Genomic DNA, 56,657 nt, shown 5'->3' with positions numbered 1-56,657 from the left:
TCGGACGGACTCACGAAGGAGCTGACCGATGCCGGCGTCGGCCACCTGCTCAGCGGCACCGGCTCCGCTCAGGAGGCGGCCGACGCCCTGGTCGACGCCGCGCTGGACAACGGCGGGCGCGACAACGTCACCGTGATCGTCGTCGACGTCCTCGCGGTCACCGGCGACGAGGAGGCCGGCGCACCGGTCTGACGAGCAGCGCTCCGGCATGGGACGGCCGCGGTGGCGGTGCCGCCGGACCGCCCGCACGCGCCGAACGGCCGTACGACGGTCCTGCGCCTGCCGGTTCGCGTCGGGTTCGGCCGGCTCGGGGCTCCCCGCGCCGGCGCTGGGTACGATGGTGAGCGGAAGGGCGTTCTCGGTGATCTGCAGCACGTGTGGCTCCAACCTCGCTCCCGGGGCGATCCTCTGCGGCGAGTGCGGTTCGTCGGTGGCGGCGCATGCCACGACGGGTGCGTCCCGCCCCTCGTCCTCCGGCGACACGACGGTCCTCGATCCGTCCCGCCGTGCCTGGCTGCCGGGCCTGGCCCCTGGCCGGCACCGGCGTCCCGCCCCCGGCGCTCCGATGGCGCCGCCCTCGCAGGGGCTCGTGCGCCTCAGCTTCGCGACCGGGCAGCACGCGATCGTGACCGGCAACGGCCTGATCGGACGCCAGCCGCTCCCGGACCCCAACGAGACGTTCCGGCACATCCTCGCGATCCCGGATCCGTCGCGATCCCTCTCCAAGACCCACCTCGAGTTCGGCTTCGACGAGGGCGGGCTCTGGGTCAGGGACCGCTGGTCGGCCAACGGGTCCGTGCTGGTCGCGCCGACCCAGGCGCCACTCCCGCTCGAGGCCGGCCGCCGCTACCGCGCGAAGCTCGGCAGCCGGATCCTGCTCTCCTCCGTCGAGATGGCGGTCGAGCGCGTCGACGGGTCCGCCGGCGGCTCGGGACGCCCGCCCCTCACCCGCTGACGGCACGGCCTCCGGGGACCGAATCGGCGGTTGACACGGCCTCCGGGTGCGGAATTCGTGACGATCATGTTTCCGGATGAGCGTTCTCCTCCGTTCGCCGTGACAGGCGGATGAGCGCTGTGCCAGTATTTCCCCACGTTCGGCCCCCGAGGCACGAGCCCCGACGCAGTCAGGAGCCCCCGCCATGACCCGTCCCCTCCCGAGGGATCCCGTCCTCCGCCGGGCCGTCGCCGCGGCACGCTCGCACGAGCGCGAGCGCCGGGCGGTCCTCTCGCGTCGGGCGGTCCTCGGCGGGATCGGCCTCGGAGCGGGTGCCCTCGCCCTGGCCGCCTGCGCCCCGCAGACCCGTGCTGCTCCGACCGCCGCCGCCGACGGATCGGCCGGCGACCCGCGCCTGGTGTGGGACAACTGGCCCGCCTACATGGACGAGGACGACGACGGGAACCACCCCACGCTCCAGGGCTTCGAGGAGCAGACGGGCATCGCGGTGACCTACAACGTCGCCGTCGACGACAACAACTCCTACTACGGCAAGGTGAAGGACCAGCTCGCGCTCGGGCAGTACATCGGCGCCGACACGGTCTGCCTGACGGAGTGGATGGTCTCGCGCCTGGTCCGCCGCGGCTACGTGCAGGAGCTCGACCACGCGAACATCCCGAACATCGCCAACCTCACCCCCTCGCTGGCGAACCCCGACTTCGATCCGGGCCGCCGGCTCTCCCTCCCGTACCAGGCGGGGTTCTCGGGCATCTGCTGGAACAAGGAGAAGCTGCCGAAGGGCCTCTCGAGCATCGAGGAGCTGTGGGATCCGTCGCTCCGCGGCCGCGTCGGCGTGCTGAGCGAGATGCGCGACACGATCGGGCTCATCATGCTCGCTCAGGGGACGGACATCGCCGGCTCCTGGGGCGACGACGAGTACATGAACGCGATCGACGTCTTCCGCGAGCAGGTCGACGCCGGACAGATCCGCAACATCAAGGGGAACGCGTACCTCAACGACCTGCAGAACGAGGACACCCTCGCGGCGATCTGCTGGTCCGGCGACATCACCCTGATCAACGCCGAGGCCGGCGACAAGTGGGAGTTCGCCTTCCCCGACTCGGGCGGCGCACTCTGGAACGACACCTTCGTCGTTCCGATGGGCTCCGAGCGCAAGGCCAACGCCGAGGCCCTGATGAACTACTACTACGAGCCCGAGGTCGCCGCCGAGGTGGCCGCCTGGGTCAACTACATCACCCCCGTGGATGGAGCGAAGGACGTCATGGAGAGCATCGATCCGGAGCTGGCCGAGAACCAGCTGATCTTCCCCGACGAGGACACGCTCGCGCAGGCGCACGTGTTCCGGACCCTGACCGCCGCGGAGGAGAAGGAGTACCAGGCCGAGTTCCAGAAGGTGCTCCTGGGCATCTGATGGCGATCGGGACCTTCGCCGAGAGCGGCGCCGACCTCCAGCTGGTCGGGATCAGCAAGCAGTACCCGGGCTTCACGGCCATCGACTCCCTGGACCTCACCATCCCGGCGGGCTCCTTCTTCGCCCTGCTGGGCCCCTCGGGCTGCGGCAAGACGACGACGCTGCGCCTGGTCGCCGGGCTCGAGGAGCCCTCCGCCGGCCGGATCCTCATCGGCGGGCGGGACGTCACCGAGACGAAGACGTACCAGCGGCCCGTCAACACCGTGTTCCAGTCGTACGCGCTGTTCCCGCACATGTCGATCCTCGAGAACGTCGCCTTCGGCCTGAAGCGGCGGAGGATCGCCGACCCCGTCGGCAAGGCGCACGAGGCGCTCCGCCTGGTCGAGCTCGACCACCTCGCCCAGCGCCGCCCCGCGCAGCTCTCCGGTGGTCAGCAGCAGCGGGTCGCCCTCGCGCGCGCCCTCGTCAACCGGCCCGCCCTGCTCCTGCTCGACGAGCCGCTCGGCGCCCTCGACCTCAAGCTCCGCCGGCAGATGCAGCTGGAGCTCAAGTCGATCCAGGAGGAGGTGGGCCTCACCTTCCTCCACGTCACGCACGACCAGGAGGAGGCCATGACGATGGCCGACACCGTCGCGGTGATGAACAAGGGCAGGATCGAGCAGATGGGCGCGCCGGAGGAGCTCTACGAGCTCCCGCGCACCGCGTTCGTCGCGAACTTCCTCGGCCAGTCCAACCTCTTCACGGGCGAGGTGGTCGGCAGCACCGACCGCGCACTCACCGTCGACGCGGGCGGGCACCGAATCGTCGTGCCCGTCGCCCGCTGCGCCCGCACGAGCGGGGAGATCACCGTCGGCGTCCGCCCCGAGAAGCTCCTGCTGCTGACGCAGGAGCCGCCGCCGGACTCCGGCCGGAACGTGCTCGGGCCCGGCCGCGTGGTCGACGTCTCCTTCAGCGGGGTCAGCACCCAGTACACGATCCGGATGCCGGGCCTGGGCCCGGTGGTCGTCTTCGCGCAGAACATGGTCTTCGGGCCGGTCGTCGGCGAGGGAGCGGAGGTGTGGGTCGGCTTCAGCACCGAGCACGGCTTCGGACTCGCGGACGAACCGGGCTCGGTCCCGCGCTTCGAGGCGGACGACTCCACCAGCGCCATCGCCGTGCAGCGCCGGGGGCTCCTGGCCGGTCGCAGCGGGGGAGCGTAGGCATGGCCTTCGCCGCCTTCGCCACGGGGCAGGCGGATCCTCAGGACGCTCCGGTCCGCCGGCGGTCGACGATCGCGCTGGTCCTGCTGCTGCCGGGCATCGCCTACATGCTGCTGTTCTTCCTGGCACCGCTGATCTCGCTCGTGCTCACCTCGTTCCAGGCCGAGGTGCCGGACGGGGACATCGGCGAGTACGCCCCCGGGTTCGCCTGGCAGAACTACCTCGTGGTGATGGGCGACTACTGGCCGCACGTGCTCCGCTCCTTCGGCTACGCGCTGATCGCGACGGTGCTCGCGCTGGTGATCAGCTACCCGCTGGCCTACTTCATCGGAGTGAAAGCGCGGCCCTGGCCGCTGCTGCAGAACCTGCTCCTCACGCTGGTGATCGCGCCCTTCTTCATCAGCTTCCTGCTCCGGACGCTGGCGTGGAAGCAGATCCTCGCGGACGAGAGCCCGCTCGTGCAGGCGCTCAAGGCCGTGGCGGTCCTGCCGAGCGACGGCCACCTCACGGGGACGCCGATCGCCGTGATCTTCGGCATCACCTACAACTTCATCCCGTTCATGACGCTGCCGCTGTACACGACGCTCGAGCGCCTCGACGTGCGCCTCCTGGAGGCGGGGTCGGATCTCTACGCGCACCCCGCCTCCGTGTTCTGGAGCGTGACGGTCCCCCTGTCGATGCCGGGCATCGTCTCGGGCACGCTGCTGACGTTCATCCCCGCGGCGGGCGACTACATCAACGCGAGCCGGGACTTCCTCGGCTCGTCGCAGACCTCGATGGTGGGCAACGCGATCGAGGCGAACTTCCTCACGCTCGAGAACTACCCGGCGGCCGCCGCGCTCTCGATCGTGCTGATGGCCGTGATCCTGTTCATCGTCGGCTTCTACGTGAAGCGCAGTGGAACGGAGGACCTCCTGTGACCGCGACGGCCGACCGTCCGCTCGCGAGCGCCCAGGAGGCGCTCGGCGCGCCGCCCCCCGCCCCGATCCGGGGCCGCCGCCGCTTCCGGGGCCTCGGGCTCGGCGTGTACACGGCGCTGGCGCTGCTCTTCCTGCTCATCCCTATCGGGTACACCTTCGTCTTCTCCTTCAACGACTCGGGGAAGAGCAACCTCGCCTGGCGCGGTTTCACCCTCGACAAGTGGGTGTCGGCCTGGACCAGTGAAGAGGTGATGACCGCCTTCGGGAACAGCCTGCTGGTCGGTGTGATCGCCACCGTGCTGGCCACTGCGCTCGGCACCATGATCGCCATCGCGCTCGTGCGGTTCCGCTTCCGGTTCCGGTCGGCGATCAGCCTGCTGCTGTTCCTCCCCATGGCGACTCCGGAGGTGGTGCTCGGAGCCGGCCTCGCCGCGCAGTTCCTCAGCGTGGGCGCCGAGAAGGGACTGGTCACGATCGTGCTGGCGCACACGATGTTCTGCATCAGCTTCGTCGTGGTCACCGTGAAGGCGCGGGTGGCGAGCCTGGATCCGAAGCTGGAAGAGGCGGGACGCGACCTCTACGCGTCGCCGAACCAGGTCTTCTGGCGGATCACCTTCCCGCTGCTGCTGCCCGGCATCCTCGCCGCGGCGCTGCTCTCGTTCGCGCTGAGCTTCGACGACTTCATCATCACGAACTTCAACTCCGGATCGGTCACCACGTTCCCGAAGTACATCTACATCGCGGCGGCGCGCGGCATCCCGGCGGAGGCGAACGTCATCGCGTCGGCGGTGTTCGTCCTGGCGATCCTCGTGGTGGTGATCACGCAGGTCTCCGCGGCGGCCCGGGCGAAGCGCCTCACGCGCGAGCAGTAGCTCAGGGTGTGCCGGGAGGTGCGGTCAGACGTAGGAGGCACGGATCGCGCCGACCGGGCGCCCGCCGCCCGACACGACCGGGTTCAGCCGCACCAGCACGTCGTTCGCCGCGGTCCGGTCCACCGCGTCCGCCTCGACCAGGAGCTTCAGCGCGACCACGGTCGCGGCGCGGAGGCTCCCGTCGAGGATCTTCAGGGCGACGGTGGTGCCGTCGGGCGAGGCCATCACGAGCACGCCCTCGGCGCCGAGCTTGGCGACCAGGCCCAGGCGCTCGATCACGACGGTGTTGTCCCGGCCCGGGCCGTCGATCGCCCACGCGTTCTCGAGGATCGCGGCCGTGAGGACGCCGGCCTGGCGGTAGAGGCCGAACGGTGAGGCGGGGGAGGAGGACACGATCCGCGAGACGCCCTTCGCCAGCGCGGTCAGAGGAAGGGCGTGCACGGGAGCTCCGCAGCCGTCGATCCCCGAGGCCACGACGCGCTCGCCGGTGAGGCGCTCGATCGTGTCGACGATGTGCTGCTGCAGCGGGTGCGTCCGCTCGAGGTAGTCCTCGGTGCTCCAGCCGTTCTGCACGCAGGCCAGCAGCATCGCCGCGTGCTTGCCCGAGCAGTTCATGTAGAGCGGGTCCGGAGTCGCGCCCGCCCGCAGCAGCTGAGCGCGGGTCCCGGAGTCGCCGGGCCAGTCGGCCGGGCACTGCAGGGCGGTGTGGTCCAGGCCGGCGCGGAAGAGCAGGTTCTGCACCAGCGCCACGTGCTGGGGGATGCCGGCGTGGCTCGCGGTGGCGATGACCGCCTCCGCGCCGTTCAGCTCGACTCCGGCGGTCATCACCGCGAGGGCCTGGAACGGCTTGAGGCAGGAGCGGGGGAAGACGGGAGCCGTCGGGGTGCCGAGGCTGCGGGCGACGCGGCCCTCGGAGTCGAGGAGGACGGCGGAGCCGGCGTGGCGCGACTCGACGAACCCGGATCGCTCGACGACGGCCAGCTCGACGGACTCGGCGACGGTGAAGGTTCCTGCTGGCATCCCCCCATCCTGCCCGATGCGCCGACCGGTCCCGCGCTCCCGGAGACGCCGAAGGCCACCGGGGAGCGCCTCGGCGCCCGCGGTGGCCTTCGGAGGATCGCGCCTAGAGGGTGGCGAACGCGTCGGCGATGACCGACACGGCGTCGTCGAGCAGCTCGTCGGTGAGGGCGAGGCTCGGCAGGAAGCGGACCACGTTGCCGTAGGTGCCGGCGCTCAGCACGAGGACCCCGTGCTGGGCGGCGTAGTCGATGATCGCCTGGACCGCGACGGCGTTCGGCTCCTTCGTGGTGCCGGCGGTGCCGGGCTGCACGAGCTCCATCGCCATCATCGCGCCGATGCCGCGGACGTCGCCGATGATGTCGTAGCGCTCCTGCAGGCCTCGCAGCGCCGCGCCCAGGCGGGCGCCGATCCGGTCGGCCTCGGCGAGGAGGCCCTCGCGCTCGATGCGCTCGAAGACCGCGACGGCGGCGGCGGCGGCGACGGGGTTCCCGCCGAAGGTGCCGCCCAGTCCGCCGGCCTGCGCCGAGTCCATGATCTCGGCGCGGCCCGTCACACCCGCGAGCGGCAGGCCGCCGGCGATGCCCTTGGCCGAGAGGACGAGGTCGGGGACGAGGCCGAGGTGCTCGCTGGCGAACCAGGCGCCGGTGCGGGCCATGCCCGACTGGATCTCGTCGGCGACGAAGACGATGCCGTTGGCCGTGCACCACTCCTGCAGTGCCGGGAGGAAGCCGTCGGCGGGGACCATGAAGCCGCCCTCGCCCTGGATGGGCTCGGCGACGAGGCAGGCCAGGGCGGACGCGCCGACGGTCTTCTCGAGGTACGAGATCGCGCGCTGGGCGGCCTCGGCTCCCGACAGGCCGTCGTGGTACGGGTACGAGCTCGGCGCACGGTGGACGTCGCTGGCGAAGGGTCCGAAGCCCAGGCCGTAGGGCAGCGCCTTGAAGTTCATGGCCATCGTGAGGTTCGTGCGTCCGTGGTACGCGTGGTCGAGCACCGCGACGCCGGGGCGGCCGGTGTGCTTGCGCGCGATCTTGACGGCGTTCTCGACCGCCTCGGCACCGGAGTTGACCAGGACGGTCTTCTTGGCGAAGTCGCCGGGGGTGTGCTGGGCCAGCAGCTCCGCGACGCGGATGTAGGGCTCGTACGGAGTGACGGTGAAGAGGGTGTGCGTGAGGCGCGCGAGCTGCTCCGCGGCGGCCGCGACGACGGAGTCGTCGGTGTGCCCGATCGTCGTCACGCCGATGCCGGCGCCGAGGTCGATGAAGCTGTTGCCGTCGACGTCGACCAGGATCGCGCCGTGCGCGCGGTCGATGTAGACGGGGAGCGCGGTGCCGACGCCGGTGGGCACGACGGCGAGGCGGCGCTCGTGCAGGGCCCGGGATCGCGGCCCGGGGATCTCGGTCGCGACGCGCCGCTCCTGGGGGACTGCGGACGTGGGAACCTGGGGGGCGAGCGTGTCTGTCATGGTCCTCGGAGTCTACCCGCGGGGGTTCCGCGTCCAGAGGTCCAGACCGGCGCGACCGGCCTGATCCACCGCCGTCGAGGAGGAGCCCGATGAAGTCCGAGCACGAGTACGCGGTGTCCGTCGTCTGGGAGGGCGATCGGGGCACCGGCACGAGCGGCTACCGCGAGTACGGGCGCCAGCTGACCGTCACGGCGGAGGGCCCGGCGCCCATCCTCGCCTCGGCCGACACGCCCTTCCGGGGCGACGCCGACCGCTGGAACCCGGAGCAGCTGCTCCTCGCGGCGCTCGCGCAGTGCCACCTCCTCTCCTACCTGCACGTGGCGGTCAAGAACGGAGTCGTCGTCACCGGCTACACGGACGACGCGGTGGGCTCGATGCTGCAGGAGGGGGAGAGCGGCCGCTTCACCTCGGTGACCCTCCGGCCCCGCGTCACTGTCGCCGAGGAGTCGATGGTGGCGATCGCCCAGACGCTGCACGCCGAGGCCTCCCGGCTCTGCTTCATCGCCAACTCGGTGAACTTCCCCGTCTCCCACGAGCCGGAGGCGTCCGCGCGCTGAGGCTCAGCGGCGCTCGTGCGGGAGCGCCCGGCGGATGCGCTCGACCGTGGTCGTCGGCGGCGACTCGTTGTACGCACCGGCGAGCTCCTGCCCGGAGAGCGCGTGGACGGCCGCCATCACCTCGTCGGTGGCGTGGCGTCGGGCGCGGCCGGAGTCGGCGGAGCCGTGCCGCGAGAGGTCCAGCGGAGCCCCGAAGCGGACCGTGATCCGGTGCAGGCGCGGCACCCTCGTGCCCACCGGCTGGAGCTCCTGCGTGCCGATCATGCCGACGGGGACCACCGGCGCGCCCGTGGTGAGGGCGAGCCACGCCACTCCGGTGCGGCCCTTGTAGAGGCGCCCGTCGCGGGAGCGGGTGCCCTCGGGGTAGACGGCGAACGCCTCGTCCCGCTCGAGGATCGCCCGGCCGAGGTCCAGCGCCTCCTGAGCGGCCTGGCCGGCGCCGCGCTCGACCGCGACGGCTCCGACGCTCGTGAAGAAGGCGCGCGAGAGGGCGCCCCGCACGCCGGTCCCCGTGAAGTAGTCCGACTTGGCCAGGAACTGCACCGGCCGCGGGGCGAGCAGCGTCAGCACCGGGGAGTCGATGAACGAGAGGTGGTTGGCCGCCAGGATCACGCGTCCCTCGGCCGGGACGTTGTCGCGCCCCTCCACGATCGGCCGGTAGACCAGCCGGCCGACGCCGCCGATGGACAGGCGCGCCAGACGCGCGGAGAGGCCGATCCCCGGGGGAGTCGGCCTCTCGTGGTCGTCGTCGATCCGCATTCCGACGAAGCTACCGGGGCGTCCATGCCGCTCCGGTCATGCGGCGGATCAGCCGAACTGGGCGAGCGCCTCCTCGATGACCGTCGCGGCGTCGTCGATGAGCTCCTCGCTGATGACCACGCTCGGCATGATCCGCAGCACGCTGTCCCAGCTGCCCGCGTCGAGGACGATCACGCCGTTCGTGGTGGCGTGCTTCAGGATCGCTGTGAGCGCCTCCGGGTACTGCTTCTTCGTGCCCGGGTGGACGAGCTCGACGCCCCACATGGCGCCCTTGCCGCGGACCTCGCCCACGACCGCGAAGCGCTCGGCCCAGTCGCCGATCCGCGCCTGCAGTAGGCGCTCGACCCGCTGCGCCTCCTCCAGCAGGCCCTCGGACTCGATCGCCTCGAACGTCGCGAGCGCCGCGGCGGTGGAGACGGGGTTGCCGCCGAACGTGCCGCCGATGCCGCCGGGCTGCACGGCGTCCATGATCTCGGCGCGGCCGGTGACGGCGGCGAGCGGGAAGCCGCCGGCGATGCCCTTGGCCGTCGTGATGAGGTCCGGGACCACGCCGTGGTGCTCGATGGAGTACCAGGTGCCGGTGCGGGCGATGCCGGCCTGGATCTCGTCCGCGACGAAGACGATGCCGTTCTCGGTGCAGAACTCGGACAGGCGGCGGAAGTAGCCCGGCGCCGGGATGATGATGCCGCCGTCGCCCTGGATCGGCTCGACGAAGAGCGCGGCCAGCTCCTGCGCGCCGATGTGGGTGGTGGTGTAGTCGATGGTGCGCTCGGCCGCCTCCTCGCCCGTCATGCCCTCGGGGTCGCGGAACGGGTAGCTGATCGGGAGGCTGTAGATCTCTCCCGGGAAGGGGCCCATGCCCGCGCGCTCCGGCCAGGGGCGGTAGGTCATCGCCATCGTGAGGTTGGTGCGGCCGTGGAAGGCGTGGTCGAGCGTCGCGATGGCGCGGCGGCCGGTGAACTTCCGCGCGATCTTGACGGCGTTCTCGACCGCCTCCGCGCCGGAGTTCACCAGGATCGAGTGCTTCTCGAAGTCCCCGGGGGTGATCTCGGCGAGCTTCTCGGCGACCCGGACGTAGTTCTCGTACGGAGTGACGGTGAAGAGGGTGTGCGTCAGCTTCTCGGCCTGCGCGGCGGCCGCCGCGGCGACCGCGGGGTGCGCGTGGCCGATGGTGGTCACTCCGATGCCGCAGCCGAGGTCGATCAGGCGGTTGCCGTCGACGTCGACCAGGACCGCGCCCGACGCGTGGTCCATGTAGATGTTCGCGAGCGTCCCGGCGCCGCGGGAGACGCTGGCGATGCGGCGCTCCTGGAGGGCGACGGAGCGCGGGCCGGGGAGCTCGGTGACGAGCTCTCGGGACTGGGGGACCGAGAATTCACGCATGCCCCGATGGTAGGCCTGGGACCGTTCGAGGACCCGCACCCAGCGCGTTGCGAGGCGCGCCGTGCAGGATGGAGGCGATCCCCGAACGTCCACCGGCCGCCGCCGGTCACGAAAGGTGCCCCTGTGCGCAGAACCATCGCGATCCTCGCCGTCCTCGGCGCCTCCCTGAGCCTGGCGGCCTGCACCCCCGGGGAGCCGGATGCAGCGCCGTCCGCCTCCGCCACCCCGCTCGGCTGCGCGACCGAGGGCGAGGCGACCGCCGCGGTGCAGACCAGCGGCGACTTCGCCACCAAGCCGGTCACCGTGTTCCCCAGCCCGGTCAGCGTGGACGCCACCGAGCGCTCCGTCGCGATCGAGGGCACCGGCGAGGAGGTCGCCGAGGGCGACACCGTGCTGGTCGACTACACGCTCTACAACGGGACGAGCGGTGCCGAGTTCTCGGCGAGCAGCTACGCGTCCGGTGGCCGCGCGGCCTTCGAGGTCGACACCGACCAGTACCTCGCCGGCCTCGTGAAGGCCGTCAACTGCGCGACCGTCGGCTCGCGCGTCGTCGCAGTCGTTCCCCCGGCCGACGCGTTCGGCGACGCCGGGCAGAGCCAGTTCGGCATCGCCGCGACCGACTCGATCGTCATGGTGATCGACGTCGAGCAGATCGTGCCGACCGCCGCCGACGGCGAGCCGCAGCCCCCGGTCGACGGCCTGCCGACGGTGGCGCTCGCCGAGGACGGGGCGCCCACCGTCACCATCCCCTCGACCGACCCGCCCGCCGACCTGCAGCTCGCCGTCCTCAAGAAGGGGAGCGGCGCGACCGTGGCCGACGGCGACCAGCTGATCGTGCAGTACCAGGGCGTGGTCTGGGGCACCGGCGAGGTGTTCGACCAGAGCTGGGGGAAGCCGGCTCCCGCCGCCTTCGGCACCGGCGACGTGATCGAGGGCTTCAAGGAGGCCGTGGTCGGCCAGACCGTCGGCTCGCAGGTGCTCGTCACCATCCCGCCGTCGAAGGGCTACGGCGACCAGGGCAACCAGAACGCGGGGATCAGCGGGACCGACACCCTCGTCTTCGTGGTCGACATCCTCGCCATCAGCTGACCGGGAGGCGCTGGGCGCTCCGTGCCAGGATGGGCGGATGCGCAGGGTCATCATCCTCGGCTCGACCGGGTCCATCGGCACGCAGGCTCTCGACGTCATCGGCGCGAACCGCGAGCGGTTCGAGGTCGTCGGCCTCGCCGCCGGCTCGAACCGGGCGGTGGTCGCCGAGCAGGCGTCCGCGTTCGGCGTCGAGCACACGGCGTTCGGCGCGGAGGAGGCCGAGCAGCTGATCCGCTCGGTCGACGCGGACGTCGTGCTGAACGGGATCACCGGCTCGGTGGGGCTCGGCCCGACGCTCGCGGCGCTCGAGGAGGGCAGGACGCTCGCCCTCGCCAACAAGGAGTCGCTGATCGTCGGCGGCGAGCTCGTCACCTCGCTCGCCGGTCCCGGCCAGATCGTGCCGGTCGACTCCGAGCACTCCGCGATCGCCCAGGCCCTCCTCGCGGGCGAGCACCGCGAGGTCCGCCGCCTCGTGCTGACCGCGTCCGGCGGGCCGTTCCGGGGACGCGACCGCGCCTCCCTCCGCGACGTCACCCCGGCGCAGGCGCTCGCGCACCCGACCTGGGACATGGGCCTGGTCGTCACGACCAACTCCTCCACTCTGGTCAACAAGGGGCTCGAGGTGATCGAGGCGCACCTGCTCTTCGACGTCCCCTACGACCGGATCGACGTCACCGTGCACCCGCAGTCGGTGATCCACTCGATGGTCGAGTACGTCGACGGCTCGACGATCGCCCAGGCCTCGCCGCCGGACATGCGGCTCCCGATCTCGCTCGGCCTCGACTGGCCGCACCGCGTCGCCGGGGTCGGCGTCCCGCTCGACTGGACCCGCTCCCACTCCTGGACGTTCGAGCCGCTGGACGAGGAGGCGTTCCCCTCGGTCCGGCTCGCGAAGCGCGTCGGGGAGGCGGGCGCCTCCTACCCGGCCGTGTTCAACGCGGCGAACGAGCAGGCCGTGCAGGCGTTCCACGCGGGGCGGATCGGCTACCTCGACATCCTCGAGACGGTGGAGGCGGTGGTCGATGCGCACAGCGTCGACGGCTCGCTGACCCGCGAGTCGCTGGCCGCGGCGGAGGAGTGGGCGCGCCGCACGGCGGACGAGCGGATCGCCGGAGTCTGACCAGGGGTCATCCGGACGGGCTCCGTCTCCGCGGATCCGTGTCGGCGGACGTCGCGCCGCTGATCCTCTCGGCCGCGGAGTTCATCGGATCCGTGCAGGCGCACCCCAGCGTGGACGGGCGGGCCCGGCCTACAGTGTGTCGGTGGAATCCGTGCTGCTCTTCGTCCTCGGCGTCGTCATCATCGCCGTCGGCGTCGCCCTCTCCATCGCCCTGCACGAGGTCGGGCACCTGCTCCCCGCCAAGCTGTTCGGGGTCAAGGTCACGCAGTACATGATCGGGTTCGGGCCGACCCTCTTCTCCCGGCGACGCGGCGAGACGGAGTACGGCGTCAAGGCGATCCCCCTCGGCGGCTACATCGCCATGATCGGCATGTACCCGCCGAAGCACCCGGGGGACCGGCCCACGGAGTCGAGCACAGGCTTCTTCAACGGCCTGGCGTCCTCCGAGGCCCAGCTCGAGGAGCCCCGGCGCGGCGCCTACGCCACGATGATCGACGAGGCCCGTGCCGCCAGCGCCGAGACGATCGGCGACGGCGAGGACCATCGCGCGTTCTACCGGCTCCCCGTGTGGAAGCGCGTGCTCGTCATGGCCGGCGGCCCCTTCATGAACCTCGTGATCGCCACGGTCCTCTTCACCGTCCTCCTCTGCGGCATCGGGATCCCGCAGAGCACCAGCACCCTCGCCGCGGTCTCGCAGTGCGTGGTCCCGGAGTCGCAGCGCGCGACCGCGACCTGCACCGCCGACGACCCGCTGGCACCCGGAGCCGCGGCCGGCCTGCTGCCGGGCGACACGATCACGGCGATCGACGGCACTCCGGTGAGCACCTGGAACGACCTGACCCCGATCATCCAGCGCTCCGCGGGCGTCCCGCTCAGCGTGTCCGTCCAGCGCGACGGCGCGCCGCTGACCCTCACGATCACCCCCGCCGAGAACGAGGTCGCGGTGACCGACGCGAACGGCGCCCCCGTCACCGACGCCTCCGGTGCGATCGAGACGCAGACGGTCGGCTTCATCGGCATCTCGCCCACATCGGCCCTCGCGCAGCAGCCGATCACCGCGGTGCCCGAGACGGTCTGGTCGAACATCACCAGCGTCGCCCACGTCATCCTCAACCTGCCGCAGCGCCTCATCGACGTCGCCCAGGCGGCGTTCGGCTCGGAGGCGCGCGACGCCAACGGCCCGATCAGCGTCGTCGGAGTGGGCCGGATCGCGGGCGAGATCGCCGCCTCCGACCAGCTCCCCGTCGTGTCGAAGGTGCAGACGATGGTCGGCGTCCTCGCCTCGCTCAACGTCGCCCTCCTCGTCTTCAACCTGGTGCCGCTGCTCCCCATGGACGGCGGCCACATCGCCGGCGCCCTCTGGGAGGGCCTGCGCCGCCGGATCGCCAGGCTCTTCGGACGCCGCGACCCCGGCCCCGTCGACATCGCCCGCCTGCTCCCGCTCACCTACGTCGTCGTCCTCGTCCTCGGCGGCATGAGCGCCCTCCTCATCTACGCCGACATCGTCAAGCCGATCACGCTGTTCTGAGTTGGATTCCACGCCGGGCCTCGCCCGGCGTGGCGCGGTCGGCTTCTCGGGGTGGGGCGTGGGTGGAGCGGGCCGCAGGCGGCTAGGGCGAATCGCTGGGACGCGATTCACCCGTTCGCCTCGCGGGTGGGAGCACGGGCCTCGCCCGGCGTGGCGCGGTCGGCTTCTCGGGGTGGGGGCGTGGGTGGAGCGGGGTGCGGACGGCTGGGGCGAATCGCTGGGACGCGATTCACCCGTTCGCCTCGGGGGTGGCAGGGCGGTCGCTGACCGGCGTGGCGCGGTCCGCTCTGTGAAGGGAGCGGGCTGGCAGCGTCTGCGGTGAATCGCTCGGACGGGATCGGCGGTTCGGCTCGGGGCGAGGCGACCGCGGATCGTCGTGCGGTCTCGGGCTGAGAGCAGGTGCGGTGGACGGGTTCCGAGGCGCGCAGGAGGGGCGGCGGCTGGGAAGGTGCGGCGAGCGGACGAGGGGTCCCGCGGCGCGCGTACGATGGGGCGCGTGCCAGCAGTGAATCTGGGTCTTCCCAAGGTCCCCATGACCCTCGCCCCCCGCCGCAAGTCCCGCCAGATCAAGGTGGGCAAGGTGCTCGTGGGCGGTGACGCGCAGGTCAGCGTCCAGTCGATGTGCACCACACCGACGACGAACATCAACGCGACCCTCCAGCAGATCGCCGAGCTCACCGCGTCCGGCTGCGACATCGTCCGCGTCGCGGTGCCGAGCCGCGACGACGCGGAGGCGCTGCCGATCATCGCCAAGAAGAGCCAGATCCCGGTCATCGCCGACATCCACTTCCAGCCCAACTACGTCTACGCCGCGATCGACGCCGGCTGCGCCGCGGTCCGCGTGAACCCCGGCAACATCCGCAAGTTCGACGACCAGGTCGGCAAGATCGCCGCCGCCGCGAAGGCCGCCGGCGTCTCGATCCGCATCGGCGTCAACGCCGGCTCGCTCGAGCCGAGCATCCTGCAGAAGTACGGCAAGCCCACCCCCGAGGCCCTCGTCGAGAGCGCCGTCTGGGAGGCCAGCCTCTTCGAGGAGCACGACTTCCACGACTTCAAGATCTCGGTCAAGCACAACGACCCCGTCGTCATGGTGAAGGCCTACCGCCAGCTCGCCGAGCGCGGCGACTGGCCCCTCCACCTCGGCGTCACCGAGGCCGGCCCCGAGTTCCAGGGGACGATCAAGTCCGCCACCGCCTTCGGCATCCTCCTCGGCGAGGGCATCGGCGACACCATCCGCGTGTCCCTCTCGGCCCCGCCCGCGCAGGAGGTCAAGGTCGGCCTGCAGATCCTCCAGTCGCTGAACCTCCGCGAGCGCAAGCTCGAGATCGTCTCCTGCCCCAGCTGCGGCCGCGCGCAGGTCGACGTCTACACGCTCGCCAACGACGTCACCGCCGGCCTCGAGGGCATGAGCGTCCCGCTGCGCGTCGCCGTCATGGGCTGCGTCGTCAACGGACCCGGCGAGGCCCGCGAGGCCGACCTGGGCGTCGCCTCCGGCAACGGCAAGGGCCAGATCTTCGTCAAGGGCGAGGTCATCAAGACCGTCCCCGAGGCCGAGATCGTCCAGACCCTCATCGAGGAGGCCAACCGCCTGGCCGCCGAGATGCCGGCCGACGACACCTCGACCGGAGCCCCGGTCGTCACCGTCGGCGCGAACTGACGGCGCGGGGCGGATCGACGTGGTCCGCCCCGCACTGCGCCTCGCGCTCGTGGTCGTCGCCGCCGCGCTCCTCGCCTCCGGTGTCGCCGCGCTCCGCAGCGGCCCGTCCTCCGAGGCCGGCGAGTGCATCGACAGCCGCACCCCGCAGGACCCCTTCGGCTGCGACCGCTGGGTGCTGACCGCGGCAGAGGGGGAGACCCCGTACACGGCCTGGGTCGAGGACGCCCGCGTCCGCCTCCGCTCGGAGAGCGTCGGGGGTGCGCCGACCCTGGTCGTCGGCACGGGCTGCCTCGTGGTCAGCGCCGCCTACCGGATCGACGACGGCGTGCTGGTCCCCGGCGATGAGGTGACCGGATCCGACAGCTGCTCCGACACGCCGAGCCCCGAGGCCATCCGGCTCCGGGCGCTCCTCTCCGGCCCGATGACGATCGGCGGCACCCCCGACGACGTGCTGCTGGACGGCACGGGCGGAGCGGTCGTCTTCTCGCGGATCCCCGACTGAGGCTCCCGGCGCCCTCGCGAGCCGGGGGAGCGCAGCGGATAGGATCGTCCCTCGTGGTCACCCGTCTCTCGCATCTGTTCGTCCGCACGCTCCGGGAGGATCCCGCCGACGCCGAGGTCGCGGGCCACCGCCTCCTCGTCCGCGCGGGCTACATCCGCCGTCAGGCGCCCGGCGTCTTCGCCTGGCTGCCGCTGGGCCTGCGCGTCAAGCGCCGCATAGAGCGGATCATCCACGAGGAGATGGAGGCGGCCGGCGCCCAGGAGGTGCACTTCCCCGCGCTCCTGCCCCGCGAGCCCTACGAGCTCTCGGGCCGCTGGACCGAGTACGGCGACGGCGTGTTCCGCCTGAAGGACCGCAAGGACGCCGACTACATGCTGGCTCCCACGCACGAGGAGTTCTTCACGCTGCTCGTGAAGGACCTCTACTCCTCCTACAAGGACCTGCCCCTGTCGATCTACCAGATCCAGGACAAGTACCGGGACGAGGCGCGGCCCCGCGCGGGCCTCCTGCGCGGCCGCGAGTTCACGATGAAGGACGCGTACTCCTTCGACTACACCGACGCCGGCCTCGACGCGAGCTACCAGCGCCAGCGCGACGCCTACGAGCGGATCTTCGCCCGCCTGGGCCTGGAGTACGTGATCGTGCAGGCCGACGCCGGAGCGATGGGCGGCTCCCGGAGCGAGGAGTTCCTGCACCCCACCCCCGTCGGCGAGGACACCTTCGTCCGGTCGGCGGGAGGGTACGCGGCGAACGTCGAGGCGTACCGCACGCCCGTCCCCGCGGCGCTGCCCGTCGAGGGCCTGCCCGAGGCGCGCGTCTTCGACTCGCCCGACACCCCGACCATCCAGACCCTGGTCGACCTGGCGAACGCGACGCAGCCCCGCCCCGACGGCCGCGCCTGGACCGCCGCCGACACCCTGAAGAACGTCGTCCTCGCGCTCACCGCGCTCGACGGCACCCGCGAGCTCGTGATCGTCGGCCTGCCCGGCGACCGCGACGTCGACCTCAAGCGCGCCGAAGTGGCCTTCGCCCCGGCCGAGGTCGAGGCCGCCACCGCGGAGGACTTCGCGAAGCACCCCGGACTGGTCAAGGGCTACATCGGACCCTGGTCGGCCGAGGGAGCCGTCCTGGGCGAGGAGTCGGCGACCGGCGTCCGCTACCTGCTCGACCCGCGCGTGGTCGACGGCACCGCCTGGATCACCGGGGCCAACGTCTCCGGGCAGCACGTCCTCGATCTGGTCGCCGGCCGCGACTTCCACGGCGACGCCACCGTCGAGGTCGCGGACGTCCGCACCGGTGACGAGGCGCCCGACGGCTCGGGCCCGATCGAGACCGCCCGCGGCATGGAGATCGGCCACGTCTTCCAGCTCGGCCGCAAGTACGCCGACGTCCTCGGGCTGAAGGTGCTCGACGAGAACGGGAAGCTCGTCACCGTCACGATGGGCTCCTACGGCATCGGCGTGACCCGCATCCTCGCCATCATCGCCGAGGCCACCCACGACGACCGAGGACTGCTCTGGCCCGCGAACGTCGCGCCGTTCGACGTGCACGTCATCGCGACCGGCAAGGACGCGGCGGCTCTCGAGCTCGCCGAGTCGGTCGGCGCCTCCCTCGAGGCCGCCGGCCGCGACGTGCTGATCGACGACCGCCCGAAGGTCTCGCCCGGCGTCAAGTTCGGCGACGCCGAGCTGATCGGGGTGCCCGTGATCGTCATCGCGGGCCGAGGAGCGGCCGACGGGATCGTCGAGCTGTGGGACCGCCGGTCCGGCGAGCGCGAGCAGCTCCCGGTCGCCGAGGCGCTCGCCCGGCTGGGCGCCTAGACCCGACACGCCGAGGGCCCCGCCACCGCTTCCCGTGGCAGGCGGGGCCCTCCGTGCGTCGGCAGGATCCGCGGGTGGAACCCCGGGCCGCGTCGGGTACCCTTGAGGGCTGATCCGGGTGAGAGCCCGGCAGGCGAACGACCGCGGTCACCACCGCGGCATCCAAGTGAATAGAGAGAAAGGCCCGCCCGTGGACATCGACCTGAGCGTTCTGCGACTCATGGAGCGCGAGCGCGAGATCCCCTTCGAGGAACTCGTGCAGATCATCGAGCAGGCGATCCTGACCGCCTACCTCAAGCACATCGGCCAGGCCGACGACGCCGACAAGGCCACCGCCGTCGACGCGCGAGTGCACCTCGACCGCAAGACCGGTCACGTCTCGGTCTTCGTGCCCGAGCTCGACGAAGAGGGCGCCGTCGTGGGCGAGGCCGAGGACTCCCCGCGCGACTTCGGCCGCATCGCCGCCTTCGCCGCGAAGCAGGTCATCAACCAGCGCCTGCGCGACATCGCCGACGAGCACGTGCTCGGCGAGTTCAAGGGCCGCGAGGGCGACATCGTCGCCGGCGTCATCCAGCAGGGCCCCAACCCGCGGATGATCCACGTCGACCTCGGCTCCATCGAGGCGATCCTCTCGCCCGAGGAGCAGGTGCCCGGCGAGGACTACAGCCACGGACGCCGCATCCGCGTCTACGTCACGAGCGTCGGCCGCGGACCCAAGGGCCCGTCGGTCCAGGTGTCCCGCACCCACCCGTCGCTGGTGCGCAAGCTGTTCGCCCTCGAGGTCCCCGAGATCGCGTCCGGCGTGGTGGAGATCGTCTCCCTCGCCCGCGAGGCGGGCCACCGCACCAAGATCGCGGTGCGCGCGACCGAGCCCGGCGTGAACGCCAAGGGCGCCTGCATCGGCGAGCTCGGCCAGCGCGTGCGCGCGGTGACCGCCGAGCTCAACAACGAGAAGATCGACATCGTCGACTACTCCTCCGACCTGCCGACCTTCGTCGCCAGCGCGCTCTCGCCCGCCAAGGTGACCAGCGCGTTCGTGATCGACCAGAGCCTCAAGGCCGTCCGGGCGCTCGTCCCCGACTACCAGCTCTCGCTCGCCATCGGCAAGGAGGGCCAGAACGCCCGCCTCGCCGCCAAGCTGACCGGCGCGAAGATCGACATCCAGCCCGATTCGGTGATGGACGGGGAGTGATCCCCGAGCATCGGCCGTGCGGGGGAGCGGTCCCGGAGGGGAGGGAGTAGAGTGGAAGCCGTCAGAACGTGCGTCGGCTGCCGTCTGCGCGCCCCCCGGGCCTCTCTTCTGAGGCTGGTCCTCCACTCGAACGTCCTCGCGGTAGACCCGCGTGCCGTCCGTCCTGGTCGGGGAGCGTGGCTCCACGACACAGCCGACTGCTACGAGCTCGCGGTCAAGCGCCGCGCGTTCGGAAGAGCGTTCCGGACACGCGAGAGCGTGGACGCGAGCGAGCTGGAGCAGTACATCGCACGATCAGACCGGCTCGGCCCCTCGACCGGAGGGGCCGGAGCAGCGCACGATCACACCATAGAGAACAGGCAGAACGGCCCGTGAACTGATCATGAGCGAAGACTGATGAGCGGCTCGAAATGAGACCCGTCCGTTCGTGACGCCTGCCCCCGTCTTGGGTGCAGGCCCAAGACAGGAGAGAAGTGGCAAAACCACGCGTACACGAGATCGCATCCGAACTGGGTGTCGATAGCAAGGTCGCACTTGCGAAGTTGAAGGAGCTCGGCGAGTTCGTCAAGGGCCCGTCCTCGAGCATCGAACCCCCGGTGGCGCGCAAGCTCCGCCAGGCCCTCCAGGGCCAGGGCGGTTCCTCCGCGGGAGCGTCGGTGACCCCGGCCGCCCCCGCCGCCGGTGCCCGTCCCGGGGCCCCGCGCCCCTCCGGCGCCCGTCCGTCCGCGCCCACGCCCGGCCCGGCCAAGCCGCCCGCTCCGGCGCCCGCACCGCCGATGTCTGTCGCCGAGCGCCAGGCCCAGGCTCAGGCAGCCCAGGAGGCCGCGGCCGCTCAGCGCGCCCAGGCAGCCAAGGACGCGCCCGCCGAGGCCGCCGCTCCGGCTCCGACCGAGGCCCCCGCGGCTCCGGCCGCCGCCGAGAAGCCGGCGTCCGGCGCGACCCCCGGCGGACCCAAGCCCGTGACCCCGCGTCCGGCTCCCGCCGCGAACACCCCGCGCCCCGGCGGCGCCTCGGGCGGCTCCAACCGCCCCGGCGGCACCCCGCGCCCGGGCAACAACCCGTTCGCCAGCAACCAGGGCATGGGACAGCGTCCCGCCGCCCCGCGCCCCGGCAACAACCCCTTCGCCAGCTCGCAGGGCATGGGATCGCGTCCGACCCCGGGCAACATCCCCCGCCCGGCTGCTCCGCGCCCCGGCGCGCCCCGACCCGGCGGACCCGGCATGGGCCAGCGCCCCGCCGGCTTCGGCCAGCGTCCCGGCGGACCCGGCGGCGGAGCAGGACGTCCCGGCGGTGCCGGTCGTCCGGCCGGCGGCGGCTTCCAGCGCCCCGGCGGCGCTCCCGGTGCCGGTGGCGGCTTCGCCCCGCGTCCCGGTGGCGGCGGCGGTCGCGGTCGCGGCCCCGGCGGTGGAACCGCAGGAGCCTTCGGTCGCGGCGGCGGCAAGAGCAAGGCCCGGAAGTCCAAGCGCACGAAGCGTCAGGAGTTCGAGCTCAGGGAGGCCCCGTCGCTCGGCGGCGTCAGCGTCCCCCGCGGCGACGGCAGGACGGTCATCCGTCTGCGCCGCGGCGCGTCGATCTCGGACTTCGCCGACAAGATCGAGGCCATGACCGGCGTGCCGGTGCCCCCCGGCAACCTGGTCACCGTCCTCTTCGCCCTCGGCGAGATGGCGACGGCGACCGAGTCGCTCGACGAGGCCACCTTCGAGGTGCTCGGCTCCGAGCTCGGCTTCAAGATCCAGGTCGTCTCGCCCGAGGACGAGGACAAGGAGCTCCTCGAGGGCTTCGGTCTCGACCTCGAGCAGGAGCTCGACGACGAGACGGACGAGGACCTCGAGATCCGTCCGCCGGTCGTCACCGTCATGGGTCACGTCGACCACGGAAAGACGCGCCTGCTCGACGCGATCCGCAACGCCAACGTCGTCGCCGGCGAGGCGGGCGGCATCACGCAGCACATCGGTGCGTACCAGGTCGTCGCGGAGCACGAGGGCATCGAGCGCCCGATCACCTTCATCGACACCCCGGGTCACGAGGCGTTCACCGCCATGCGAGCCCGCGGTGCCCAGGTCACGGACATCGCGATCCTCGTGGTCGCGGCGGACGACGGCATCATGCCGCAGACCATCGAGGCGCTGAACCACGCCCAGGCGGCCAACGTGCCGATCGTGGTCGCGGTGAACAAGGTGGACAAGCCCGACGCCAACCCGGCCAAGGTGCGCCAGCAGCTCACCGAGTTCGGGCTCGTCGCCGAGGAGTACGGCGGAGACGTCATGTTCGTCGACGTGTCGGCTCGCGCGGGCACCGGCATCCAGGACCTCCTGGACGCCGTGCTGCTCACCGCGGACGCCGGTCTCGACCTGCGCGCCAACCCCAACAAGGAGGCGCGCGGAGTCGCGATCGAGGCGAAGCTCGACAAGGGACGCGGTGCGGTCGCGACCGTGCTCATCCAGTCGGGAACGCTGCGCGTCGGAGACGCGATCGTCGCCGGAACGGCCTACGGCCGCGTCCGTGCGATGGCGGACGAGAACGGCAACGCCGTCCTCGAAGCCGTGCCGTCGCGTCCGGTGCAGGTGCAGGGACTCTCGTCCGTGCCCCGCGCCGGCGACACCTTCCTCGTCACCGAGGAGGACCGCACGGCCCGTCAGATCGCCGAGAAGCGCGAAGCCGCTCAGCGCAACGCCCTGCTGGCCAAGGCCCGCAAGCGCATCTCGCTCGAGGACTTCACCCGTGCTCTCGAGGAGGGCAAGGTCGAGTCGCTCAACCTCATCATCAAGGGCGACGTGTCCGGTGCCGTCGAGGCGCTGGAGGAGTCGCTCGTCAAGATCGAGGTCGACGACTCGGTGCAGCTGCGCATCATCCACCGCGGTGTCGGTGCGATCACGGAGTCGGACGTCAACCTCGCGACGATCGACAACGCGATCATCGTGGGCTTCAACGTCCGCCCCGACCCGAAGGCCCGCGAGCGCGCTGCTCGAGAAGGAGTGGACATCCGCTTCTACTCGGTCATCTACAACGCGATCGAAGAGGTCGAGAACTCGCTCACGGGCATGCTCAAGCCCGAGTTCGAGGAGGTCCAGTCCGGTGTCGCCGAGATCCGCGAGGTGTTCCGCTCCTCCAAGTTCGGCAACATCGCGGGTGTCATCGTCCGCTCCGGCACGATCACCCGCAACTCGAAGGCGCGCGTCATCCGTGACGGCGTCGTGGTCGGGGACAACCTGGCCATCGAGTCGCTGCGTCGCTTCAAGGACGACGTCACGGAGGTCCGTACGGACTACGAGGCCGGTATCGGACTCGGAAAGTACAACGACATCCAGATCGGCGACGAGATCGAGACGATCGAGATGAAGGAGAAGCCGCGAGGCTGATCCGCTCCACTGGAAGGCCCGGGTCCGCCCGGGCCTTCCGGCGTCTCACGGCGCTGTTCGTGCGGGATCGGGAGGGGACTCTCGTCCTCTCGCGCCCTGCGGGAGGAATCGGGGGCCGCCCGTGTCCCGGAGGTGCGCACCCTCCAGCGGGCGCTTCCGCACCCCCGGGTGCGGGAGACCGACCCCGATCAGGCGCTCCTGTCTCGGCGGGTGCGCCCGCTGAACGAGCAGCTCGCGAGCAGCGCGCCTGCGGGCGACGTCCGGCTCCCGATCCAGCACCTGAGCCTTCCCTCCCCATCCGGTCCCCGAGGATCAGGGAGCCGCGAGAAGGCACCCCACCCGCGCCGTCGCAGACGCGCGGTCGAGGGGCATCACGCCCCAGAAGCAAGGCCCCCTCGGACGCGACCGGTCGTCCGGGCGGAGAGTGGTTGAATGGCGAGCTGAACGGTTCGCCGAGAGAGATGTGAGGACCAGCCATGGCAGATCCGGCCCGGGCGAGGAAGCTCGCCGAACGTATCCAGGTGATCGTCGCGAAGCGGCTCGAGCGCGGTCTCCGCGACCCGCGCCTCGGCTTCGTCACCATCACCGATGTCCAGGTGACCGGCGACCTGCAGCACGCCTCGGTGTTCTACACGGTCTACGGCACCGATGAGGAGCGCGCCGATTCGGCCGCGGCCCTCAAGGCCGCCACCGGAATGCTCCGCACCGAGGTGGGCAGGAACATCACGTCGCGGCTCACGCCGTCGCTCGAGTTCATCCTCGACGCGGTGCCCGAGAACGCGAAGCACATCGAGGACCTGCTCGCCGCCGCGCGCAGCCAGGACTCGCAGGTGCAGTCGCTCGCCGCTCAGGCGGACTACGCCGGCGAGGCCGACCCCTATGTGAAGCCCCGCGAGGACGACGAGGACTAGGCGCCGAGCCCGAACACCGCGGAGCCCGTGGCGACGTCGACCGATTCCAGGACGACGACGACACGGGCTCCCGGCGTGAGCGGGGCCGGGACGTCGACGGTGATCTCCGGGTCGAGCAGCTGGACCGAGGAGCGGGTGCGCGCCGAGGAGACGACGATCCCGCTGAAGGAGGCTCCTTCGCGGCCTCGGAGGACGGCGGCCTCGACGATCGCGGTCGCCGCACGGGAGGCGGCTCCGGCCCGACGGTCGCTCGCGGCGAGGAGCGGCGGGAGCAGGGGCAGCGCCTCGCGCAGCTGCGACGGGATCGTTCCGCCGCGGGACACCGCGAGGCAGACGGCGAGGCCGAACCGGTCGACCAGGCGCCGCAGCGGCGCGGTGACGTGCGCGTACGGCGCGGCGAGAGCCGCCTGCTCGGGATGCTCCGGCGGGGCGCCGTCGAAGGCGGTGTAGCCGGCGCCGCGGAACAGGCTCGCCGCGGCGTACATGATGGCGAGCTGGGCGGGGTCGGCGGTGTCGAGGCGGCGCAGGTAGGCGCCGTAGGCCTCCTCCTCGGGCCACGGGACGCCGAGCGCCGCGGCTCGGGAGCGGAAGGCCGCGACGGTGGCGGGGTCGGCCTCGGGCATGGTCCGGAGGATGCCCACCCCCGCGTCGAGCATCATCGTCGCCGCCGCCATACCGGTCAGCAGCGAGACCTGGGCGTTCCAGCCCTCGACGGCCAGGGGAGCGCGGCGCTCGACCCGGTAGCCGCCGTCGGCGGCGACGATCTCCTCCTCGGGCAGCGTCAGGCTCGCTCCTCCGCGCTCGGCCTCGCGCGCCAGGCGCTCGCGTCCGAACCAGGGGAGGAGGGCGAGGGAGGGGTGCGGATCGCCCGCGTCGACGCTGCGCTGCACGCCCTCGTAGTCGAGCCGGGCCACGCTGCGCACGAGCGCCCGCTCGAGGTGCACCGAGCGCGGCTCCGCCCGCTCGTCGAGGGTCAGCGTCCAGACCAGCGCTCGGCGCGTCTCGTCCGGCAGGAGCGACGCGGTCCCCTCGGAGAGGACCGCGGGGTGCAGCGGGACGCGGCCGTCCGGGAGGTAGTAGGTCTGGCCGCGGCGGCGCGTCTCGGCGTCGAGCGCTCCGCCGGTGCGGACGACCGCGGGCACGTCCGCGATGGCGTAGCGGAGGACGACGCCCTCCGACGTGCGCTCCAGGTGGAGGGCCTGGTCCAGGTCGAGCGAGCCGGGCGGGTCGATCGTCACGAAGGGGAGGTCCGTCCGGTCGACGCGGTCCTCGTCGTCCGCTCCGGCGTCCGCGTGCTCGGCCTCGGCCAGCGCGGCCGGCGGGAACGGGCCGGGCAGGTCGTTCTCGACGCGGACCGCGGCGAGGGCGCGCTGGACGTCCTGGGCGAGGTCGACGTCGAGGGTGCGCTCGACGGCGGCGTCGGGGCGGGGGAGGCGGAGGCGGCGACCGGTCACGGCGCCGACCCTACCCGCCTCCTCCGACGCGGACGGCGGTCGACGGGCCCTCAGGAGCCGGGGAGGAGGTAGCCGTCCTCCGGGCCGCCCGTCGCCAGGCCGTCGGCGAGGAGCCCGGCCAGGGCGCGACCGCGCTGGTCGGCGTCCGGCCAGAGAGACTCCACCTCGGCCGCGGTGACCGGGCCGTGCGCGGCGCGCAGCTCGGCGAGGATGAGGCCGCGGACCTGGCGGTCCGAGCCCTCGAACCGCTTCTGCTTCGCCTTCACGGGCCCGGTGTGCTCGGGGTACCCCTCCGCCCGCCAGCGGCAGAGGTCGCGGATCGGGCACTCGTCGCAGCGCGGAGCGCGGGCGGTGCAGACGATCGCCCCCAGCTCCATCGCGCCCGCGTTGAAGGCCGCCGCCTCGGAGAGCGACTCGGGCAGCAGCGCCGACATCGCGGCGAGGTCGGCCCTCGCGCGGGGCGGGCCGGGCTCCGCCGCTCCGTCGACCGCGCGCGCGAGGACCCGGCGGACGTTGGTGTCGACCACGGGGTGCCGCCTCCCGTAGGCGAACACGGCGATGGCGCGGGCGGTGTAGTCGCCGATGCCGGGCAGCGCGAGGAGGGTCTCGACGTCGTCGGGGACCACGTCGCCGTGCTCCTCGGCGATCGCCACGGCGCAGGCGTGCAGTCGCAGGGCCCGCCGCGGGTAGCCCAGGGACTGCCAGGCGCGCACCGCCTCGCCGGGCGGGACGGCGGCGAGTGCGGAGGGTGTCGGCCAGCGCTCCAGCCACTCCGCCAGACGCGGGACGACGCGGACCACCGGGGTCTGCTGCAGCATGAACTCGCTGACGAGCGTGCCCCAGGCGGGGAAGTTCTCGCGGCGCCACGGCAGGTCGCGGGCGCTCGTGCGGAACCAGGCGGTGATCGCGTCGGCGAGAGGGTCGGAGGGCATCAGCCCACACTAGGCGGCGGCGCGTATCGTGGGCGGATGACCAGGTGGGCTCCGCAGAAGGCCGATGTGCTCGACGCTCTCGCGGCGGAGGTGCTGCACAACTACGGGCGCGGACGGGTCAAGGTCGGGATCGACGGCGACGACCCCGCGGTGAGCGCGGCGTTCGCGCTCGACCTCGCGGAGGCGCTCCGCCGGGCCGGCAAGGACGCGATCGTCGCGCACCTCGCCGACTTCCGACGTCCCCGCGCCGATCGGGACGACCCCGCCGTGCCCGACGAGCAGCGCTCCTACGCGGCCGGGTACGACTACGAGCTCCTGCGCCGCGTGCTGCTCGATCCGTTCACCCTCGGCGGCAGCACCGGGTTCGTGCTCGCGGGCTTCGACGCGGTGCGCGACGAGGCGCGGCAGGCGCGCTGGCGGACCGCCGGCCGCGACGCGGTGCTGCTCGTCGACGGCGAGTTCGCCCTCCGGCCGGAGCTGCGCGGAGCGTGGAGCACCAGCATCCGCCTCGACACGCAGGAGCCGCCGGTGGACGCGGCGTACCGCGCCACGACGGACCCGCGCCGGCTGGCGGGGATCCTCGTCGACGTCCGCGATCCGGAGCAGCCCCGGCGCCTCTTCGCCGACTCCTGCTGAGCCTCGGGACGGAGGCCGCCGCCGCGGGCGGCGTCCGTCCGACAGGGCCGCGGGCTCAGACCAGGGCGGCGCGGCGCACGACCTCCGCCGGCGGCACGAAGGCGCCCGCCCGCTCGACCTCGTGCACCAGGTCGACCAGCAGCTGGTTGACCGGTGCCTCGCGCCCGCCGCGGTGAGCGGTGCGGACCACGGCCCCGGCCAGGTGGTCGATCTCGCTCGGCACTCCGCGGCGGACGCTCTGCAGCGTCGACCCGGGGTTCGGCACCTCGCCCATCCGCGCGGCCATCCGGCGGGGGAGCAGCTCGACCAGGGGCAGGGGAGCGGCGGCCAGGGCGCGGACGGACGTGTTCGAGAGTCCCTGCAGCGAGCCGAAGCGGACGCCAGACGCGAAGCCCGTCCGGGCGGCCTCGCGCATCGACCGGGCGAGGACGCGCCGCAGCCCCGGATCGTCGATCGTCTCCTGGACCGAGAGCCCGGTGATCGCGGGCAGGGCGTTGACCTCGTTGATCAGCAGCTTCGTCCACTGCGCTCCGGTGAAGTCGTCGGTGACGGCGGTGGGGACCGCCTCGCCGAGCACGGCGGCGGCCCGTCGCACGTCGTCGTCGGCCGGGCGGCCGGGGACGCCGAGCGTGGTCGTGGCAGGAGCCGTGACGGTGACGCGGCCGGGTTCGAGGTGGCTCGCGGCGAAGAGGGCGAGAGCACCCACGAGCCGGGCGTCGCGCACCTGCCGGGCCGCCGCGGTGAGCCCGTCCAGTCCGTTCTGGACGACGACGACGAGGGTGCCGTCGACCGTGCGGCGGTTGGTGCGCAGCGCGTCCTCGGCGTCCTGCGCTTTCGTGCAGACGAAGGCGAGATCGGGCACCAGGTCGAGGGACTCGCCGCAGCGGACCCAGGCGGTGTGCTCGCCCCACGCCCCGTCGAGCCGGATCCCCGACCGGCGGATCGCGGTGAGGTGGTCGCCTCGGGCGGTGACCTCGACGTCGTGCCCGGCGCGGTCGAGAAGGGCGGCGATGGTGCCGCCGACGGCGCCTGCTCCGAGTACTGCGATCCTCATCCGGACAGCCTAGGACGGGCGGGCGAGGGCTCCGGCTCCACCCCGGGGGTACTCCCGATCCGTCCGTGTATCCTCGCACCCGTGCTCGAGACCCCCGCCCCGGCTCCGAACGGGATCCTCCTGCTGGACAAGCCCGGCGGCATCACCAGCCACGACCTCGTCTCGCGGACCCGCCGCCGCGCGGGGACCCGCAAGGTCGGCCACGCGGGGACGCTCGATCCGATGGCGACCGGGCTGATGATCCTCGGTCTCGGCCCCTCGACGCGCCTGCTCACCTACCTCGTCGGCCTCGACAAGCAGTACGAGGCGACGATCCGGCTGGGCTCCTCCACCACCACCGACGACCAGGAGGGCGAGGTGCTCGCCTCGGCGGAGCCCGCCCTCGTCGCGGCCCTCGCCCCGGAGTCGGTGTCCGACGCGATCGCGGCCCTCACCGGAGCGATCGAGCAGGTCCCGAGCACGGTCAGCGCGATCAAGGTGGACGGCCGCCGCGCCTACGCCCGCGCCCGCGACGGCGAGGAGGTCGTGCTCGCCTCCCGCCCCGTGACCGTCTCGGAGTTCGCCGTCCTGGCGAGCCGCCCGGTCGAGGGGTTCCTCGACCTGGACGTGCGCGTCACCTGCTCCTCCGGCACCTACATCCGCGCGCTCGCCCGCGACCTGGGCGCGTCCCTCGGAGTCGGCGGCCACCTGACCGCGCTGCGGCGCACCGCGGTCGGCCCCTTCTCCGTGGCCCAGGCCGGCGAGATCGACGAGCTCGACGTCCCCGCCGCGCTCCTGCCGCCGACGCTCGTGGCGGGCGAGCTGTTCCCCCTGCTGCGCCTCGACGCCCAGGAGGCGGGCGATCTCGCGAACGGCAAGCGCATCCCGGCCCCGGCGGCGGTGGCGGGCGCGAAGGGCCTCCTCGCCGCGGTCGGCCCGGGGGAGCGGCTGATCGGCCTCGCCGAGCGGCGCGGCACCCAGCTCAAGAGCGTCGTCAACTTCCCGACCGAGGACCTGCGGACGGCCGCCTCGTGATCGAGTGGTTCACGATCCTCCAGGTGGGGATCGCCGTCGCGGCCGGCCTGCTCTGCCTCGTGCTCGGGCTGCTCGCCCGCCGTCCCTCGGACGTCTCGGTCGGCGCGACGGCGATCGTCGAGCTGCTGCTGATCGTCCAGCTGGCGGTCGCGATCGTGTCGCCGCTGGTCGGCAACCGCCCGTCGGGGAGCCTGCCGGAGTACTACATCTACCTGATCTCGGCGCTGCTCCTGCCGCTCGCTGCCGGGTTCTGGGCGCTCATCGAGCGGAGCCGCTGGAGCACCGTGATCCTGGGCGTCGCCTGCCTCTCGATCGCGGTCATGGTCTACCGGATGCACCAGATCTGGTTCTTCCAGAGCGCCTGATCGGGCCCGCCACCGGGCCCGGCCCGGCGAGCGCCTAGCATGGACGTGCGATGTCGAAACCAGCCAGCGATGCGTCCGGACGGGCCGCTCACGACCCCTCAGTCCCCTCGGCCCCCGGGAGCGGAGAGCCGACCCGTTCCGCCCGCTCGCGCGGGATCGGCAGCCTCCTGGTCGTGGTCTACGGGATCCTCGCGCTCGCCGCGACGGGGCGCTCCGTCTTCCAGATCATCGACCGGTTCGACGAGGCGCCGCTGGCGTTCTCGCTCTCGGCGCTCTCGGCCGTCGTGTACATCGTCGCGACGATCGCCCTGATCGTCCCGGGCCGCGCTTGGCAGCGGGTCGCGTGGGTGACGATCACCTTCGAGCTGGTGGGCGTGCTCGTGGTCGGCGCGCTCAGCCTCCTCGCTCCGCAGCTCCTCGGGCTCGCGAGCGCCGACCCGTTCGGGCGCCAGTCGACGGTGTGGGCGGCCTTCGGCGCCGGCTACCTGCTCATCCCGCTCGTCCTGCCCGTGCTCGGTCTCTGGTGGCTCCGCGTGCAGGGGCGGCGCACGGCCCGGGCGGCCGCCTGATGCGCGTCGAGACCCGCCCCGGCGACCTGGCCGGGATCGGACCCTCCGCCGTCACGATCGGCAAGTTCGACGGCGTCCACTCCGGGCATCGGGCCGTCATCGGCCGGCTGCACGAGCGGGCCCGCGAGCAGGGGCTCGCCGCCGTCGTCGTCACCTTCGACCGCAATCCGCTCAGCGTGATCGCGCCGGAGAAGTGCCCGCCCGTCCTGGTCGGCAACGAGCAGAAGCTCGAGCTCCTCGCCGGGACCGGCGTGGACGCGACGCTGCTGCTCACCTTCGACGAGGCGTTCCGGGCGCTCTCGCCCGAGCAGTTCGTCGAGCAGGTGCTGGTGGAGGCGCTCGAGGCCCGCGTGGTCCTCGTCGGCTCCGACTTCCGCTTCGGCGCCCGGGGAGCGGGCGACGTCGACCTGCTGCGCGTGCTCGGCGGGCAGCACGGATTCGAGGTGGAGCTGATCGACGACGTGCGGCCCGAGGACGGGCGCCGCGTCTCCTCCACCTGGATCCGCGAGCTGCTGGCCGAGGGCGATGTGGAGCACGCGACGCGCCTGCTCGGGCACGAGCCCGTCGTCCGCGGCGTGGTCGTGCACGGAGCGAAGCGCGGCCGCGAGCTGGGCTTCCCGACCGCGAACCTCTCGCCGGAGTCGCAGGGCCTGATCCCGGCCGACGGCGTCTACGCGGGCCGGCTCACCACCGACGGCGTCACGCATCCCGCCGCGATCTCGGTCGGCAGCAACCCCACCTTCGTCGGGGTGCCGCCCAAGCAGGTCGAGGCGTACGTGCTCGATCAGACGCTCGACACCCTCGACCTCTACGACCGCGTGGTCGACGTGGCGTTCGTCGGCCGGATCCGCGGCCAGGTCGCCTACGAGGGCGTCGAGCCCCTCATCCGCCAGATGAACCACGACGTGGTGCAGGTCCGCGAGGTCCTCGGCATCGACTGAGCGGGATGCCGGCCGCCGCCTAGCAGGGGCCGCGGGCCCGCACCAGCGGGAGAGGTCCCGGGGCCATCGGCGTACCGTGGCCGCATGAGCGAAACCCCCTCCGACTCGGCGCGCCCCCTCGCGCTCGTCACCGGCGCGACCGGCTACATCGGCGGCCGGCTGACGCCGCGCCTCCTCGAGGCGGGCTTCCGGGTGCGCGTCCTGGTGCGCGACCCGCGCAAGCTGGTCGACGTGCCGTGGGCGGAGGAGGTCGAGGTCGCCCAGGGCGATCTCGGCGATCCGGAGTCGCTGGAGGCCGCGGTCGAGGGCGTCGACGTCCTCTACTACCTCGTCCACTCGATGGGCTCGGGCAACGACCACGCCCACTTCGAGGAGGTCGAGAGCCGCGCCGCGCAGAACGTCGCCACGGCAGCGAGGTCGGCCGGCGTCGGCCGCATCGTCTACCTCGGCGGCCTGCACCCCGAGGGCCAGGAGCTCTCGAAGCACCTCCGCTCGCGCGCTGAGGTGGGCCGGATCCTGATGGAGTCGGGAGTGCCGACGATCGCCCTGCAGGCGGGCGTGATCATCGGCTCCGGGTCGACCTCGTTCGAGATGGTGCGCCACCTCACCGACGTGCTGCCGTACATGCCCGCGCCGCAGTGGGTGCGCAACTTCATCCAGCCGATCGCCGTGCGCGACGTGCTGCACTACCTGATCGGCTCCGCGTCGCTCGAGGACGCCACGCTCAACCGCACCTTCGACATCGGCGGGCCCGACGTGCTCCGCTACGGCCAGATGATGAACGGCTACGCGGTCGAGGCCGGGCTCCCGCAGCGGCCGATCGCGTCCCTGCCGGTGTTCACCCCGTGGCTGGCCTCGCAGTGGGTCAACCTGGTCACGCCGATCCCGCGCTCGCTCGCGGTGCCCATCATCGCCTCGCTGCAGTACGACTGCGTCGTGCACGAGCAGGACATCCGCGCGCTCATCCCCGACCCCGAGGGCGGGCTGACCTCCTACCGCCGCGCCGTCCGGCTCGCGCTGGGAAAGATGCAGGCGGGCGAGATCGAGACGAGCTGGCAGAACGCGGAGGTCGTCGGCGCTCCCAGCGATCCGCTGCCGAGCGACCCGGAGTGGGCCGGCCACACGGTCTACGTGGACCTCAAGGAGCGCCGCACCCAGGCCGACCCGGCCAAGCTCTGGCGCGTCATCGAGGGCATCGGCGGCACCAACGGCTGGTACTCCTTCCCGCTCGCATGGGTGATCCGCGGCTGGATGGACCGCCTCGTCGGGGGAGTGGGCCTGCAGCGCGGGCGCCGCGACTCCGCGCGCCTGCACGCCGGCGACGCCCTCGACTTCTGGCGCGTCGAGGAGATCGAGCGGCCGAAGCTCCTGCGCCTGCGCGCCGAGATGAAGGTGCCCGGCGGGGCCTGGCTCGAGATGCGCGCCGAGCCCTCCGGAGACGGCGGCTCGGTCTACACGCAGCGCGCGGTCTTCTTCCCGCAGGGCCTCGCGGGCAGGCTCTACTGGTTCGCGATCCTGCCCTTCCACGGCATCATCTTCAACGGCATGGCCAACCGCATCACGGCCACCGCGGCCGACCTGCCGGACTCCGGCGACGAGCGCTCCCCTGGCGGGCGCCGGGTGCAGCGGTGACAATGGAGGGGTCCGGCGGCGGCGAGGCCGCCCGGGACGCCGACGAGAGGAGCACGATGAGCGAACGGTCGAGTACGGACGCGGGGCGCGGACTCCAGCTGGGGAAGGTCCTCTTCATCGGGGACAGCATCATCCAGGCGGGAGCCTGGGGCGAGTGGCTGACGGAGTCGACGGTCGTCGACGAGGGAGTCGGAGGGGCCACCACGGCGGACGTCGTCGCGCGGCTCGCCGAGCTGGTCGCGCAGGAGCCGGACACGGTGGTGCTGCTGATCGGCACCAACGACCTCGCCTGGCACCGCACGACGGAGCACGTCGTGCGCAACATCGAGACGATCGTCGCGACGTTCCGGCGCGACCTCCCGGACGTGCGCATCCTGGTGACCTCGGTCCTGCCGCGCGGACACGAGTTCGCGCCGCAGATCCGCGAGATCAACCGCCACCTGTGGCAGTTCGCGCCCACGGCGCACGCGGGCTACCTCGACCTGTGGCCGGTGCTCGCGGGCGAGGACGGCGGACTGCTCGAGCAGTACTCGCCGGACGGCCTGCACCTCAACGAGGACGGCTACCGCGCGTGGCGCGAGGCACTGGGCCCGGCGCTCGAGGCGGTCGTGCGGATGCCTCCGCGGACCCGCCCGATCACGCTGCCCTACGACGAGTTCGCGCGGCCGAAGACGGCCTAGCGCAGCACAGTGGAGGGGGAGTCGACCGCAGGGTCGGCTCCCCCTCCGTCATTCCGCGGCCAGGGCGGCCTCGAAGGCCGCGAGGGCGTCCGCGGAGAAGAGGACGAACCGGACCTCGTCGAGTGCGCCGTCCGCGGTCGCCTCGCGGACCGTCTCCACCGCGATGCGCGCCGCGTCGTCCATCGGCCAGCCGTAGACGCCTGCCGAGACGGCCGGGAAGGCGAGCGTCCGCGCGCCGAGGCCGACAGCGGTGCGCACCGACTCGCGGTAGGCCGAGGCGAGGACGGCGCTGCGGTCCTCCGACCACGAGTGGACGGGACCGACGGTGTGCACGACCCAGCGGGCGGGGAGGCGGCCGGCGGTCGTGGCGACCGCGGAGCCGGCGGGCAGGCCGTCCGGCAGCTCGGCCCTGCGGAGCCGGCGGCACTCGGCGAGGATCTCCGGCCCGCCCGCGCGGTGGATCGCGCCGTCGACGCCGCCGCCGCCGAGGAGCGACGAGTTCGCCGCGTTCACGATCGCGTCGACGTGCTCGCGGGTGAGGTCGCCGCGCACGGCTCTCAGGGTGGTCACGACTCCTCCTCCAGGCTTCGTCCGAGGGCAGCGATCGCCGCAGGTCCCACGCGGCAGCAGCCGCCGATCAGATCCGCTCCCGCCGCGCGCCAGGAGGCGACCAGCGCGGGGTCGAAGGCCGCGTCGCCTGCCCAGCGACGCTCGACGGCGTCCCACTCCTCGCCGCTGTTCGGGTACACGACGACCAGCTTGCCGGTGACGGAGCGGGCGATGCGGACCGCCTCGGCGACGTCGCCGGGCGGGCAGCAGTTCACTCCCACGCCGACGACCTCCTCGGAGGCGGCGGCGACGGCGAGCGCCTCGGCCAGGGGCTCGCCGGACGCGGTGCGGCCCGAACGGCCGCTCACGCAGATCCAGGCGGGGACCGAGGAGCCCGCGAGGGCCTTCACGACGGCCCGCACCTCCCGCACCGACGGGATGGTCTCGACAGCGAGCAGGTCGGGCCCGGCCGCGGCCAGGGTCTCCAGGCGCGGGCGGTGCCAGGCGGCGAGCTCGCCGACGGTGAGGCCGTCGTCGCCGCGGTACTCGGAGCCGTCGCCGAGGCTCGCGCCGTAAGGGCCGACGGAGGCGGCGACCCAGCCGCTCTGCGCGCGCCGGGCCAGGTCGACGCTCTCCTGGAGGGCGCGCTCCGCGAGGCCCGGGGCCAGGCCCGCGGCCGCGAATCCGCTCGCGGACACCTGGTAGCTCGCGGTCACCGCGATCCGGGCGCCCGCCTCGGCGAAGGCGCGGTGCGCGGCGACGACCCGGCCGGGCTCCTCCAGCAGGACCCGGGCGCTCCAGAGCGAGGAGTCCACCGCGGCGCCCTGCGCCTCCAGCTCCGTGCCCAGGCCCCCGTCGAGCAGCAGCGGGCGCACCCGCGCCGCGGCGACGAGGCCTGCGGTCACGAGCGGTTGTTGGAGAGCTCGAAGATCTTCACGAGCTCGGCGATCGCCGCCTCGCGGGCGTCTCCGCCCTCCTCGAACATCGCGGTGATGTGCGTGCGGAGGTGGTTCTCGACGATGAGCTTGTTGAGCGAGCCGAGCGACTTCTGGATCGCGAGGGACTGCGTGACGATGTCGACGCAGTAGTCCTCGTTCTCGATCATCCGCTCGAGGCCGCGCATCTGGCCGCCCAGGATCCGGGCACGGTGCAGCGAGCGCTTCTTGAGGTCCTCGATCACTCCTCCAGCCTACGCGCCGCAGGCGGTACCCGGGCGGGGTATGCGCGCCTACGATCGAGGGGTGAGCACCCGCAAGCCGTCCCGCGCGACCGCCGCCCGCTACCCCTCGCGCGACCGCGCCCGCATGGCGCTCGCGCCCGGGATCCTCGGCGCGATCGTGCTGCTGGCAGGGCTCGCCCTCGTCGGCTCCGACGCCTACGACTTCATCCGCTACCCGGTCGCGATCCTCGCGGCGGTCATCGGCTGGTTCGCGATCCAGGCGCGCGCACTCCTCTGGCTGATCGGGCTCGTCCCGGTGCTCGTGCTGTGGAACCCGGTGCTGCCGTTCGCCTTCCCGGACGCGATCTGGTCCTCGCTGAGCCTCGCCGCGGTCGGCGTCTTCGTGGCGGCGGGCCTCGTCATCCGCGTCCCGACCCCGGAATGACGACGAGCGCGACCGTCCGCGCGGCGGAGCGCCGACCGGACCGCCCCGAGGAGTAGACTGGAGGCGCACCCGCACGCCGGGGATGCTGCGACCGGGTCCCAGACCCGTTGCTCGGAGCTCCCGACGGCCACCGGATGCACCGACGCCCGACGCCTCTCCGGAGGCGATCCGGCGGATGCACGGCGACGGCAGCGCGCGGGAACCCCTCCTCCGCCCCCGTCACACATCGAGGAGGAGCATGGCTCGCAGCGGCCAGCGTCAGTCCGGTCAGACGCGACGAGCGTCGAACGCCGCCGGGAGCCGACCCCGATCGCGCTCGCGCGGCGTGGACAACGCGGGGATCATCCCGATCCTCGCCCGCCGCGTCCGCGAGGTGGAGGCGAAGGCCCAGACCGGCAAGGTCGGACCGACCAACCGGACGAAGTTCCTGGTGATCGCCCTCCTGATGCGCGAGGAGCGCAAGCGGGTCAAGGTCGATCCCTCGCTCAGCGACGCGCAGCGCGCCGAGGAGATGAAGCGCCTCGACGGCATCGCCACGATCCTGGCCAAGACGGCCGCCCGCGACACCAGCCTGATCGCGCTGCTCGAATCGGAGGCCGGCGTCACGGCGGCCGCGCAGAAGCTCCGCCGCGACTGGCTGCTCGAGGCGGGCGCGGAGCTCAGCCCCGACGAGCTGCTCATCGTGACCGAGCCGGAGCCCAAGCCCGAGGTGCCGGTCAACCAGGTCGTGCCGCAGTCGGTGCGCGCCCGGCAGCTGGCGAACCCCTTCCTCCCGCCGGACTTCTCGATCGCCGAGGCCTCGGCCCCGGCGCCGCGCCGCCGGCTCGACGACTGGGAGCTGCTCGGGCCGCTCTTCAAGGCGTTCGAGTACGGAGCGGGCGGACGGGCCGCGAGCATGGAGCTCCCGGAGCCGCCGAAGCTCGACCGGGTCTCGCCGCGCGGCCGCGAGCTGATGCCGCACCAGGCGCGCTTCATCGAGAGCGCCCGCGAGGGGCACCGCCGCTTCCTGCTCGCCGACGAGCCGGGCCTGGGCAAGACCGCGCAGAGCCTCCTCGCCGCCTCGGTGGTCGGGGCGTACCCGCTGCTCGCGGTGGTGCCGAACGTGGTCAAGATGAACTGGGCGCGCGAGGTCGAGCACTGGACCCCGCAGCGGCGCGCCACGGTCATCCACGGAGACGGCGGCACGCTCGACGCGTTCGCCGACGTGGTCATCGTCAACTACGACATCCTCGACCGGCACATCGGCTGGCTCGGGAGCCTGGGCTTCCGCGGCATGGTCGTCGACGAGGCGCACTTCATCAAGAACCTCCGCTCGCAGCGCTCGCAGAGCGTGCTCGCGCTGGCGTCGAGGATCCGTGAGACCACTCCGGGGCACGATCCGCTGATGATCGCGCTGACCGGCACCCCGCTGATCAACGACGTCGACGACTTCCGCGCCATCTGGCGCTTCCTCGGCTGGATCGACGAGACCAAGCCGGGACCGGAGCTGATGGGCCGCCTCGAGGAGACCGGCCTCACCCCCGCCGACACGGGCTTCTACCCGGAGGCGCGCGAGGCCGTGATCGACCTCGGCATCGTCCGGCGCAAGAAGATCGACGTCGCCGCCGACCTGCCGTCGAAGCGGACCGTCGATCTGCCCGTCGAGCTGGACGACGACCTCGGCCGCTCCATCCAGAAGGCCGAGCGCGAGCTCGGCGCCCGCATGCTGCAGCGCTTCAGGGCGGTCACCTCCTCGATCACGCACGAGCTCGACGACGACGAGCGCGAGCGGTTCATCCGCATCGTGGCGCAGAGCGAGCTCGAGGAGTCGAAGTCGGCCAAGACCGGCGAGAACGTCTTCACCATGGTGCGCCGGATCGGCCAGGCCAAGGCGGCGCTGGCCGCCGACTACGCCTCGCAGCTGGCCCGCTCGGTGGGCAAGGTCGTCTTCTTCGCGAAGCACATCGACGTGATGGACCAGGCGGAGGACACCTTCGAGAAGCGCGAGCTGACGTCCGTCTCCATCCGCGGCGACCAGACCGCGGCGTTCCGCCAGACGCAGATCGACGCCTTCAACGAGGACCCGGACGTCTCTGTCGCCGTCTGCTCGCTCACCGCGGCGGGAGTCGGCGTGAACCTGCAGGCGTCCTCCAACGTGGTGCTCGCCGAGCTGTCGTGGACCTCGGCCGAGCAGACGCAGGCGATCGACCGCGTGCACCGCATCGGCCAGGAGGAGCCGGTGACGGCGTGGAGGATCATCGCGGCGCACACGATCGACGCGAAGATCGCGGAGCTCATCGACGCCAAGGCCGGTCTCGCCGCCCGGGCGCTCGACGGCGCGGACGCCGAGACGGCCTCGGCCGACACGGTGCAGCTGGACGCCCTCATGCACGTCCTGCGCGAGGCGATCGGCTGAGCGCACCCGGCCGGGCCGGCTGAGAGCTCAGCCGGTCCGGGCGAGCGGTGCGGCGAAGAAGTCCTTCTCGAACGAACTCGACCGCAGGAACGCGTCCCTCATCGCGGCGCGCTCCCTCGGTGAGGCGTCGCGGGCGGCCTGCTCCGTGAACTCGATCGCCCGCTCGGTGGCCGTCGCGAAGACCGGGTCGCCGTAGGTGAGCAGCCAGTCCGCGTAGGGGTGCTCGGGGTGCCCGGAGGCGGCGAGGCGCGACCCGACGTCGGCGTAGAGCCAGAAGCAGGGGAGCAGGGCGGCGACGATCTCGCCGTAGCCGCCGCCCGCGGCGACCGCGAGCAGGTGGTCGGTGTAGCCGCGGGTCGCGGGCGCGGGAGCCGCGTCCCTGGTCCCGAGCCGGTCGCGGTGCAGCTGCGCCTCCGCCGCGAGGGCGGACGCCGAGCCCTCGGCCCAGAAGACCTGCTCGGCGGTGGTCGGCGCGCGCTGCGCCGCCACGGCCAGGACGCGGGCGTACTCGGTGAGGTAGAGAGCGTCCTGCTCGAGGTACCACTCGAAGTCCTCCCGCCCGAGGGAGCCGTCGCCGAGGGCCCGCACGAACGGGAGCGCGTCGATCTCGTCGCGGAGGGTCCGCGTCCGCTCCCAGACGTCCGCGCAGAACGCCGGAGGACGTTGCCGGTGGAAGTGGTCGATCGGGCCGTTGCCGGAGCCGACCTCGAGAGCGTCGGCGGCGCGCAGGGCGCCGGTCAGCCACTCCTTGGCCTCCGTCAGCGCCTCGACCAGGGCGTCGGAGGAGGTGTCGCGCCCGGCCAGGAGCGTCGCCATCGCGGACGAGAGCGAGCACCCGGTGCCGTGCGTGTTCGAGGTGGCGACACGCTCGCCGGGGACCTCGCGCACGAGGCCGTCGGGGGTGACGATCGCGTCCGGGGTGGCGGGGCCGTCGAGGTGGCCGCCCTTCACCAGCACGGCGGCGTCGAGGGCGCGGGCGAGCATCGCCCCCTGCGCGAGCGCGGCCGGCCAGTCGGAGGCGGTCGGCTCTCCGGCGAGCACGCCCAGCTCGGGGAGGTTCGGCGTCACCAGGTCGGCGCGGAGGAGCAGGTCGCGCACGGCGTCCTCGGCTTCGGGAGCGAGCAGCCGGTGACCGCTGGTCGCGACCATCACCGGATCCACGACCACGACGGGCGGGCGGACCTCGTCGAGCCACTCGGCGACGACTCCGGCGTACTCGGCCGTGGCGAGCATCCCGATCTTCACCGCGTCGATCGTGACGTCGTCGCTCACCGCGTCGAGCTGCTCGCGGAGGAACACGGCGGGTGGCAGGTGCACGGAGCGGACCCCGTGCGTGTTCTGCGCGACGAGCGCGGTGACGACCGCCATGCCGTAGCCGCCGAGCGCGCCGATCGACTTGAGGTCGGCCTGTACGCCGGCACCGCCGGTCGGATCGGTGCCGGCGATGCTGAGGACACGGGGGACGCGGGCGCCGGCGGTCATCGGTCCCACTCCGCTCGGATCAGGCGGGCGGCCGCCGCGGGGTCGGCGGCCGTGCAGAGCGCCGACACGACCGCGAGCCCGGCCGCACCGGCGAGGCGGAGTGGCCCCGCGTCCGCGGCTCCGACTCCGCCGATGGCGACGCAGGGCAGCGCCGCGGCCGCGGCGAGGGCGGCGAACCCGTCGACACCGAGGGGAGCGGGGTGGTCGGGCTTGGTCGCGGTGGGCCGGATGACGCCGACGCCGAGGTAGTCGACCGTCCCCGCGGGCAGGGCGCGGACGGCGGCGAGGTGCTCGGGGGTGTTCGCGGTGAGCCCGATCACCGCGTCGGGACCGAGCAGCGAGCGGGCGGCGGTGACGGGGAGGTCGGACTGCCCGAGGTGGACGCCGTGGACGCGGGCGCCCGCGAGGCGGGCGGCGAGGGCGACGTCGACGCGGTCGTCGACCAGCAGGGTCGTGCGCTCGTCGAGGACGGCGGCGACGGCCCGGGTCAGGGCGACGAGCTCGGCGGCGGAGGCGTCGTGATCGCGGATCTGCACGGTCGTGACTCCGCCTCGGACGGCGGCAGCGGCCACGGCGGGCACGCCGCGCGGGCCGCACTGGGCGGTGTCCGTGACGAGGTAGAGCGAGAGGTCGAGGCTCATGCGATCCGCGCCCCGGCCTCGGCGTCGGCCGGCTGGAGGGCAGCGAGGCCGTCGAGGAGGCCGACGGCGAAGGACCCGGGACCGCTGCTCGCGGCGGCGGCCCGCTCGGCGGCGAGGCCCCAGACCGCGGAGGCGCTGACGGCCGCGTCGAGCGGGCGGGCGCCCGCGCCGAGGAACGCCGCCATCACGGCGCCGAGCGCGCAGCCGCCGCCGGTCACGCGGGTCAGCAGCGGGTGGCCCCCCGTGACCCGGACGATCCGCTCGCCGTCGGTGACGAGGTCGACCGCTCCCGAGACGGCGACCACGCCGCCGGTGCGGCGGGCGAGGACGCGGGCGGAGTCGAGCGCCTGCTCGGCGGTGTCGACGGCGTCCACACCGCGGCCGCCCGCACCGGCTCCCGCGAGGGCGAGGATCTCGGAGGCGTTGCCGCGGATGATCGCCGGCCGCGCCTCGAGCAGGTCCACCGCCAGAGCGGTGCGGACGGGCAGAGGGCCGACGGCGACCGGATCGAGCACCCAGGGGGTGCCGGCGCGTCCGGCCGCGGCGACCGCCTCGCGAGCACCCTCGCGCTGCTCCGCTCCGGGCGTGCCGAGGTTGACGAGCACCGCGGAGGCGAGGCCCGCGAAGACGCCCGCCTCGCCGGGCAGGTCGCACATCGCCGGGCTGGCGCCGAGGGCCAGAAGGCTGTTGGCGGTGAAGCCGGTGACGACCGCGTTCGTGATGCACTGCACCAGGGGTCCGGCGGCGCGGAGCTCGGCGAGATCGCGACCCACGGAGGCCGGGTCGGGCGCCGTGTCGGCGGGGAGGATCGGGTGGACAGGCGTGCGAATGCTCATTCGCGACATCCCTTCGCTAGTACGAACTAGATCAGGTTCAACGGGTCTTCTCTCAGCCCTGGCGGGCACCCCGTGTCACTGCGCACGACCCTAGCAGCGGGCGCGGGCGCGCTCGCTGCTGCAGTGCGAGAGGAGGGAGCGGGCCGTCGTCGCCCCTTCGCCCGGGAGCGGCCGCTCAGCCGGTGAGGATCGTCGAGTCGCCGCGCGGCCCCACCGCGACGCGGAGGCCGATCGGCAGCCGCTCGCGCATCGCGTCGACGTGGCTGATCAGGCCGATCGTCCGACCGCCCGACCGCAGCTCGTCGAGCGTGCTGAGCGCCGTCTCGAGCGTCTCGGCATCGAGCGAGCCGAAGCCCTCGTCGATGAACATGGTCTCGAGCGAGATGCCGCCGGACTGCGCCGTCACCACGTCGGCGAGGCCGAGGGCGAGGGCGAGCGAGGCGAGGAACGTCTCGCCGCCGGAGAGCGAGGCGGGCTGCCGGCGGACGCCGGTGAAGGCGTCGAGCACGTCGATCCCGAGGCCGGAGGCGGCGCCGCGGTAGGCGAGCGAGTCGTCGTGGGCGAGGGCGTAGCGGCCGCTGGTCATCGCGTCGAGGCGGAGGTTCGCCGCGGTCACGATCTCCTCCAGGCGTCCGGCGAGGGCGAAGGCCTCGAGGTCCATCCGGCGCGTGTTCTGCCCCCGGCCGGAGACGGTCTCGGCCAGCGCGCGCAGCTCCTCGTGGCGGCGGAGGCGCTCACCCAGCACCGCGAGGCGGCCCGCGGCCGTCGCGGTGAGCTCGGCCAGGCGCTCCGAGCGGTGCTCGAGCACGGAGAGGCCGGCTCGCGCCTCGTCGCGACGGGCGGAGGCTTCGCGCGAGCGCCCCTCGGCGTCGGCGAGGTCGACGGCCGTGCCCGGCAGTCCGCGGAGCTCCGGGTCGGCGAGCACCGCCTCCGTCGCGCTCCGCCGTCGCTCGTGCTCGGCGACGACGGCCTCGGCCCGCGCCCGGTCCCCGCTGGCCAGCGCGGCCGACTCGGCCTCCTCGGCGGTCGTGAAGCCGCGCTCGGCGAGGACCTCGGCGAGCTCCTCCCGGGCGGCGGCGGCGGCCTCGGACCGCGAGACGGCCGCCTCCTCGGCCTCGACCAGGGCGACGGCACGACGGCGCTGGGCGTTCAGCTGCTCGACGCGCGAGGCGACGCTCGTCGCGCCGTCGCGGAAGGCCTCCACGCGTTCCCGCAGCAGCCGCAGCGCTTCAGCGGCGAGGGCGGACTCGTCGGCGCGGGCGCGGTGCTCCTCGCGAGCGGCGTCCCGCCCGGTCGTGAGAGCGTCGATCCGGGTGCGCAGCCGGATGCGCTCGCGCCGCAGCTCCTCCATGCGGGCGGCGGCGCGGCGCGCCGAGGCGAGCCGCTCCTCGTGCGCCGGGCGGAGCGACTCCGGATCCGCGTCCTCGCCCACACGCTCCTCGAGCGCCGCGAGAGCCCGAGCCGCGGCTCCCTCGCGCTCGCGGGCGCTGTCGAGGGCGGCGGCGGCGCGCTCCACCGCGATGCGGGCCCGGTCGAGGTCGTCGGTGCCGACGGTCGTCGGGCCGTCGTGCTCGGCCGGGCGGGGGTGCTCCCACGAGCCGCAGACGGGGCAGGGCTCGCCCGGCTCCAGCCGCTCGGCGAGCTCCCCGGCGAACCCGGCGAACCGGCGCGCGATCAGGGCGGCCTGCTCCGCGGCGCGCTCGCCGTGGACGCGCGCCGCGTCGGCGTAGGCCGTGCGGAGCCGCTGCAGGCCCGCCGCAGTGAGATCGCGCTCGAGGGCCGCGGCGATCCTCCGCTCGAGCGCGGCGAGCTCGTCGACGCGCGCGGGGACGGCGGCGGCCTCCCCGGCCAGGGACTCCTCCTCGGCGGCGAGCGCGTCGACGCGGGCGGGCAGCTCGCGCAGCTCCGCCTCGATCCCCGCGAGCGCGGTCGCCGCCGCCTGCTCGGCGCGTGCGGACCGCTCGGCGACGCGCTCCGCGTCGGGGAGCCGGCGCTCCTCTGCCAGCGCCTCTGCGAGGGCGCCGAGGACAGCGGCGAGCCGTTCGACCGTCTCGGCGGCCGGGCCCCCGGACGCGTCCCCGTAGGCGTCGGCGGCGAGGTCGCGCTGCTGCCGGGCGGCCCGCTCCTTCTCGGCGGCTGCCCGGGCGGAGCGGAGCAGCGGCAGCACGCCGTCGGCCCGGCGCGCGCGCTCGATCGCGGCCCGCTGCTGCTCGACGTGCGCCTCGGCGACCACGAGCTCCTCCGCCTCGATGAGGGCGCGCCGGCGCCGCTCCTGGCCCCGGGCGGTGCGCCGGGCCTCGTCGAGAGCGGCGCCCGCGGCCTCGTGCGCCGCGTCGGCCGCGGCGGAGCCGGCCCGGGCCGCCTCGAGCGGAGCGGCGAGCCGCGCCGGCAGCCCGGCGAACCAGGCGGCGTCCGGCAGAGGCGGCTCGGTTCCGTCATCGAGGAGCCGGACGGCCTCGTCCGCGAGCGCCGTCACGGCCGCGCGCTCCTCCTCGAGCCCGACGGCGCTCGCGTCGCGCTGCTCGAGCAGGCGGCGGCGGAGCAGATCGAAGCGCTCGGTCGCGAAGAGCGTGCGCAGGAGCCGCTGCCGGTCGTCGTTCTTCGCGAGCAGGAACTCGTGGAAGCGGTTCTGCGCCAGCAGGATCACCTGGAGGAACTGGTCCTTCGTCAGGCCGACGATCCGGCCGATGTCGGCGCCCACCTCCTTCGCGCTCGACGAGAGCCCGACCCAGGTGCCGTCGACCTGCTCCAGCAGCTCGACCTTCGCAGGCTGGGTCGTGGTGCCGGTGCCGCGCCGCTTCGGCCGCTCGTACTCGGGCGAGCGCCGGACGCGGTAGACGCGCCCCGCCGCCTCGAAGTCGAGCTCGGCGAAGGTCTCGTCCTCGGGGCCGCTGTGGTCGCTCCGGAGGCGCGAGGCGGTGCCGTCGAAGCGGGGGACCGAGCCGTAGAGCGCGAACGCGATCGCGTCGAGGATCGTCGACTTGCCCGCTCCGGTGCGCCCGGCGATGAGGTACACGCCCACGTCCTCGAGCCGGTCGAAGTCGACGCACTGCTCGGCGCGGAACGGTCCGAGCCCGGCGAAGGCGAGCCGGCGGATCCTCACCGCAGAGCCTCGGCCTCGACGGCAGCGAGCGCGTCGAGGGTGAGGGCGCGCTCGGTGTCCGTGGCGCCGTGGCCGCCGCGGACGTGGGCGAGGAAGTCGTCGACGACCTCGACGTCGCTCCGCCCGCGGATCCGCTCGGCGTACGCGCGCGGCTCGGCCGCGGCGTGCGGGGGCCGGTGCTCGAGCGTCGCGCAGCCGGGGAAGCGCGACTGCAGGCGCGCCATCGCGTCGAGCGGGCGCACGGGATCGGTGAGCACCGCCGAGACCCAGTCGCCCTCCACCTCGGCCAGGGAGGGATCGCGCAGCAGCTGCTGGAGCTCGCCCTCGATCACGCTGAGCCTCCTCGGCACGGGGAGCGGCGACCACTCGACGCCCTCGAGCCCCTCGGGCCCGATCGTCACCAGCCAGGCGCCGCGCGGCTTCGACGCCTCGCCGAACGAGTAGTGCAGCGGCGCTCCGGAGTAGCGCACTCCCGGCAGCAGCTCGGCGCGTCCGTGGATGTGCCCGAGCGCCGCGTAGTCGGCCGCGGCGAAGTGCTCGACCGAGACGTAGTCGAGCCCGCCCGCCGTGATGTCGCGCTCGAGGACCGCGGCCGGGGCTCCGACCGCGAAGCAGTGCGCGAGTACGACCCAGGGACGGCCCGCCGCCTCGGCGGCGGCGCGCACCCGCGCCATCGCGAAGGCGAGCACGTCCTCGTGGCGGCGCAGCTGCTGCTCCGGGTGCCGGTGGCGGTAGAGGGCGGGCTCGAGGAAGGGGATGCCGTGGACGCCGACCTCGAGCCCGGACGCGTCGCGCAGCACGACCGGCTCGGCGTACGCCTCGGGGTCGGTGAGGACGTGGACGCCCGCTCCGCGCAGGAGCCCGGCCTGGAAGCCGAGCCGGGCGGGGGAGTCGTGGTTGCCGCTGGTGAGGACGACCTCGGCGCCGGCCGCGCGGATCGCCTCGAGCGTGCGGGTGAGGAGGGTGTAGTGCTCTGCGGCGGGCACGGCGGAGTCGAAGACGTCGCCGGCGATCAGCACCGCGTCCACGCGCTCGGCCCGCACCGTCTCGACCAGGGCCTCGAGCACGGTCGCGAGCGCCGCCGTCGTGGAGTGCCCGTGGAAGGTGCGGCCGATGTGCCAGTCCGAGGTGTGCAGCAGCTTCACGGTCGTCCTTCCTCTGCGTCGTCCGGGGGAGCGACTCCAGGCTAGTGAGGCCCTCCGACACCGGCGGCGCAACGGACACCTCCCGTTCACCGGGAGGTGCACAATAGGGCGTCGGTCGAGCAGAGGAGATGGTCGTGAAGCTGCCCCGCGTCCCCGCGACGATCCTGGGTCTGGGCTCGCGCACCCGCGCCGCCGCCGAGGACACCGCTCCCATCCAGCGTCTGCGCCCGGACGACGAGCCGGCCCGCACCAGCACGGTCGACAACGCGATCTACCAGGACGGCCGCCGGGTCGTCTCTCCCGGCAGCATCCCGGAGGCGCTCGCCGCCCTGCAGAAGCTGCCCGACGCGATGGCGTGGATCGGGCTGTACCGGCCGAACGCGGCCGAGCTCGCCGCGCTCGAGGACGAGTTCTCGATGCACCCGCTCGCCCTCGAGGACGCGATCAGCGCGCACCAGAGGCCCAAGCTCGAGCGGTACGGCAGCGACATGTTCGTGGTGCTGCGCGCCGCCAGCTACTCCGACCAGCGCGAGGAGGTCGATTTCGGCGAGCTCCACCTGTTCGTGGGGTCGAACTTCGTCGTCACGGTCCGCCACTCCGAGAAGCCCGACCTCTCGCTGGTGCGGCGGCGGATGGAGGCCGATCCGGAGCTGCTGCGCGTCGGCCCGGTCGCCGTGCTGTACGCGATCCTCGACGCCGTCGTGGATCAGTACTCGCCCGTCGTCGCCGGTCTCGAGAACGACATCGACGAGATCGAGGCGCAGGTCTTCGAGGGCGACCCGGCGGTGTCCCGCCGCATCTACGAGCTCAGCCAGGAGGTGCTGGACTTCCAGCGTGCGGTCGCTCCGCTGACCGGCATGCTCGGGCGGCTCGTCACCGACTTCGAGGTGTTCCAGTCGGATGTGGAGCTGCGCCGCTACATCCGCGACGTCGCCGACCACGTCGCGCTCGTCACCGAGCGGGTCGACGGCTTCCGCACCACGCTGCGGGAGATCCTGGCGGTGAACGCGACCCTCGTCGCCCAGCGCCAGAACGAGGACATGAAGAAGCTCGCGGAGGTGGGCAACCAGCAGAACGACGAGGTCAAGCGGATCTCCGCCTGGGCGGCCATCTTCTTCGCGCCGACCATGATCTCGAGCATCTACGGCATGAACTTCGACGTGATGCCCGAGCTGCACGTGGCATGGGGGTACCCGGCGGCGCTCGCGGCGATGCTCGCCTCGAGCGTGGTGCTGCACCGGCTCTTCAAGCGGTGGGGCTGGCTCTGAGCCCGCGTCCCGCGACGTGTCAACACCGTGACGGTGCCGGAGGCTCCGCGTAGCGTCGCTCGCGGGCCGTCCGGCCCCTGAACGGAGGGACTCCCGATGACTCCGGAGGACACGACCACGACGGCCCCGCGGCCCCGCTCCCTCTGGCGGGCGGGCGCGGCTCCGATCCCCTCCGACGAGTTCGTGCCGGGCGCGCACTACGACGACGTCGTGGTCGGCGCCGGACTTACCGGGCTGGTCACCGCGCTCCTCCTGCAGCGGACCGGTCGGCGCGTGCTGGTGCTGGAGGCGCGGGAGGTCGGCGCGGTCACGACCGGGAACACGACGGCGAAGCTCAGCCTCCTGCAGGGAGCGCACCTCTCCCGGATCGCGGAGCGCAACATCCCCGCGGTGACCGAGGCCTACGTCGCGGCGAACCTCGCGGGCTTCCGCTGGCTGCTCGACTACTGCGAGGGCGCGGGCGTGCCGGTGCAGAGGCGCACCGCCTACAGCTACGCGCAGACGCCCGAGGGCGTGGACGCCGTCCTGAAGGAGCACGCGACCGCGCGCCGCTTCGGCCTCGCGACCCGCCTCGTCGGCGAGCTCGACGTGCCCTTCCCCAGCACGGCGGCCGTGGCCCTCGACGACCAGGCCCAGTTCGACCCGATGGACGTCCTCACGGCGCTCGCCGCCGACTTCCGCGCCGCCGGGGGCACCCTGGTGCAGGGCGTCCGGGCCCTCGGTATGCGAGCGACCGCTCCCGTCCGGGTCCGCACCAGCGCGGGCCCGGTGACCGGGGACCGGGCCTACCTGCTCACGGGGGCGCCGATCCTCGACCGCGGCCTGTACTTCGCCAAGATCGCCGCGCTGCGCTCGTACGCGGTCGCGTTCCGCACCGACGCGCCGATCCCCGACGGCATGTACCTCTCGGTCGACGAGCCGTCCCGCTCGGTGCGCGACGCCGAGCGCGACGGCGAGCGGCTCCTCCTGATCGGCGGCAACGGCCACCCCGTGGGGCGCAGGCCCGTCACCTCGGAGGCGGTGGACGACCTGGTCGCCTGGACGCGGCGGTCCTTCCCGGGGGCGGAGCCGGTCGCGAAGTGGAGCGCCCAGGACTACGAGCCGTTCCACCGTGTGCCGTTCGTGGGCTGGCTGCCGCGGGGCCGCGGACGGATCTTCCTGGCGACCGGCTACGACAAGTGGGGGATGACCAACGCGGTGCAGGCCGCGCTGACGCTCGTCGCCGACCTCGAGGGCGGGACGCCGGCCTGGGCGAGGACGCTGCACCGCCGGCCCACGCTGCCGCGGGTGATGGCGGAGGGGCTCGGCGCCGGGCTGGCGGTGGGCGCCTGGTACGCCCGCGGGTGGTCGGCAGCGCTCCGCGCGCCCCGCTCGGCCGGGGTGGTGCCGGCGGAGGGCCAGGGCTCGCTCGCCCGCGACGGCCTGCAGCCCGTCGCGGTCTCCACCGTGGAGGGGCGGCGCTGCGCGGTGTCGGCGGTGTGCCCGCACCTGGGCGGGATCGTCACCTGGAACGACTCGGAGCGCAGCTGGGACTGCCCGCTGCACGGCTCCCGCTTCGCAGCCGACGGGACGGTGCTGGAGGGGCCGGCGGTCGAGCCGCTCGCCCCGCTGGGCTAGGACGGCCGCCGGCTCAGCGGAGCCGACGGCCGAGGCAGGCCCCGCGGAGCAGGCGGCTCAGTCCTCGTCCGCTCCGGGCTCCGCGATCTCGTCGCCGTCCGCGCCCGAGGCGTCGCCGGTCGTGTGCAGATCGGTGTCGCCCGGGATGCTGAAGTCGCTCAGCGGGTCCAGGGGCTTCTTGTCGTCGGTGTCGTCGCTCATGCCTGCCACCCTACGAGCGCCCGGCGAGGCGCTGCACCGCGGCGACCGGGATCGACAGCCACTCCGGCCGGTTGCGCGCCTCGTAGATCGCCTCGTAGACGGCCTTGTCGAGTTCGAACGCGTCGAGCACCGCCCGGTGCGCGGTGACCGCGTCGCCCGCCCGCTCGGTGTAGCCCTCGAGGAACGCGGCCCGGCTCGCCGCCGCCCAGGCCGCCCTCGAGGCGCCCGGCTCGGCCTGCTCGTGCGCACCCGCCGCGTAGTCGAAGGAGCGCAGCATCCCCGCCACGTCGCGAAGGGCCACGTCGGGAAGACGGCGCTCGTGCATGGGCCGCAGCGGCTCGCCCTCGAAGTCGAGGAGCACCCAGCCGCGACCGGGCACGGACAGGACCTGCCCGAGGTGGTAGTCGCCGTGGATGCGCTGGAGCCTCGGCCACGGCGCGGTCTCGGCGGCGCGGAACACGGCCTCGATCGCCTCCGAGTCCTCGGCGATCACGGGGACCTCGGCCGAGGCGATGCGCAGGCGACGGCGCATGGCCGCGACCATCCGGTCGACGACCTCGGACGTGGTGTCCTCGGTCGGCATGACCTCCGCCAGCGTCGCGTGCACCTCGGCGGTGGCGCGGCCCAGCTCGCGGGCGGGTCCGGTGAAGTCGGAGTCGGCGGCGACCGCCTCGAGGGCGACGCGCCACGCGTCCTGGACCCCGGGGAGGAACTCCTGCGCGAAGGCGAGGTGCCCGAAGGCGCGGCCCGTCTCCTCGCCCTCGTCGTCCCACTCGCCGGTCACGTTGCCGATCACGGGCGGGACGAGGGCGCTCCCGGCGGCGTTGAGCGCCGACTGCACCGTCACGTCCGGGTTGTCGCCGTGGTGGAGGGCGCGGAAGACCTTGACGATCACCGGGGTCGCGTCGGATCCGTCGTCGGCGGTGGTGCGGACGATCACCGAGGTGTTCGACTGCTCGCCGCTGAGCACCTTCGAGGACGCGAACGCCCCGATCGCGGCACCCGGCTGCCGGTGGCCCTCGGCGCGGGCGCCGCCCTGGGCGCCGTCCTCGTCGGAGCGGCCGCCGTCGGCGATCATGCCGAGCAGGGCGCGGGCGAACACCGGGTCGCGCGGAGCGTCGTACACGTAGTGCGCGTCGTCGGAGTAGACGAGGGCGTCCTCGAGCCCGGGCACCGGAGCCGCGTGGACGGTCACCGGCACCTGGTACAGCACCGGGCTCGTGCCTGCCCGGTCGATGAAGAGGTGGTCCACCACCTCCGCCTCGCCGGGGTGCAGCGACCAGGCGCCGCGGACCTCCAGCTCGGGGCGCCGCCCCTTGCTCGCGTACCACCTCTGGTCCGCCACCCATGCGGCGATGCGGTCGATCGACAGGCCTGCGCTCATGGTCTTCCCTCCGTCGGCACCCCGAACCCTACTGGCCGCGGACGACGGGCGGAGGGGCTTGCGGCGGGGCGCTCAGGCCAGCTCGAGCACGTCCAGCGTCCAGGCGTACTCGAACGCGATCTCACGCCAGCGCTCGTAGCGTCCGCTCACCCCGCCGTGTCCCGCTGTCATCTCGGTGCGCAGCAGCGCGGGAGCGCCGACCTCGCGGAGCCTGGCCACCCACTTCGCCGGCTCCACGTAGAGCACCCGGGTGTCGTTGAGGCTCGTCGTCGCGAGGATCCGGGGGTACTGCACGCCCTCGCGGACGTTCTCGTAGGGCGAGTACGACTTCATGTAGGCGTAGACCTCGGCGTCGTGCAGCGGGTCGCCCCACTCGTCCCACTCGATCACCGTGAGCGGGAGCGACGGGTCGAGGATCGAGGTGAGCGCGTCGACGAACGGGACCTGCGCGAGGACGCCGGCGAACGCCTCCGGGGCGAGGTTCGCGACCGCGCCCATCAGCAGGCCGCCGGCCGACCCTCCCTGCGCGACCAGGCGGGCCGGAGAGGTGAAGCCCGCGTCGACCAGGTGCCGCGCCGCGGAGACGAAGTCGGTGAAGGTCGTCCGCTTCGCCAGCGTCTTCCCGTTCTCGTACCAGGAGCGGCCCATCTCCCCGCCGCCGCGGACGTGCGCGACGGCGAAGACGACGCCGCGGTCGAGCAGCGAGAGGCGCGCGATCGAGAAGCCAGGGTCGATGCTCGCCTCGTACGAGCCGTAGCCGTAGAGGAGGAGCGGCGCGGGGGCCGAGTCCGGATCGGCGGCGTCGCGGCGCCAGACGAGCGAGAGCGGCACCCGCGTGCCGTCCTCCGCCACGGCCCACTCCCTCCTCTGCACGTACAGCGCGGGGTCGTAGTCGCCGAGCACCGGCTGCTGCTTGAGCACCGTGCGCTCGCCCGTCGCGACGTCGAGCGCGAGCACGGTCGAGGGGGTGACGAACGAGGTGTAGGCGAGGCGGAGGGAGGGCTGCTCCCACTCCGGGTTCCCCGCCAGGCCCGCGTCGTAGAGCGGCTCGTCGAAGACGATCTCCTCGAGCCGCGCTCCGGCGCCGTCCTCGCGGAGCAGCCCGAGCCGGGTGGCTCCGTCGGCCCGGTAGGAGACGACCACGTGACCGGCGAAGGCGTCGACGCCCTCGATCCGGCGGCCCTCGCGGTGCGGTACCACCACGCGGCGCTCGCGGGCCCGGGCGTCGGCGTCCAGCGACAGGTCGGCCGGCTCCTCGACGATCTCGAAGTCGAGGGCGCCGTCGTTGTGCACGATCAGCAGGCGGTCGCGCCCGTCGACGACGGCGTGCTCGACCTCGTACTCCACGCCCTCGCGGCGCGGCCACACCGAGCGGAAGGAGCCGGTCGGGTCGGACGCGTCCAGCAGCAGGCACTCGCTCGTGATCTTGCTCCCGATCTCGATGACGAGGAAGCGGCGGCTGCGGGTGAGGCCCACGCCGATCCAGTAGCGCTCGTCGGGCTCGGCGAAGACGACCTCGTCCGGGGTCCCGGCGCCGACCTCGTGCCGCCAGATCGTGTCGGGGCGCCAGGACTCGTCGACGGTCGGGTAGAAGACGAAGCGCGCGTCGGCGCCGAAGGTCGCTCCGCCGCCGGTGCCCTCGATGACGTCCGGCAGATCCTCGCCGGTCTCGAGGTCGCGGATGCGGAGGGTGTAGCGCTCGTCGCCCTCGACGTCGGTGCCGAAGAGCAGCCGTCGGCCGTCGGCCGAGACGTCGAAGCTGCCGAGCGAGAAGAAGTCGTGCCCCTCCGCCTCCGCGTTGCCGTCCAGGACGACCTGCTCGCCCTCGAGCGGACCGCCCTCGGCGATCGACGGCGGCGTCCAGTCGTCCGGCCCGCTGATCGGCGCCCGGCAGTGCACGGCGTACTGGCGGCCCTCGTAGGAGCGCGAGAAGTACCACCAGGAGCCCTCCCGGACGGGGACCGAGAGGTCGGTCTCCTTCGTCCGCGAGCGGATCTCCTCGAACAGGCGCTCGCGCAGCGGAGCGAGAGGAGCCAGCACCGCCTCGGTGTACGCGTTCTCGGCCTCGAGGTGCGCGAGCACCTCGGGGCTCTCCTTCTCGCGCAGCCACTCGTAGTGGTCGACCACCACGTCGCCGTGGTGGCGGCGCTCGAGGGGGACGCGGCGGGCGACGGGCGGAACGGGCGCGGTCATCGCTCCAGCCTAGGGCGAGGGCGCCCCTGGCCGCCCCGGGGTGCCGCAGCGGCGCCGGGCGTGATCACAATGGACCATGGCCAGCGGTGCGGAGAACGAGTCGGCGACGTCCCTGGCGGGCGGTGCGCGGAGAGTGCAGACCGAGGTCGAGCGCAAGTACGACGTCGACGCGGGCACCCGGCTGCCCGACCTGACCGGCACCGCGAGCGTCGCGAGCGTCCGCACGGAGGAGCCGGTGACCCTCCGCGCCGAGTACTTCGACACCGCCGAGCGCGCTCTGTCCCGGGCGCGGATCACGCTGCGCCGCCGCGAGGGCGGATCCGACCAGGGCTGGCACGTCAAGCTGCCCGGCTCCTCCGGCCGCACCGAGATCCACGCGGAGCTCACGGCCTCGCGCACGGTCCCGTCCGCCGTCCGCGAGCCGGTGCTCGGGCAGGTGGGGCGCGCGCCGCTCGAGCCGCTGGCGCTGCTCGAGACGGTCCGCTCGATCACCCGCGCCCTCGACTCCCACGGGCGGGAGCTCGCCGAGATCGCCGACGACCTGGTGACCGCGCGCGACCAGCGCACCGGCCGCGAGCGGCGCTGGAGGGAGTGGGAGGTCGAGCTCGTCGACGTCCCGGGCGACGAGGGCGAGCGGGTCCTCGACGCGATCGAGCAGCGCCTCCTCGCCGCGGGCGCCCGCCCGGCCGCCAGCGCCTCCAAGCTCGCCCGGGCCACCGGCGGCCCGATCGAGGAGACGGTCCCGGATCCGCGGAACGGCGGGGAGGCGGCGCTCGCCGCGGTCCGCTCGCTCCTGCGCGAGCTGCGCGCCGTCGACCCGCGGGTGCGCCTCGAGGCCGACGACGCCCTGCACCGGATGCGCGTGCTCGTGCGCCGGCTCCGGTCCGTCCTCGCCGCCTCCCGCTCCGTGCTCGACCGTGCGGCGACCGACCCCGTGCGGGACGAGCTGCGCTGGCTGGGAGGGGTCCTCGGCGCGGCCCGCGACCAGGAGGTGCTCGCCGAGCGGTTCCGCACCTCCCTGGCGGCCGTCGAGGGCGCCCCGAGCACCCCCACCGCCCTGCTGGAGGAGATCGAGCACCGGCACGCCTCGGCGCTGCGCCGCGTCGACCGCACTCTGCGCGGCGGCCGCTACCTCGCGCTCCTCGCCTCGCTCGACGCCCTGCTCGCGGATCCGCCCCGCACCGCGCGGGCCAGCTCGAGCGCGACGGCGCTGGTGCGCCGCTCCGTCGCGAAGGACCTCGCGCGCATCTCCGCGGCGGGGTCCGCGGCGGCCGGCGGCTCGCTCGAGGCTCGTCACGACCTGCGGAAGGCGGCGAAGCGGCTCCGCTACACCGTGGAGGCGTGGCGGGCGGTCGTCCCCGAGGCCGTCGGCGCCCGGCGCCGCTCGCTCGCCGAGGCGGGCGAGGACCTCGCCGACGCCCTGGGGGAGGAGCGCGACGCGCTCGCCGCCCGTGCGCTGATCCTGGAGGAGGCCGATCGCAGCGGGGAGGGAGCCTTCGCGCTGGGGGTCGTCGCCGCCGAGGAGCGGCACCGCGCCAGGCGGGCCGCGAAGGCCGCGGAGAAGGCGGGGGACCGTCTGGGGTCGCTCTCGCGCTGACCGTGCGGCCCCGCGGTCGCTGTCAAGCCGACGGCCCGGTCACACGGACGAAATCCACGGCGGATAATGTGAATCATGCCTTCCGTCCGTGCTCTTCCGTCACCGCTCCTGCGCCCGCGCCACTTCGACCGCGACGACGTCGTGGTCCATGCCGGCCTGTTCTCGCTGGTGAACTCGAGTACGACGCCCCGCGCGGCCTGGACCGAGGACCTGATCGCCATCGGCGAGGTCCTCGACGCCGCCGAATTCCCCTACCGCCTCATCCGCGGCACCGACGGCTCGCCCTTCCTCGCGGTGGACCGCGTGCTCGGCGCCGAGCTGGCGACGCTGCTGGCGCGCGCCTTCGCGACCGAGCCCTTCTACGCCAAGACGGTCGACAAGCGGGGCACCCCGCCGCAGCTCCTGGCCGAGGGCGTGCTCGCGCCGTATCCGCGCGCCTCCGTCTTCAAGCTCTTCCGTCCGCGCGTCTCCTCCACGGGATCGCTGCGCTACGGCGCCCGCAGCGGCGTCCGCCTCGAGCTGTGGAAGGTGGGCGAGGAGGAGATCATCACTCCCGCCGAGAACGCGCTCATGCGCAACAGCCTCCCCGTCGCCGAAGCGATCGACGCCCACGTCGAGGCGTACGGCCGCACCTGGCCGACGTTCGAGGGCATGTTCGAGCCGCTCGTCAGCGACATCCGCTTCGAGGTGGACATCGTCTTCTCGTGGGTCGACGGCACCGACCTGGAGTTCCAGCGCGCCCGGGCGGCCCGCATGGCGAGCTACGTGGTGGGGGAGGGCGACGACGCTCCGGCGCGCTTCCGTCAGATCGACGAGCTCAAGTACGCCCTGCGCAGCGTCTACATGTACGCGCCGTGGATCCGGCACATCTACATCGTCACCGACTCCCCGCGCCCGCGCTGGCTGGACGAGCACCCGGACGTCACCCTCGTGCGCAGCGAGGACCACTTCCGCGACCTCTCGGTGCTGCCGACGCACAACTCCCACGCGGTCGAGAGCCAGCTGCACCGCATCCCGGGGCTGGCGGAGCACTTCCTCTACTCCAACGACGACATGTTCTTCGGGCGCCCGGTCGACCCGTCGATCTTCTTCTCGCCCGGGGGCATCACGAAGTTCATCGAGGCGACGACGCGCATCGGCATGGGCGACTCCAACGCCTCCCGCAGCGGCTTCGAGAACGCGGCCCGCGTCAACCGGCGCCTGCTCCGCGAGCGCTTCGGCGCGATGACGACCCGTCACCTCGAGCACGCCGCCACGCCGCTCCGCAAGACCGTGATGGCCGAGCTCGAGGCCGAGTTCGAGCCGGAGTTCACCGCGACCGCCGCGAGCCGCTTCCGCTCCGCGAGCGACGTCTCCGTCACCAACTCGCTCTACCACTACTACGCGCTGATGACCGGGCGCGCGGTCGTGCAGGAGAACGCCTCGGTGAAGTACGTCGACACGACGATGCACCAGGGGCTGAAGGACATGCGCAAGCTCCTCAAGAACCGCGGAGTCGACTTCTTCTGCCTCAACGACGGCAGCTTCCCCGAGATCTCGGCGGAGGCGCGCACCAAGGCCGTCATCGGGTTCCTCGAGGAGTACTACCCGATCCCGGCTCCGTGGGAGCGCGAGGACTGACCGTGGGCTGGGCCGTCGGGGGAGCGGTGGCCGGGCTGCTGCTCGGCCTGGCGAGCTCGCTCGTGTTCCCGGGCATCGGAGTGGGAGCGGGCGTCGGCGTGGGCGTCGCGCTGGCCGCGGCGCTGGCGTTCGCCGGGTGGCTGTTCGCACGGGACCGCGCCGGCGGGCGCTGACACCGCCGGCCGTGTCCGAGGACGCGGTCGACGCGGCGCCCGGAGGCGTGGGAGCGACCCCGACGCCCCGCCGCGCCGCTACGCGCTGACGCCCACCCGCTCCACGAGCGGCGGGTAGAGCTCCTCGTCCCGGGCGACGGGGGCCGCCGTCGCCGCGGCGATCTCGACGCCGTGGTCCGCGAGGATCCGCTGCGTCTCGTTCGCCGAGACGTAGGACACCTCGGTCGAGGCGCCGATCGGCACCACCGAGTGCAGCACCGTGCCGTCGTAGACGTGGATCAGGTTGAACGCCTGGGCGCCGTTGCGGGCGCGGGTCGCTCCCACCGGCACGTTGAGGTCCTGGGTGTAGCAGGTGGCCGACGCGACCGAGACCGGGATGCCGGCGAACATCGCCGTCGACGAGTAGTGCAGGTGGCCCGCGATGATGCTGCGGACGTCGGAGCCCTCGAGCACCTCCGCGAGGGCGGGCTGGTCGCGCAGCTCCACGAGGACCGACAGGTCGAGCACGCTCGGCACCGGCGGGTGGTGCAGCGCGAGGATCGTGCCGTGCGGGGCCGGGCTGGAGAGCTCCTCCGCCAGCCAGTCGAGCTGCGCGTCCGAGATCTCGCCGTAGTGGGCGCCGGGCACGGTGGAGTCCAGCGCGATGATCCGCAGCCCGTTCACGTCGTGCACGCGGTCGACCGGCTGCGTGGTCGGGAGCTGGTCGAGCAGCCCCGAGCGGAACGCGCCGCGGTCGTCGTGGTTGCCCATCACCCAGATCACCTCGGCGCCGAGGCGTGCGGCAGCGGGCTCGACGACGGCGCGCAGCTTCGCGTACGCCTCCGGCTCGCCCTTGTCGGCGAGATCACCCGTGATGACGATGGCCTCCGGACGTCCGCCGGACGCCTCCAGCTCGTCGAACAGGAGCCGCAGCTGGGCCTCGCTGTCGACGTCGGAGCCGTACAGGCCGCCGTCACCGGCGATGAAGTGGGTGTCGCTCAGGTGAAGGATGAAGTGGTTGGGCCGGGGGTACTCGGCCTGGCGGAGGGACATGATCCTCGGGTTCCACGATCGGCGGGAGCCGGATCACGCGACCCGGCGTCGGCACTTGCGCACTGCTCCAGCGGAGGCGACCCCGCTGCGATCAGTCCATCATCGCGGGGTGAACTCCGGGCCAACACCGGTCGGCGCGTCATCGAACGGTTCTCCCAGGTTGCCGGTCGCTGCGCGGTCCTCCCGGACCCCGGAGGACCGCCGCGATCAGAGCCGGGCGAGCAGCCGCGCGTAGAACTCGATGGCGCGCTCGAACTGGTCGGCCTCGACCGACTCGTCGACCCCGTGGATCCCGAGCTGCTGCCGCGGGCTGATCTCGAACGGGATGAAGCGGTAGACGTGGTCGCTGATCGCGTGGAAGTGCCGCGCGTCGCTGCCGCCGGTCTGCACGTAGGGGGCGACGACCGCGTCCGGGAACGACTCCTGGACGACCGCGCGGAGCAGGTCGTACGGCCCGCCGTCGCCGCGCTCGCCGGTGGGGGAGACGGGGGAGGGCTCGTGGGCGACCTTCACCTCGACCTCGACCTCCGGGTCGTCGATGACGGCGCGGATGCGCTCGACCACGCCCGCCACTGTGCCACCCGGGTTGATCCGCACGTTCGCGGTGGCGCTGGCGCTGGAGGCGAGGACGTTCGCTCCGGTGCTGCCGCGCAGCTCGGTGATCGCGACCGTCGTCCGCAGCATCGCGGCCGAGCGGTTGGAGTGGGCGGCGAGCGCGCCGACGACGGCGTCCGGGTGCTCGTGCGGGCGGGCGTACCAGACGGCGTGGGCCGCGTCCGCGTGGTCGGCCGCCGCGCGCACCAGCTGGGCGATCGGCTCCG

51 protein-coding genes and 1 riboswitch (2 of these 52 running past the window's edge) are annotated in these 56,657 nt (G+C 73.3%); of the genes, 31 read left to right on the top strand and 20 right to left on the bottom strand.

Annotated elements, in window-relative coordinates:
• The 6 genes from C5C63_RS00505 to C5C63_RS00480 all read left to right on the top strand — a co-directional run.
• Nucleotides 1-192, top strand: the 3' end of a protein-coding gene (locus C5C63_RS00505) for a PP2C family serine/threonine-protein phosphatase (RefSeq protein WP_104225583.1). 633 nt of this gene lie to the left of the window's left edge; the window shows 192 of its 825 coding nt (coding positions 634-825); its start codon lies beyond the left edge, outside the window; the stop codon is at nt 190-192.
• 397 nt (nt 193-589) lie between these two features.
• On the top strand, nt 590-955 hold the full coding sequence (locus C5C63_RS00500) for a hypothetical protein (RefSeq protein ID WP_146086334.1): 366 nt from the start codon (nt 590-592) through the stop codon (nt 953-955).
• A gap of 184 nt (nt 956-1,139) precedes the next feature.
• A complete protein-coding gene (locus C5C63_RS00495) occupies nt 1,140-2,366 on the top strand; it encodes a PotD/PotF family extracellular solute-binding protein (RefSeq protein ID WP_104295003.1) in 1,227 nt (408 codons plus the stop codon).
• Nucleotides 2,366-3,565 (top strand): ABC transporter ATP-binding protein, encoded by a 1,200-nt coding sequence (locus tag C5C63_RS00490; RefSeq protein ID WP_104262501.1) that lies wholly within the window; start codon nt 2,366-2,368, stop codon nt 3,563-3,565. Before C5C63_RS00495 ends, C5C63_RS00490 begins: the two co-directional genes overlap by 1 nt.
• Nucleotides 3,566-3,567: 2 nt before the next feature.
• Complete coding sequence (locus tag C5C63_RS00485; RefSeq protein WP_104262502.1) at nt 3,568-4,485, top strand: ABC transporter permease; 918 nt, start codon at nt 3,568-3,570, stop codon at nt 4,483-4,485.
• Nucleotides 4,486-4,589: 104 nt separating this feature from the next.
• Nucleotides 4,590-5,357: an ABC transporter permease gene (locus C5C63_RS00480; RefSeq protein WP_374953765.1), complete on the top strand. Its 768-nt coding sequence runs from the start codon at nt 4,590-4,592 to the stop codon at nt 5,355-5,357.
• A 24-nt stretch (nt 5,358-5,381) separates the two neighbouring features.
• On the opposite strand, the gene C5C63_RS00475 is transcribed toward C5C63_RS00480, so the two are convergent.
• A complete protein-coding gene (locus C5C63_RS00475; protein WP_104223039.1) occupies nt 5,382-6,377 on the bottom strand; it encodes an asparaginase in 996 nt (331 codons plus the stop codon).
• A gap of 103 nt (nt 6,378-6,480) precedes the next feature.
• The gene (gabT, locus tag C5C63_RS00470; RefSeq protein ID WP_104223040.1) at nt 6,481-7,842 is read right to left on the bottom strand and encodes a 4-aminobutyrate--2-oxoglutarate transaminase; all 1,362 of its coding nucleotides are present in this window, start codon (nt 7,840-7,842) and stop codon (nt 6,481-6,483) included.
• Nucleotides 7,843-7,931: 89 nt separating this feature from the next.
• Between gabT and C5C63_RS00465 the strand changes: the two genes are divergently transcribed.
• On the top strand, nt 7,932-8,399 hold the full coding sequence (locus C5C63_RS00465; RefSeq protein ID WP_104232692.1) for an OsmC family protein: 468 nt from the start codon (nt 7,932-7,934) through the stop codon (nt 8,397-8,399).
• Between the two features lie 3 nt (nt 8,400-8,402).
• On the opposite strand, the gene C5C63_RS00460 is transcribed toward C5C63_RS00465, so the two are convergent.
• Entirely contained in the window at nt 8,403-9,158 is a 756-nt protein-coding gene (locus C5C63_RS00460) for a 1-acyl-sn-glycerol-3-phosphate acyltransferase (RefSeq protein WP_104223042.1), read from the bottom strand.
• 48 nt (nt 9,159-9,206) lie between these two features.
• Nucleotides 9,207-10,541, bottom strand: a complete 1,335-nt coding sequence (locus tag C5C63_RS00455; protein WP_104325316.1) for an aminotransferase class III-fold pyridoxal phosphate-dependent enzyme — start codon at nt 10,539-10,541, stop codon at nt 9,207-9,209.
• 123 nt (nt 10,542-10,664) lie between these two features.
• Between C5C63_RS00455 and C5C63_RS00450 the strand changes: the two genes are divergently transcribed.
• The 10 genes from C5C63_RS00450 (at nt 10,665) to rbfA (ending at nt 23,719) form a co-directional block, all read left to right on the top strand.
• Nucleotides 10,665-11,630: an FKBP-type peptidyl-prolyl cis-trans isomerase gene (locus C5C63_RS00450; protein ID WP_181068285.1), complete on the top strand. Its 966-nt coding sequence runs from the start codon at nt 10,665-10,667 to the stop codon at nt 11,628-11,630.
• Nucleotides 11,631-11,667: 37 nt separating this feature from the next.
• Nucleotides 11,668-12,750 carry a 1-deoxy-D-xylulose-5-phosphate reductoisomerase gene (gene dxr, locus C5C63_RS00445; RefSeq protein ID WP_104325315.1) on the top strand — a complete coding sequence of 361 codons (1,083 nt, stop codon included), beginning with the start codon at nt 11,668-11,670 and terminating at the stop codon, nt 12,748-12,750.
• 142 nt (nt 12,751-12,892) lie between these two features.
• Nucleotides 12,893-14,278 (top strand): RIP metalloprotease, encoded by a 1,386-nt coding sequence (locus tag C5C63_RS00440; RefSeq protein ID WP_258065358.1) that lies wholly within the window; start codon nt 12,893-12,895, stop codon nt 14,276-14,278.
• A 496-nt stretch (nt 14,279-14,774) separates the two neighbouring features.
• Nucleotides 14,775-15,935 (top strand): flavodoxin-dependent (E)-4-hydroxy-3-methylbut-2-enyl-diphosphate synthase, encoded by a 1,161-nt coding sequence (gene ispG / locus C5C63_RS00435; protein WP_173244694.1) that lies wholly within the window; start codon nt 14,775-14,777, stop codon nt 15,933-15,935.
• A 19-nt stretch (nt 15,936-15,954) separates the two neighbouring features.
• Nucleotides 15,955-16,437, top strand: a complete 483-nt coding sequence (locus tag C5C63_RS00430; RefSeq protein ID WP_104246574.1) for a hypothetical protein — start codon at nt 15,955-15,957, stop codon at nt 16,435-16,437.
• Nucleotides 16,438-16,490: 53 nt separating this feature from the next.
• The gene (locus tag C5C63_RS00425) at nt 16,491-18,257 is read left to right on the top strand and encodes a proline--tRNA ligase (protein WP_104225179.1); all 1,767 of its coding nucleotides are present in this window, start codon (nt 16,491-16,493) and stop codon (nt 18,255-18,257) included.
• Between the two features lie 190 nt (nt 18,258-18,447).
• Nucleotides 18,448-19,449: a transcription termination factor NusA gene (gene nusA, locus C5C63_RS00420; RefSeq protein WP_104225180.1), complete on the top strand. Its 1,002-nt coding sequence runs from the start codon at nt 18,448-18,450 to the stop codon at nt 19,447-19,449.
• Nucleotides 19,450-19,500: 51 nt separating this feature from the next.
• Entirely contained in the window at nt 19,501-19,824 is a 324-nt protein-coding gene (locus tag C5C63_RS00415; RefSeq protein WP_104225593.1) for a YlxR family protein, read from the top strand.
• A gap of 98 nt (nt 19,825-19,922) precedes the next feature.
• A complete protein-coding gene (infB, locus tag C5C63_RS00410; protein ID WP_104325313.1) occupies nt 19,923-22,808 on the top strand; it encodes a translation initiation factor IF-2 in 2,886 nt (961 codons plus the stop codon).
• A 476-nt stretch (nt 22,809-23,284) separates the two neighbouring features.
• Nucleotides 23,285-23,719 (top strand): 30S ribosome-binding factor RbfA, encoded by a 435-nt coding sequence (gene rbfA / locus C5C63_RS00405; RefSeq protein ID WP_104223052.1) that lies wholly within the window; start codon nt 23,285-23,287, stop codon nt 23,717-23,719.
• Here the strand turns inward: rbfA and C5C63_RS00400 are convergent.
• Together C5C63_RS00400 and C5C63_RS00395 are read right to left on the bottom strand one after the other, a co-directional pair.
• Entirely contained in the window at nt 23,716-25,173 is a 1,458-nt protein-coding gene (locus C5C63_RS00400; RefSeq protein ID WP_104291508.1) for a ribonuclease catalytic domain-containing protein, read from the bottom strand. The genes rbfA and C5C63_RS00400 overlap by 4 nt on opposite strands.
• Nucleotides 25,174-25,223: 50 nt before the next feature.
• Complete coding sequence (locus C5C63_RS00395; RefSeq protein ID WP_104223054.1) at nt 25,224-26,105, bottom strand: A/G-specific adenine glycosylase; 882 nt, start codon at nt 26,103-26,105, stop codon at nt 25,224-25,226.
• 36 nt (nt 26,106-26,141) lie between these two features.
• Between C5C63_RS00395 and C5C63_RS00390 the strand changes: the two genes are divergently transcribed.
• Nucleotides 26,142-26,741 carry a hypothetical protein gene (locus C5C63_RS00390; protein WP_146078397.1) on the top strand — a complete coding sequence of 200 codons (600 nt, stop codon included), beginning with the start codon at nt 26,142-26,144 and terminating at the stop codon, nt 26,739-26,741.
• Nucleotides 26,742-26,796: 55 nt separating this feature from the next.
• On the opposite strand, the gene C5C63_RS00385 is transcribed toward C5C63_RS00390, so the two are convergent.
• Nucleotides 26,797-27,795, bottom strand: coding sequence for a ketopantoate reductase family protein (locus C5C63_RS00385; RefSeq protein ID WP_104225598.1), 999 nt, complete (start codon nt 27,793-27,795; stop codon nt 26,797-26,799).
• Between the two features lie 81 nt (nt 27,796-27,876).
• Between C5C63_RS00385 and truB the strand changes: the two genes are divergently transcribed.
• The 6 genes from truB to C5C63_RS00355 all read left to right on the top strand — a co-directional run bounded on the left by truB (nt 27,877) and on the right by C5C63_RS00355 (nt 32,996).
• Nucleotides 27,877-28,809, top strand: coding sequence for a tRNA pseudouridine(55) synthase TruB (gene truB, locus C5C63_RS00380; RefSeq protein WP_104291506.1), 933 nt, complete (start codon nt 27,877-27,879; stop codon nt 28,807-28,809).
• Nucleotides 28,806-29,174, top strand: coding sequence for a hypothetical protein (locus C5C63_RS00375; RefSeq protein WP_104223058.1), 369 nt, complete (start codon nt 28,806-28,808; stop codon nt 29,172-29,174). Before truB ends, C5C63_RS00375 begins: the two co-directional genes overlap by 4 nt.
• Before the next feature lie 50 nt (nt 29,175-29,224).
• Nucleotides 29,225-29,743: a hypothetical protein gene (locus C5C63_RS00370; RefSeq protein WP_258062831.1), complete on the top strand. Its 519-nt coding sequence runs from the start codon at nt 29,225-29,227 to the stop codon at nt 29,741-29,743.
• Nucleotides 29,743-30,684 carry a bifunctional riboflavin kinase/FAD synthetase gene (locus tag C5C63_RS00365; protein WP_104233805.1) on the top strand — a complete coding sequence of 314 codons (942 nt, stop codon included), beginning with the start codon at nt 29,743-29,745 and terminating at the stop codon, nt 30,682-30,684. Before C5C63_RS00370 ends, C5C63_RS00365 begins: the two co-directional genes overlap by 1 nt.
• A gap of 84 nt (nt 30,685-30,768) precedes the next feature.
• On the top strand, nt 30,769-32,316 hold the full coding sequence (locus C5C63_RS00360; protein ID WP_104233790.1) for an SDR family oxidoreductase: 1,548 nt from the start codon (nt 30,769-30,771) through the stop codon (nt 32,314-32,316).
• A gap of 56 nt (nt 32,317-32,372) precedes the next feature.
• Nucleotides 32,373-32,996 (top strand): GDSL-type esterase/lipase family protein, encoded by a 624-nt coding sequence (locus C5C63_RS00355; RefSeq protein WP_104225671.1) that lies wholly within the window; start codon nt 32,373-32,375, stop codon nt 32,994-32,996.
• 48 nt (nt 32,997-33,044) lie between these two features.
• Here C5C63_RS00355 and C5C63_RS00350 read toward each other — a convergent pair whose 3' ends face one another.
• Genes C5C63_RS00350 through C5C63_RS00340 form a run of 3 tightly spaced genes read right to left on the bottom strand, consistent with a single transcriptional unit; the run spans nt 33,045 to nt 34,725 of the window.
• Nucleotides 33,045-33,566: an O-acetyl-ADP-ribose deacetylase gene (locus C5C63_RS00350; RefSeq protein WP_104233789.1), complete on the bottom strand. Its 522-nt coding sequence runs from the start codon at nt 33,564-33,566 to the stop codon at nt 33,045-33,047.
• Nucleotides 33,563-34,450 (bottom strand): homocysteine S-methyltransferase, encoded by an 888-nt coding sequence (gene mmuM / locus C5C63_RS00345; protein WP_104233788.1) that lies wholly within the window; start codon nt 34,448-34,450, stop codon nt 33,563-33,565. The genes C5C63_RS00350 and mmuM overlap by 4 nt, the downstream gene beginning before the upstream one ends.
• Complete coding sequence (locus C5C63_RS00340; RefSeq protein ID WP_104223062.1) at nt 34,447-34,725, bottom strand: metal-sensitive transcriptional regulator; 279 nt, start codon at nt 34,723-34,725, stop codon at nt 34,447-34,449. Before C5C63_RS00340 ends, mmuM begins: the two co-directional genes overlap by 4 nt.
• Nucleotides 34,726-34,786: 61 nt before the next feature.
• On the opposite strand from C5C63_RS00340, the gene C5C63_RS00335 reads away from it, so the two are divergent.
• Both C5C63_RS00335 and C5C63_RS00330 read left to right on the top strand, forming a co-directional pair.
• Nucleotides 34,787-35,149, top strand: a complete 363-nt coding sequence (locus tag C5C63_RS00335) for a DUF6804 family protein (protein WP_244229446.1) — start codon at nt 34,787-34,789, stop codon at nt 35,147-35,149.
• A 238-nt stretch (nt 35,150-35,387) separates the two neighbouring features.
• The gene (locus C5C63_RS00330; protein WP_104325312.1) at nt 35,388-37,544 is read left to right on the top strand and encodes a DEAD/DEAH box helicase; all 2,157 of its coding nucleotides are present in this window, start codon (nt 35,388-35,390) and stop codon (nt 37,542-37,544) included.
• Nucleotides 37,545-37,571: 27 nt separating this feature from the next.
• On the opposite strand, the gene thiD is transcribed toward C5C63_RS00330, so the two are convergent.
• The 5 genes from thiD to C5C63_RS00305 all read right to left on the bottom strand — a co-directional run bounded on the left by thiD (nt 37,572) and on the right by C5C63_RS00305 (nt 44,751).
• A complete protein-coding gene (gene thiD, locus C5C63_RS00325) occupies nt 37,572-39,026 on the bottom strand; it encodes a bifunctional hydroxymethylpyrimidine kinase/phosphomethylpyrimidine kinase (RefSeq protein ID WP_104233787.1) in 1,455 nt (484 codons plus the stop codon).
• Nucleotides 39,023-39,667, bottom strand: a complete 645-nt coding sequence (gene thiE, locus C5C63_RS00320) for a thiamine phosphate synthase (protein WP_104233786.1) — start codon at nt 39,665-39,667, stop codon at nt 39,023-39,025. The genes thiD and thiE overlap by 4 nt, the downstream gene beginning before the upstream one ends.
• Nucleotides 39,664-40,503 carry a hydroxyethylthiazole kinase gene (gene thiM, locus C5C63_RS00315; protein WP_104233785.1) on the bottom strand — a complete coding sequence of 280 codons (840 nt, stop codon included), beginning with the start codon at nt 40,501-40,503 and terminating at the stop codon, nt 39,664-39,666. Before thiM ends, thiE begins: the two co-directional genes overlap by 4 nt.
• Nucleotides 40,495-40,586, bottom strand: a riboswitch (TPP riboswitch). It overlaps the preceding gene by 9 nt.
• Nucleotides 40,587-40,678: 92 nt before the next feature.
• The gene (locus C5C63_RS00310) at nt 40,679-43,606 is read right to left on the bottom strand and encodes an AAA family ATPase (protein ID WP_104325311.1); all 2,928 of its coding nucleotides are present in this window, start codon (nt 43,604-43,606) and stop codon (nt 40,679-40,681) included.
• A complete protein-coding gene (locus C5C63_RS00305) occupies nt 43,603-44,751 on the bottom strand; it encodes an exonuclease SbcCD subunit D (RefSeq protein WP_104325310.1) in 1,149 nt (382 codons plus the stop codon). Before C5C63_RS00305 ends, C5C63_RS00310 begins: the two co-directional genes overlap by 4 nt.
• A 128-nt stretch (nt 44,752-44,879) precedes the next feature.
• Between C5C63_RS00305 and C5C63_RS00300 the strand changes: the two genes are divergently transcribed.
• Entirely contained in the window at nt 44,880-46,019 is a 1,140-nt protein-coding gene (locus C5C63_RS00300) for a magnesium and cobalt transport protein CorA (protein WP_104223070.1), read from the top strand.
• Nucleotides 46,020-46,115: 96 nt separating this feature from the next.
• Nucleotides 46,116-47,636 carry an FAD-dependent oxidoreductase gene (locus C5C63_RS00295; RefSeq protein ID WP_104233782.1) on the top strand — a complete coding sequence of 507 codons (1,521 nt, stop codon included), beginning with the start codon at nt 46,116-46,118 and terminating at the stop codon, nt 47,634-47,636.
• A gap of 57 nt (nt 47,637-47,693) precedes the next feature.
• Here the strand turns inward: C5C63_RS00295 and C5C63_RS16870 are convergent, their stop codons facing one another.
• From C5C63_RS16870 to C5C63_RS00285, 3 genes are all read right to left on the bottom strand, one after another.
• Complete coding sequence (locus C5C63_RS16870; protein WP_181067829.1) at nt 47,694-47,837, bottom strand: hypothetical protein; 144 nt, start codon at nt 47,835-47,837, stop codon at nt 47,694-47,696.
• Between the two features lie 10 nt (nt 47,838-47,847).
• Complete coding sequence (locus tag C5C63_RS00290) at nt 47,848-49,221, bottom strand: phosphotransferase (RefSeq protein ID WP_104233781.1); 1,374 nt, start codon at nt 49,219-49,221, stop codon at nt 47,848-47,850.
• Nucleotides 49,222-49,293: 72 nt separating this feature from the next.
• Nucleotides 49,294-51,414: a S9 family peptidase gene (locus tag C5C63_RS00285; RefSeq protein ID WP_104325309.1), complete on the bottom strand. Its 2,121-nt coding sequence runs from the start codon at nt 51,412-51,414 to the stop codon at nt 49,294-49,296.
• Between the two features lie 76 nt (nt 51,415-51,490).
• Between C5C63_RS00285 and C5C63_RS00280 the strand changes: the two genes are divergently transcribed.
• From C5C63_RS00280 to C5C63_RS16865, 3 genes are all read left to right on the top strand, one after another.
• The gene (locus C5C63_RS00280) at nt 51,491-53,011 is read left to right on the top strand and encodes a CYTH and CHAD domain-containing protein (protein WP_104325308.1); all 1,521 of its coding nucleotides are present in this window, start codon (nt 51,491-51,493) and stop codon (nt 53,009-53,011) included.
• A 75-nt stretch (nt 53,012-53,086) separates the two neighbouring features.
• The gene (locus C5C63_RS00275) at nt 53,087-54,631 is read left to right on the top strand and encodes a stealth family protein (protein WP_104233778.1); all 1,545 of its coding nucleotides are present in this window, start codon (nt 53,087-53,089) and stop codon (nt 54,629-54,631) included.
• A 2-nt stretch (nt 54,632-54,633) separates the two neighbouring features.
• Nucleotides 54,634-54,804, top strand: coding sequence for a hypothetical protein (locus tag C5C63_RS16865; RefSeq protein WP_159939285.1), 171 nt, complete (start codon nt 54,634-54,636; stop codon nt 54,802-54,804).
• Between the two features lie 78 nt (nt 54,805-54,882).
• Here the strand turns inward: C5C63_RS16865 and C5C63_RS00270 are convergent, their stop codons facing one another.
• Nucleotides 54,883-55,836: a phosphodiesterase gene (locus C5C63_RS00270; RefSeq protein ID WP_104249612.1), complete on the bottom strand. Its 954-nt coding sequence runs from the start codon at nt 55,834-55,836 to the stop codon at nt 54,883-54,885.
• 207 nt (nt 55,837-56,043) lie between these two features.
• Nucleotides 56,044-56,657, bottom strand: the 3' end of a protein-coding gene (locus tag C5C63_RS00265; RefSeq protein ID WP_104325307.1) for a M20/M25/M40 family metallo-hydrolase. Its footprint extends 739 nt past the window's final position; only the last 614 of its 1,353 coding nucleotides appear in the window; the start codon falls outside the window, past its right edge; the stop codon is at nt 56,044-56,046.

Source organism: Rathayibacter sp. AY1B8, assembly GCF_002932775.1.
Lineage (GTDB): Bacteria > Actinomycetota > Actinomycetes > Actinomycetales > Microbacteriaceae > Rathayibacter.
The sequence above is the reverse complement of the archived record's forward strand: the minus strand, read 5'-3'. Positions and strand labels throughout refer to the sequence as shown.

What these genes read in the sequence shown, in the direction of transcription:
- C5C63_RS00290 (WP_104233781.1), bottom strand. Translation starts at nt 49,221, where the DNA reads ATGAGCGCAGGCCTGTCGATCGACCGCATCGCCGCATGGGTGGCGGAC.
- C5C63_RS00465 (WP_104232692.1), top strand. Translation starts at nt 7,932, where the DNA reads ATGAAGTCCGAGCACGAGTACGCGGTGTCCGTCGTCTGGGAGGGCGAT.
- C5C63_RS00300 (WP_104223070.1), top strand. Translation starts at nt 44,880, where the DNA reads ATGGTCGTGAAGCTGCCCCGCGTCCCCGCGACGATCCTGGGTCTGGGC.
- C5C63_RS00275 (WP_104233778.1), top strand. Translation starts at nt 53,087, where the DNA reads ATGCCTTCCGTCCGTGCTCTTCCGTCACCGCTCCTGCGCCCGCGCCAC.
- C5C63_RS00490 (WP_104262501.1), top strand. Translation starts at nt 2,366, where the DNA reads ATGGCGATCGGGACCTTCGCCGAGAGCGGCGCCGACCTCCAGCTGGTC.
- C5C63_RS16870 (WP_181067829.1), bottom strand. Translation starts at nt 47,837, where the DNA reads ATGAGCGACGACACCGACGACAAGAAGCCCCTGGACCCGCTGAGCGAC.
- gabT (WP_104223040.1), bottom strand. Translation starts at nt 7,842, where the DNA reads ATGACAGACACGCTCGCCCCCCAGGTTCCCACGTCCGCAGTCCCCCAG.
- C5C63_RS00295 (WP_104233782.1), top strand. Translation starts at nt 46,116, where the DNA reads ATGACTCCGGAGGACACGACCACGACGGCCCCGCGGCCCCGCTCCCTC.
- thiD (WP_104233787.1), bottom strand. Translation starts at nt 39,026, where the DNA reads ATGACCGCCGGCGCCCGCGTCCCCCGTGTCCTCAGCATCGCCGGCACC.
- C5C63_RS00270 (WP_104249612.1), bottom strand. Translation starts at nt 55,836, where the DNA reads ATGTCCCTCCGCCAGGCCGAGTACCCCCGGCCCAACCACTTCATCCTT.
- thiE (WP_104233786.1), bottom strand. Translation starts at nt 39,667, where the DNA reads ATGAGCCTCGACCTCTCGCTCTACCTCGTCACGGACACCGCCCAGTGC.
- C5C63_RS00330 (WP_104325312.1), top strand. Translation starts at nt 35,388, where the DNA reads ATGGCTCGCAGCGGCCAGCGTCAGTCCGGTCAGACGCGACGAGCGTCG.
- rbfA (WP_104223052.1), top strand. Translation starts at nt 23,285, where the DNA reads ATGGCAGATCCGGCCCGGGCGAGGAAGCTCGCCGAACGTATCCAGGTG.
- C5C63_RS00485 (WP_104262502.1), top strand. Translation starts at nt 3,568, where the DNA reads ATGGCCTTCGCCGCCTTCGCCACGGGGCAGGCGGATCCTCAGGACGCT.
- C5C63_RS00285 (WP_104325309.1), bottom strand. Translation starts at nt 51,414, where the DNA reads ATGACCGCGCCCGTTCCGCCCGTCGCCCGCCGCGTCCCCCTCGAGCGC.
- C5C63_RS00395 (WP_104223054.1), bottom strand. Translation starts at nt 26,105, where the DNA reads ATGCCCTCCGACCCTCTCGCCGACGCGATCACCGCCTGGTTCCGCACG.
- thiM (WP_104233785.1), bottom strand. Translation starts at nt 40,503, where the DNA reads ATGAGCATTCGCACGCCTGTCCACCCGATCCTCCCCGCCGACACGGCG.
- C5C63_RS00370 (WP_258062831.1), top strand. Translation starts at nt 29,225, where the DNA reads ATGTCGAAACCAGCCAGCGATGCGTCCGGACGGGCCGCTCACGACCCC.
- C5C63_RS00475 (WP_104223039.1), bottom strand. Translation starts at nt 6,377, where the DNA reads ATGCCAGCAGGAACCTTCACCGTCGCCGAGTCCGTCGAGCTGGCCGTC.
- C5C63_RS00355 (WP_104225671.1), top strand. Translation starts at nt 32,373, where the DNA reads ATGAGCGAACGGTCGAGTACGGACGCGGGGCGCGGACTCCAGCTGGGG.
- C5C63_RS00455 (WP_104325316.1), bottom strand. Translation starts at nt 10,541, where the DNA reads ATGCGTGAATTCTCGGTCCCCCAGTCCCGAGAGCTCGTCACCGAGCTC.
- C5C63_RS00390 (WP_146078397.1), top strand. Translation starts at nt 26,142, where the DNA reads ATGACCAGGTGGGCTCCGCAGAAGGCCGATGTGCTCGACGCTCTCGCG.
- C5C63_RS00365 (WP_104233805.1), top strand. Translation starts at nt 29,743, where the DNA reads ATGCGCGTCGAGACCCGCCCCGGCGACCTGGCCGGGATCGGACCCTCC.
- dxr (WP_104325315.1), top strand. Translation starts at nt 11,668, where the DNA reads ATGCGCAGGGTCATCATCCTCGGCTCGACCGGGTCCATCGGCACGCAG.
- C5C63_RS00460 (WP_104223042.1), bottom strand. Translation starts at nt 9,158, where the DNA reads ATGCGGATCGACGACGACCACGAGAGGCCGACTCCCCCGGGGATCGGC.
- C5C63_RS00495 (WP_104295003.1), top strand. Translation starts at nt 1,140, where the DNA reads ATGACCCGTCCCCTCCCGAGGGATCCCGTCCTCCGCCGGGCCGTCGCC.
- C5C63_RS00385 (WP_104225598.1), bottom strand. Translation starts at nt 27,795, where the DNA reads ATGAGGATCGCAGTACTCGGAGCAGGCGCCGTCGGCGGCACCATCGCC.
- C5C63_RS00360 (WP_104233790.1), top strand. Translation starts at nt 30,769, where the DNA reads ATGAGCGAAACCCCCTCCGACTCGGCGCGCCCCCTCGCGCTCGTCACC.
- C5C63_RS00280 (WP_104325308.1), top strand. Translation starts at nt 51,491, where the DNA reads ATGGCCAGCGGTGCGGAGAACGAGTCGGCGACGTCCCTGGCGGGCGGT.